Raw genomic sequence first — 46,359 nt, 5'->3', positions numbered from 1 at the left:
GTCAACCGCATCCTCGACCTGGCCGGCCAGGTGCCCGGCCTGAAGACCGACGCCTTCGTCAAGGCCGTCCAGGACGGCACCTACACGCCGTGGGCGGCCCGGGTGGCCGAGGAGTTCAACAAGGGCGACGTCACCGGCACCCCGACGGTGCAGGTGGACGGCAAGCCGATCACCCTGTTCAGCGGCCGGGCCGCGGTCTCGCCGGAGCAGTTCACCGCGCAGGTCAGGCAGGCCGCCGGCCTGTAGTGATCCGAGTGTTGTAGCACCACCGGCCCGGCCGAACTCCCGGCCGGGCCGGCCCCTCTGAGCCGGCCCAGCCCCGGCCACCGGAGTGTGCTGCCTTGACATCCTCCTCCGGCCGAGGCCGGAGGACTCCAACCCTCGCAGGTCGGAATTTCTGCTTCACGACCGATTGCCGACCTGGGGCTACCAGCGGAGGGACGGTGCGCCGCCCATCGGTCTTACATCAGCTCCACAGACCTGACTTCCCGCCAGCCCGGCGGTAGGCCGGACCGGAACTTGGTTATCGTTCCGGCCCGACGTAACCAACTTATCACGAAGAGTGACTTACCGGAGCCGGACGGCAGCCCGCCCTGTCGGCAGGACGCAGAGCCCGACGTGCTCCACAGGCACATCCGAATCTTCCCCCGACTGAAGCCGGGGTCCCATCGGAGGCATCAGATGACCACAAGCACCATGCACCTCTCCCGCCCCACCCCCCGCGCCGGGCGCGCCCCGGTCGGTGCGGGCCGGGCCTTCTCGCTGCTGCTGTTCCTGGGCGGGCTGGTCGGCCTGGCGGCCTCGGCCGTCCTCACCTTCGACAAGCTCCGCCTGTTGGAGAACCCCTCGTACGTGCCCAGCTGCAACCTCAATCCGATCGTCAGCTGCGGCTCGGTGATGCGCACCGAGCAGGCGGAGGTGTTCGGCTTCCCGAATCCGCTGCTCGGGCTGGCCGCGTTCGGTGCGCTGGCGGCACTGGGGGCGGGCCTGCTGGCCGGCGCGGCGTACCGCCGCTGGTTCTGGCTGGGGCTGCACGCGGGCACCGCGGTGGGCGTGGTGTTCGTGCACTGGCTGATCGACCAGGCGCTGTACCGGATCGGCGCGTTGTGCCCGTACTGCATGGTGGTGTGGGTGACGGTGGTGGCGCTGTTCTGGTACACGACGCTGCACAACCTGCGGTCGGGGGTGATCCCGGTGGGCCCGCGGCTGCGGCCGGTGGTCCGGGAGGCGGCGCGCTACCACTGGGCGGTGCCGGCGCTGTGGGCGGCGGTGATCGCGCTGCTGGTGCTCAACCGGTTCTGGTACTACTGGAGCACCCTCCTCTGACGCGTCGTCACGCCCAGGGCGCGTCAGCCGAGGTAACCGGCCGAGTGCAGCAGTGCGGTGGCGCCGGTGCGCCGGGCGTCGAGGGCCCCGGTGAGCCGGCGCGCCGCGGCGGGGTGGAGCAGTGCGGCCGCCCGGGCGGGGGTGAAGTACCCGTACTCGGTGATCTCCTCGGGCTGCACCCGGATCGCGGCGCCGGGTCGGACGGTGCCGCCGTCGAACATGAACTGGACGGCGGGGTGGGCGTGTTCGCCCTGGCCGGGGATCGGGTCGCGCCATTCGACGATGACCAGCCGCAGCCCGTCGGCCACCAGCCCGGTCTCCTCGCGCAGTTCGCGGGCGGCGCATTCGGCGGGGCTCTCGCCGGGATCCATGGCACCGCCGGGGAACTGCCACTCCGCCCGGTAACTGGCCTTCAGCAGCAGGATGTTGCCCGTCTCGTCGGTGAGTAGCACGCTGCAGCCGACGTAGGCCCGCACCATCCGGGACAGCCAGTCCGCCTCCGACAGCCAGGCCTCCGTCATCGCGCCTCCTCCGCCGGCGTCCGGTTCGCGGTGGCCACTCTGCCGCAATCCGGCCGCCGGGGGCGGTGGTTCGTGCTGGATCCACCCGATCGGGTGCCGTCGCGAAACGCAGGCGCTACCCGAACACCGCCCGGCGGTAGGCGTTGCGCAGGTCGGTGAGCGGCTGGGTCTCGCGGCCGTAGTGGACCTTGTTGGTGAGCAGCAGGGCCCAGCGGCCGAGCCGGCGGGAGATCCAGATGCCGGTGCCGGTGAAGCCGTAGTGGACGAAGGTGCCTTCGGCGGGGTCGGTGCCGGGGGCGTACAGCCAGGAGAGGCCGCGGGCGGGGGTGAGGGCACCGGTCTGGAGGCGCAGCGACTCGACGATCCAGGGCTCGCCCCAGGGCAGTTCGGGCGGCGGCGCGAGCAGTGCGGTGAGGAAGCGGGCGAGGTCGTGGGCGGTGGAGAAGGCCCCGGCGTTGCCGGAGACGCCGCCGAGCAGCCGGGCGGAGGGGTCGTGCACGACGCCGCGCAGGTGGTCGCCGGTCCGCTCGTCGTACTCGGTGGGCGCGGTGCGGGCGGCGTCGGCAGCGCCGAGCGGCCCGTAGCGGGTGTCGGCCATGCCGAGCGGCCGCCAGATCCAGCGGGCGGCGAGTTCGTCGAGCGGGGCGCCGCCGAGGTCCTCGACGAGGTAGGTGAGCAGCACGGCGGCGCGGTCGGTGTACTCGACGGCCGTGCCGGGCGCGCGGTGCAGCGGGGCGGCGACGACGCCGGCGCGGATCGCCGCGAGGTCGCGCCCGTAGCGCTGCTCGAACCGGGTGTGCGGGAGCATTCCGGCGGTGTGGGTGAGGAGTTGACGGACCGTCACCGCGCCGGACGGGTGCCCGGCGGCGGGTGGCCAGCAGCGGCCGAGCGGTTCGTCGAGCGGGAGCCTCCCGCGTTGCCGGAGCACCCCGACGCAGGGCCAGAGCGCGACGATCTTGGTGAGGCTGGCGAGGTCGTACCGGGTGTCCGACCCGGGGGCGAGCCGGGCGTACCGGCCCTGCCCGAGCACGCCGTGACTCCCGCCGCCGAGTGCGCCCCGGGCGTCCCCGACGGCCCAGACGGCACCCGCGCCGACCCGGCGCACGCCGTCCCGGACCAGCCGGTCCAGCTCCCCGCCGGGCGCGGCCAGCTCGGGGAGCCGCTCGGCTCCTGACGCTTGGTGGCTCATCCATCCCCCTCGGACCGACGGGGAACCTACCCGGCCCGGCGCCCGATCAGACCGCCGGGACGAGCTCCTTGCCGAGGCAGATGCTCTGCGGGTGCTCGCGGTAGATGCCGAACTTCCGGATCGCGACGTACCCCCCGGAGCCGTACAGCGCGACGGCCTCCGGCTGCTCGGTGCCGGTCTCCAGGATGAAGCGGGTCCGCCCGGACTCGACGGCGGTCTCCTCCAGCCGGCGCAGCACGGCCCGGGCCAGGCCGCGGCCCCGGGCGGCGGGCACGACGAACATCCGCTTGAGCTCGGCGTCGCCGTCGCGCAGCCCGTGCGGTCCGGCCTGCTTGGCCCGCCAGCCGCCGCAGGCGACCGGCCGGCCGTCGAGGTAGGCGATCAGGAACAGGCCGGCCGGCGGCTCGAAGTCGTCCGGGTGCAGCACGGTCTGGTCGCCGTCGCCGTAGCGGCGGACGTACTCCTGCTGGACCTCGGCCGACAGCGCCTGCGCGTCCGGGTGGCCGAAGCCGGTGACGCGGAACTCGACGACGCCGGGGTCCGTGGTGGTGCTCTCCATGGTCAAAGAGCCTACGACCCCGGGCGGCCGCCCGGACTACCGGCCCTCGAAGCGGGCGACCAGATCGGCCTTGCCGAACATCAGGGCGGTCTCCACGGCGGAGGGCGCGCCGGCCTTGGGGTCGGCGCCGCCGGCCAGCAGCGCGTCGATCACGTCCTCGGCGCCCTTGAAGACGGCGCCGGCCAGCGGGGTCTGGCCGCGGTCGTTGGCCCGGTTCGGGTCGGCACCGCGCTCGATCAGGGCGGTGACGGCGGCGGCGTGGCCGTGGTAGGCGGCGAGCATGACCAGGGTGTCGCCGCGGTCGTTGGTGAGGTCGGCCGGCGCACCCGCGTCCACGTACGCCGCGAGGGTGTCGACGTCCCCGGCGCGGGCGAGGTCGAAGAGCTTCCCGGCCAGGGCGATCACCTCGGCGTCGGGGGCGTCGGCGGGCTGCTGGCTGGCGGCGTCGGTCATGGCGGGGGCCTCTCCGGTGTCGGGTCGGTGGCACGGGCTGCGCGTACCGCACCGTAGCGGCCGGGTGCCGGGCGGACCAGCGGGCGTCCGGAATCCGGATGGCGGCTTTGCGGGGTACGACACACGGCCACCCGGGTTGCGGAGCCGTTCGGGCGAACTTCCCGGCCACCGGGGAAACGTCCCGCCGGGCGGGCGGGAATGCCTCGCCGCAGCTGGAACTGTGCGGTGCACGGCCACCGTCCCGGCCGGTTCGCATACCGCCGTCCGGGCGCCGGCGCGGCATTGCCCCGGAAAACCACCCATTTGCACCGTTCCATCATCTATTACTTTTTGTCACGATTAGGGAACTTTCCGTGACACTGTCCCTGTCCCCCTTCCCGAGGAGCAGAGCGTGATCCTCTCGATTTCCGGCATCGTCCTGTTCGGCACCATCGCCTTTCTGTTCTTCCGCAGGGACGGACTAAAGGTCTCCCACGCCATCGTCTGCGCCCTCTTCGGCTTCTACGTCGCCGGCTCCTCGATCGCCCCGAGCATCACCGCGGGCGGCGCCAGCCTCGCCAGCCTGCTCGGCGGCATCAGGTTCTAGCCGCCGCCACTCCCCCGTACGGGCCCGGGCGCGGATCCCACCGCCCCGGGCCCCGTCGTACCACGAGCCCCATCGAGCCCCATCCCCACACCACCCGTCCCACTCGCCCGGGGAGTCAAGGAATGCCGCTCCACCGCCATCTCAGCAAGGGCCGTGAGGTCGCCCGAACCGCCGGGGACCACGCCTCCGACATGTTCGCCCCGCTCACCGTCATCGGTCGCGGCCTGCGCCACCACAGCGCCTGGGCCAAGGGCCGCTGGCAGGCCACCCCGAAGGAGCGCCGCGGCCCGACCGTGTTCCTGGTCGCCGCGATGCTGATCGGCATCTACCTGCTGCCGCACGGCCTGCTGTTCGCCCTGATCGCGCTGATGGCCAGCGCCGCCTGGGCCGGGCGGGCCCCCAAGGCGGCCGCGGCCCCGCCCGCCCCGGACGTCGCCGACGTCAAGCTGGGCGCGCTCTACTCGGCCCTCACCCCGTACCTGTGCGGACCCGAGGACGCCAACCCGCTCTACCACTTCGAGGGCAGCTACAAGAACGTCTTCAGCTCCTGGGAGTTCGACGGCGAGGGCCGGCTCTCCCGGCTGGAACTCACCTATCCGGCGTACTTCACCGACACCGAGCCGGCCGCCCGGGCCCGGATCGAGCAGGTCGTCCAGGGCAAGGCCGGGCGCGCCCGGGAGTACCGCTTCGACTGGGACGAGGAGTCCAACCGGCTGCGGATCGCCGCGCTCGTCCCGCTGCCCACCGACATCGTCGCCCAGCGCTTCGTCGCCGCACCCGGCGAGATCGTGCTGGGCTTCACCGACGAGGACGGCACCGCCCGGACCATCCCGGTCGGCCAGGGCGGCGCGATCACCCAGCAGCCGCCGGTGGTCTGGCGCACCGGGCCGCGCTCGGCCGAACCGCACCTGCTGGTGCTCGGCGCCGCCGGGCACGGCACCTCCAGCCTGATCCGCTCGGTCGCGCTCCAGGTGCTCCCGTACGCCGACCTGGTGGTGATCGACGGCGCCGGCACCGGCGAGCACGCCTGCCTGGTCAACCGGCCCGGCGTGCACACCGTGGAGACCAGCCTGCACGGCGCGCTGGCCGCGCTGGAGTGGGCCGCCCAGGAGACCGACCGCCGGCTGACGGCGCTGAACGCGGCCCGGCACACCGGCACCGCCCCGCCGGAGGACGCCACCCGGCCGCTCTGGCTGCTGCTGGACCACCCGACCGAGCTGAGCGAGCTCGCCCAGGCCGAGGGCCGCCCGGACCCGCAGGACCTGCTGGAGCTCCCGCTGCGGCACGGCCGGGCCGCCCGGGTCACGGTGGCGATCGCGGACGACATCGAGGCCCGGGACCGGATCACCCCGACCGTCCGGGCGACCACCAGGGCCCGGGTGGTGCTGGGCCCGGTCGGACCCGAGGAGGGCCACGCCGCGCTCGGCGCGCCGCTGGACATCGTGCCCGCCGCGCACGCCCCGCTCGGCCGCGGCTACGCCCGGATCGGCAACGGCGCGCCGGTCCGGCTCCAGGTGCCCGCGACCGTCGACCCGCTGGACGACGAGGCCCCGGCCGCGCTGCGGGACGCGGTGATCGCCCTGCTGCCGCACCGCGACACCCGCACCGAGGCGGCCGCCGAGCTGCCGCCCCGGCCGGACCGCCCGCCGCTGGTCCTTCCGGCCGAACCGGCCCCGCCGGCCCACCCGATCGACCTCGCCAAGGGCGAGCCGATGATCCGTTCCCGTCCGATCTCCTGAGGACGGGCCGCGGGGGCGCCGACGGCCGTCGATTCCCGCCCCGGTACGCTCGTCGTGGAAAGGCCGACCGATCACCAGATGTGAAATAGGTGACACCTTGGGTGATATCCCCGGCCAGATGTGACAAATCGGGCGCCGATGGGTACAAACAGGGGCGGCACGACAGACGACGCATGTCCCGGGACGGGAATCTTCGTCGGAAGCCGAGCGTTGACCGAACGACGAAGAACAGCGACCACTAGTCCTGTGGGCCATAAGCCCGGGAGGCACGATTCATGAGCGAGCGAGCTCTCCGCGGCACGCGACTCGGGGCCACTAGCTACGAGACCGACCGTGGTATCGATCTGGCTCCCCGCCAGACCGTCGAGTACGCATGTCAGAACGGACACCGATTCGAGGTTCCTTTCTCGGTCGAGGCGGAGATCCCCCCGGTGTGGGAATGCCGCTTCTGTGGCCAGGAAGCAGCACTTCTCGACGGTGACGAGCCGGAGGAGAAGAAGGTCAAGCCCACGCGCACCCATTGGGACATGCTGATGGAGCGCCGGACGCGCGAGGAGCTGGAGGAGGTGCTGGCCGAGCGGCTGGCCGTACTCCGTTCCGGTGGGATGAACCTCGCGGTACACCCGCGGGACACCCGCAAGAGCGCCTGACCCCGCTCCCGCCGCGGCGGGAGGACGCGAAAAGGGACCCTGGTCACCAGGGTCCCTTTCGCGTTGCCCTCTTCGTGTTGCCCTCTTCGCGGTACCTGACGGGGGCGCCCGCCTGCCGGGGGCGCCCGTCAGCCGCTCAGCCGGTGATCGGCGGGCGGTAGGAGGTGTCCGGGCCCTGCGGGCCGCGCGGGCCGGCGTCCGGCTCGACCACCTCGCCCTGGATCACCTTGCCGTCCGGGCGGTGGATGCGCAGCTGCTCCTGGAGCCGCATCGCGTCCGCGAACGGGGCGGTGCCGGCGGCGGCGGTGCTGCGCAGCGCCCTGTCCGCGACCCGCCGACCGGCCGCCCGCCAGAGCGCCCGGGTGGGCGGGAAGAGCAGGGTGAGCGCCACGGCGTCCGACAGGAAGCCCGGGACGATCAGCAGCAGGCCGGCCAGCACGGTCATGCTGGTGCCGGTCTGGGGCTGCTGCGACTTCGGGTCCTTGCTCTGTTCGATCGCCGCGGACAGCGCCTTCAGTCCGGCCCGCTTGATCAGCGAGCCGCCGATCAGCGCGCCGGCGATGAGCAGCAGCAGGACGGTGAAGCCGCCCAGCGCCGAACCCACCTGGACCAGCAGCCAGATCTCCAGCACCAGCCAGGCGGTGATCAGCAGCGGCAGCACCCGGCGGAGCCGTCCGCGCGAGGCCGGACGGGCAGGGGTAGCTTGCTGAGTCACGGTACGAATCCACTCCATGCGGTGCTCTGCGCGCCGCACGGGAGGTCCGGGCCGGCTACGGCACCACCTGGTCCAACGAATCCCCGGTGGCGGGTGTTCCGGCGGTCGTCTTCCTGCGCCGGGTGACCAGGACGCCCGCGGCGCAGGCCAGCAGGCCGCCGATGGCCAGGGTCCACTCCGGTGCGGCGCCGACCCGGTCGGCGACCGTGGTGTCGTCGCGCAGCGGGACGTTGGCCGACAGCTCCGCGGCGGTCAGCTCCTCGGTGCGCTGCACCACGGTGCCGTCCGGGGCGATGACGGCGCTGATGCCGCTGGTGGCGGCGATCAGGACGGCCCGGCCGTGCTCGACCGCGCGCAGCCGGCTCATCGCGAGCTGCTGCTCGGGCTGGCCGGTCTTCGCGTAGGTGGCGTTGTTGGTCTGCACCACCAGGACGCGGGCGCCGCTGTCGACGGTGTCGCGGACGATCTCGTCGTACGCGACCTCGAAGCAGATCACGTCGCCGATCCGGGCCGGGCCCAGCTGCATCACGCCGTTGTGGTCGCCGGGGTAGAAGTCCCGGGCGACCCGCTGGAGGCGGGTGATCACCTTCATCAGCTGGTCGCGGAACGGCACGTACTCGCCGAACGGGACGGGATGCTGCTTGGTGTAGGAGGCGCCGGGGCCGGTCTTCGGGTCCCAGACGATGCCCTCGTTCTGGACGTGCTGGGCGTCCGGGCCGTCCACCAGGGTGCCGACCAGGGTGGGCACGCCGATGGTCTTCACGGCCTGGTCGATGCGCTGGTAGGCGAGCGGGTCGCTGAACGGGTCGAGGTCGGAGGAGTTCTCCGGCCAGATCACGATGTCCGGGCGCTCGACCTTGCCCGACCTGATGTCGGCGGCCAGCCGCTCGGTCGCCTGCGCGTGGTTGTTGAGGACCATCATCGGGCGGCCGAGGAAGTCCATGCCCGGGTTGGGCACGTTGCCCTGGACGATGGCGACCTTGACGGTGTCGGCGGGCGCGGTCGGCACCGGGACGAGGTAGCCGGCCAGCAGCGCGGCCACCGCGCCCAGCGCCGCCAGGGCGGCGGCCTTCGGGGCCCGGCCCGGCCCGCGCAGCCGCAGCGCGGCCCAGCCGAGCAGGGCGCCCGAGAGGGCCACCGCGAAGGTCACCAGCGGGGCGCCGCCGAGCGCGGCCAGCGGGGTGTACGGGGTCGCGGTGTTGGCGAAGGCGAGCCGGCCCCAGGGGAAGCCGCCGAGCGGCAGCCGGTCGCGCGCCCACTCCTGGGTGATCCAGAGGCAGGCCGCCCAGAGCGGCCAGCCGGGCAGCCGGGAGGTGACGGCCAGACCGCTGCCGAGGGCCGCGAGGAAGAGCGCCTCGACGATCGACAGGCCGATCGTCGCGTCCCAGCCGACCACCCGAAGCCAGCTGAGCAGCATCAGGAAGAACGGCAGACCGAAGGCGAAGCCCGTCCAGGCGGCCTGGCGGGCGGTGCGGCCCCGGGTGAGCAGGGACAGCGCGGCGACGCCGAGCAGGGAGAGCGGCCACAGGTCGAAGGGCGGGAAGGCGAGCGCGAGCAGCAGGCCGGCCAGCGCCGCGAGGCCGGTCCGGGGCAGCCCGGCACGGACCTTGGCGAGGGCACGGGCGCCCCGGCCGGGCTGCTGCACCGGCTCCGACGTCGACTCCGGCGGCTCGGGCGCGGTCCCGGACCGCTCCTGGGTGACGGGCATGGCCACCGGCGCACCATCTTCCTGGGCTTGCTTGTTCGGACGCTGTCCGAAGACGGTACCCCGGAACGTCAGGTGACCGTGAGGTGAGGGTGGTACGAGGACCGGCGGGCGGCACACCGGATCCCGCCCGGCCGGTGGGCCGCCGCCAGGGCCTGCTCAGCGCTGGTACACCGTCCGGCCGCGGACCACGGTGCGCAGGCAGGTCGGGAGGGGGTGACCGGGGGTGAGGTCGGGCAGGCCGGGGGTGCCGGAGCGCGGGTCGGTGGACCAGCCGGCCACCCGGGAGTCGGGGGCCTGGACGACCAGCTCGTCGGCGGCCCAGATCGCGTAGCTGGCCACCGCGCCGGGGACGAGCACGCCGTCGTGGTCGCGGCCGATCGCGCGCCAGCCGCCGCGGGTGTGGGCGGTGAAGGCGGCGCGGACCGAGATCCGGTGGTCGAGGGTCCGGTGGAAGGCGGCCGCGCGGATGGTGCCCCACGGGTCGAGCGGGGTGACCGGGGCGTCCGAGCCGAAGGCGAGCGGGACACCGGCGCGCAGCAGCGCGGCGAAGGGGTTGAGCACGGCGGCCCGCTCGGCGCCGAGGCGCTGCACGTACATGCCGTCCGGGCCGCCCCAGGCGGCGTCGAAGGCGGGCTGGACGGAGGCGGTGAGGCCGAGTTCGGCGAACGCGGCGATGGCCTTGTCGTCCAGCGCCTCGGCGTGCTCGACGCGGTGGCGCAGGGCCCGGACCCGGTCGGCGCCGACCCGCTCGCCGGCCGCCCGGACGCCGTCGAGGACGGCGGCCACGGCCGCGTCGCCGATGGCGTGGAAGCCGGCCTGCAACCCGGCCTCGGTGCAGGCGGCGACGTGGTCGGCGACCTGCTCGGCGGTCAGGTAGGCGGTGCCGGTGTGGTCGGCGTCCTGGTACGGGTGGTGCAGGCAGGCGGTGCGCGAGCCGAGCGCGCCGTCGACGAAGAGGTCGCCGCCGGCGCCCACCGCGCCGAGCCGGCGGGCCGTCTCGATGCCGCCCAACTCGCCCCAGTAGCCGAAGACTTCGGGCCCCTCGCCGTCGGCGGCGAGGGCCAGCAGGGCGGCCAGGTCCGCCTCGGAGGAGATCTCCGGGCCGGCGCACTCGTGCAGGGCGCCGATGCCGAGTTCGGCGGCCCGGGCGAGGGTGGCGCGCTGGGCCCGGCCTCGCTGCTCGGGGGTGAGGCGGGCGAGCGCGGTCTGCCGGACGGCGTGGTGGGCGTCCTTGGTGAGCGGGCCCTGCGGGGCGTACCCGGGGCGGTCGGCGAGGCCGGGAGTGAGGGCGCGCAGCTCGGTGGTGGCGAGGGCGGAGTGCACGTCGGTGCGGGAGAGGTAGAGCGCGGCGCCCCAGGCGGCCTCGTCGAGTTCGGCGAGCGTGGGCGGGCGGCCCTCGGGCCAGCCGCTCTCGTCCCAGCCGTGGCCGATGAGCACCCCGCCGCGCTCCGGCTGCGCCTCGACGAAGGCGGTGACCGCGGCGAGGGTGGCGGCCAGCGAGGGGCTGCCGGTGAGGTCGAGGCCGGTGAGCGCCAGGCCGGTGGCGGTGGCGTGCACATGGGCGTCGACGAAGGCGGGGGTGACCAGGGCGCCGTCCAGCTCGACGATCTCGTCGGCCGTCCCGGCGTACGCCTCGGCGGCGCCGTCGCTGCCGACCCAGGCGACGTGCCCGCCCTCGACGAGCATCGCGGTGGCGAAGGGGTCGGCGGGGCTGTAGACGGCGCCGCCGCGCAGCAGGACGGTCGGGAGGGTGCTTTCGGTCATGCGCCCAAGTCTGCACCCCCGGGGTTCGCCCTCAGAGCTTCGGGGGTCGCGCCTCGTACGGGGTGGAGAGGACGACGGTGGTCCGGGTGGAGACGCCGGCCGCGCTGCGGATCCGGGCGAGCAGGTCCTCCAGGTCGCCGGGGGCGCCGACGCGGACCTTGAGGATGTAGTTCTCGTCCCCGGCGACGCTGTGGCAGGCCTCGATCTCGGGCAGGCCGGCCAGGCGGTCGGGGGTGTCGTCCGGCGCGCTGGGGTCGAAGGGCTTGACCGAGATGAACGCGGTCAGCGCCAGGTCGACGGCGTCGGGGTCGATGATCGCGGTGTAACCGCGGATCACCCCGCGCTGCTCCAGGCGGCGCACCCGCTGGTGCACCGCCGAGGTGGACAGGCCGGTGGCCTTGCCCAGGTCCGTGTAGCTCATCCGGCCGTCCTCGAGGAGCAGCTGGACGATGCGTTGGTCGAGATCCTCCACAGCGGCCAACCTACCCGGTCGGGGGCACGGGGGGCGCACGCGGTGTCACCGGCGGCTGCCGCAGGTGTCACGCGGGCACATGCCGGGCGAATGTGGCCAAGGACACACCCGCGGTGCATCACAGTGCGCCGGACCGCAGGGTTATGAGGCCGAATCGCAGGGAAGTGCTGGTTGTGGCCCCGGGCGACCACGCCGGGCCCGATCCTAGGGGGATCCTCATGCCTGCTACTGACCAGCGCGCCCTGGGCGCCGACGAGACCGACGATAGGGCCGACCGCGAGGGCCTCGCGGTCGACCACGGCCACGGACCGGGCACCGACCCGGGTGAGGCCGACACCTGGGAGATCTTCCGGGTGCACTGCCCCGAGTGCCGCCGTCCGATCGCGCTGGTGGCCGACGAGGAGCGGCTGCCGATGCACGCGCTGCTGCCGACCGCCTGGAACCCCTTCGCCCCCGCGATCTGCTCGGGCTCGGGCGCGCCGACCGACGACCTGGCCGAGGTGGAGGCCCAGCAGGACGCCCGCCCGACCGGGTTCGACGCGCTGTTCAAGCTGCCGGCCGAACTCGACTGGCGCACCCAGCCGTTCTCGCACGCGGTGCTGCACCGGCCGGAGCGGGTCGCCGCGAGCAGCCCGGCGCGCTCGGCGCTGCCGGCGCTGCCCGTGATCCCGGAGCAGCGGCGCCGCCTGGTCCGGCGCTGATCCGCCTGTCGCGCTGGCGAGTTGCCACGAGTTCGAAGACGCCGCCGGCCGTCACTCCGCACCCTGGAGTGACGGCCGGCGGCCGTTCAGGAGACCTCGGGCCCGTGTGTCGGCCCTCGGCTCAGCCCTCGGCTCAGCCCTTGGTGAGGTGGCGGCCGATCACCAGCCGCTGGATCTGGTTGGTGCCCTCGACGATCTGAAGCACCTTGGCCTCGCGCATGAAGCGCTCGGCCGGGAAGTCCTGGGTGTAGCCGTAGCCGCCGAGCACCTGGACGGCGTCGGTGGTCACCCGCATCGCGGTGTCGGTGCAGAACAGCTTGGCCATCGCCGCCTCCTTGGAGAACGGACGGCCGGCGTCGCGCAGCCGGGCGGCGGACAGGTAGAGCGCCCGCCCGGCCTCGATCTGGGTGGCCATGTCGGCGAGCATGAAGGACAGGCCCTGGAAGTCGGCGATCGGACGGCCGAACTGGCGGCGGGTGCCCGCGTAGTCGACCGCGAGGTCCAGCGCGGCCTGGGCCACGCCGATCGCGCACGCGGCGATGCCGAGACGGCCGGAGTCCAGCGCGGCGAGCGCGATCTGGAAGCCCTGGCCCTCCTCGCCGATCAGCCGCTCGCGCGGGACCCGGGCGCCGTCGAAGTGCACCTGCGCGGTCGGCGAGGAGCGCATGCCCATCTTGTGCTCCGGCTGGGCGGCCGAGAGGCCGGGCTGGGTGCCGGGGACGAGCAGGCAGCTGATGCCCTTGGCGCCCTCGCCGCTGGTGCGCACCAGGGCGCTGTAGAAGTCGGCCGCACCGCCGTGGGTGATCCACGCCTTGGTGCCGTTGACGACGTACTCCTCGCCGTCCAGCTCGGCGCGGGTGCGCAGCGCGGCCGCGTCCGAGCCGGACTGCGGCTCGGAGAGGCAGTAGGCGCCGAGCTGCTCGCCGGAGAGCATGCCGGGCAGCCAGGCCGCGCGCTGCTGCTCGGTGCCGAAGGTGGCCAGCGCGTGGCAGGAGAGGGTGTGCACGCTCACGCCGAGGCCGACGGCCAGCCAGCCGGCCGCCAGCTCCTCCAGGACCTGGAGGTACACCTCGTAGGGCTGCTCGCCGCCGCCGTACTTCTCCTCGTACGGGAGCGACAGCAGGCCGGCCTCACCGAGCGTGCGGAAGACCTCACGCGGGAAGCGGCCGGCGGCCTCGTCCTCGGCCGCGCGCGGCTGGAGCTCGCGCTGGACCAGGTCCCGGGTGAGGCTCAGCAGCTCGCGGGCCTCCTCGCTGGGCAGCTGGCGCTCCACGGGCTTCACAGGGGACGGGGTCATGGCGGCGGTCGCCTCCTCGATCGGGCACCGGCCCAACGGGGGTGGGGGGTCCGGCGCGGGTGTGGCAGGTCGGCCCGACCGGCACCGGGTTGCGGTGAACGGCCGTTCACAGGCGTGGCGAAGCGAGTATGCCCGAAAGGCGCGCTGCCGTCACGACCAGCGGCGATGAACTGTCCGACCTGGTTGGCTACCGCACCGTAGGGTTGACGTTGTGGCTGTATCCGGACCCCTCCCCTCCCCCTCTCGGCGCCCGCCGGGCGACATCCAGCGCGACACCCAGAGCGACACCCAGCGCGACGCACCGGGCGCACTGGGCGCACTGGCGGCGGAGCTGCGCGCCCTGCCGCCGTCCTGCGGGCCGGTGCGGCTGGTCGCGGTGGACGGGCACGCGGGCTCGGGCAAGACGACCTTCACCGGGCGGCTGGCCGCCGCGCTCGGCGGGGCGCCGGTGGTCCACCTCGACGACCTGGCCACCCATGCCGAGCCGTTCGGCTGGACCGGGCGGCTGAGCGAGCAGGTGCTGGCTCCGCTGGCGGCCGGGCGGGACACCGCGTACCGGGTGTACGACTGGACACTGCGCCGCTTCGAGGGCACCGCCGCGGTACCTGCCGCCCCGGTGGTGCTGGTCGAGGGGGTCGGCGCGGGGCGGCGGGCGGTGCGGCCGTGGCTGGCGCGGCTGATCTGGATGGAGCTGGACGCGGCGGCGGCCCGGCGACGCGGCGAGCGGCGGGACGGGCCGGAGCTGGCCGACTTCTGGGTCGGCTGGGCGCGGGCCGAATCGGCGCATTTCGTCGGTGATCCGAGCCGCCCGTACGCCGGAACGCGGGTCGACGGGGTGACCGGACGGATCATGCCGGGCACCGTCCGTGAACCTACAACAAGCCCTTGACCTGCGGTATCGCCAAGAATTAGGTTCTCCTCAGTCGCCGGAACGCGAAGTTCCGGTCACTTTGACCCGGTGCCCCCGGCTTGTTCCCCCGTGAGCCGGGGGCACCGTCTCCGCCCGCCCCTGGCGGCCGCGCGCAGCGGCCCGGCAGCGCACCGGCGGCCCCTCGACGGCCGCCCGCGAAGCGCCCCGCGGCCGCTCAACAGCCGCGCACACGATCGTATTTGACTCTGTGCGGCACCCTTCCGGATCAGCGTCGCGCCGGTACGATTTCCAGCAGGCGCATATGCGCTCCGGGGGCCATCGACCACCGGCCCGGCTGCGTGCAGGCGACCCGCCGGCCGGGCCCCGGGCCACACCGCGGGGGGCGTGAGTGACGACGGTGGACAGTTCCGACAGCAATGGGGGCGGCCCGGACCGGCTCGCCGACCGCGCGTGGCTGCGTGCCATGGACGCGTACACGGCGGGCGCCTACGCCCGCGCCGAGGAGGAGTTCCGCTCGGCCGTCCGGCTGGACCCGGGCATGGCCGACGCCTGGCTCGGCCTGCACGCCCTGCGCAGCGACACCTCGGCGGCCCTGCTGGCCATGTACCGCAACCAGAAACGGTTCGGCGAGCAGCGGCGCCGCCACCGTCGGCCGCTCGGCTCCTGGTACTGGCTCGGCTGGTGGGTGCAACCCGTCCTGGAGGACGCCCGCGACCTCGCGCTGGCGCACGCCTCGCACTGGCTGGACGGCCGTCACCTGGCCGAGCTGGACCGGGCGCTGGAGCAGTGCCCGGCGCCCAGCGAGGACCCGTCCGCCCAGTTCCTGTACGCCTGCCGGTCCTATCTGCTCAAGGACTGGGAGCAGCTGATCCGGGACACCGACCGGCTGCTGGACGACCCGCTGCTCGGCATCGAGGCCGGGCTGTTCGCGGGCATGGCGCGGGTCCGCCTGGACATGTGCGCCCAGGCCCAGACCCCGCTGGCCACCTCGCTGGCCCGCTGCCGCTCCGAACAGCCCCAGCGCAAGGAGCTGCGGTACTGGCTGGGCCGGGCGTACGAGGGGGCCGGGCGCAGCGCGGCGGCGCTGCCGCTCTACCGGGCGGTGCACCGGGCCGACCCGGCCTTCATGGACACCGCGGCCCGGCTCGCCGCCATCTCGGCCGAGGACGCCCTGGCGGACGGGCTGCTGGCGGGCGAGCGCTCGGCCGGGCCGGAGGACGCCGGAGCGGAGGCGGTGTACCAGGACGAGACCGGGTACGCGGAGGGGCTCGGCTTCGGTGACGGCACCGGGTTCGCCGGTGGGCCGGGCCCGGCCGAGGGCGACATCGATGTCGACGTGGAGAGCGACGGCGCCGGGCTCGCCGGGGAACCGGGCTTCACCGAGGGGCCCGGTTCCGGCACGCCGGCCGGCTTCGCCGCGGGCCCCGGGCCGGGCGACGGCGCCCCGGTCGGGTCCCCGTCGCAGGCCGCCGGTGAGCGCTCCGGATCGGCCGCCCCCGCCGGACCGGCCGGCCCGGCGCCGCAGCCCGTCCGGGGCGAGGCGCAGACCCGTACCCCACCCGCGCCCTCCGCCCAACCGGGCGGGGACGAGCGCGAGTTGGACGCCGCCCTGGCCGAACTCTCACTGATGGTGGGCCTGGAACCGGTCAAACGCCAGGTGCGGGCGCTCTCCGCCCAGCTGCGGATGTCCAGACTCCGCGCCGAGCAGGGCCTGCCGGTCCAGCCGCCCAAGCGCCACTTCGTCTTCTCCGGCCCCTCCGGCACCGGCAAGACCACCGTCGCCCGGATCCTCGGGCGGGTCTTCCACGCCCTCGGCCTGCTCTCCGGCGACCACCTGGTCGAAGCCCAACGGGCGGACCTGGTCGGCGAGTTCCTCGGCCAGACCGCGGTCAAGGCGAACGAGCTGATCGACTCCGCGCTGGACGGCGTGCTCTTCATCGACGAGGCCTACAGCCTCTCCAACTCCGGCTACACCAAGGGCGACGCCTACGGCGACGAGGCGCTCCAGGTGCTGCTCAAGCGCGCCGAGGACAACCGCGACCGGCTGGTGGTGATCCTGGCCGGCTACCCCGAGGGCATGAACCGGCTGCTCGCCACCAACCCCGGACTCAACTCCCGCTTCACCACCCGAGTGGACTTCCCCAGCTACCGCCCGAACGAGCTCACCGCGATCGGCGCGGCGCTGGCCGGGCGGGACGGCGACGGCTGGGACGAGGACGCGGCCGAGGAGCTCGCCAGCATCTGCACCCACGTGGTCCGCGAGGGCTGGATCGACGAGCTGGGCAACGGCCGGTTCATCCGCACCCTGTACGAGAAGTCCTGCGCCTACCGGGACCTGCGGCTCTCGCTGCTGCGCGAGCCGCCGGGCCGCGAGGACCTGGCGACCCTGCGGCTGCCCGACCTCGTCCAGGCGTACGGGGAGCTGATCGACGGCCGCGGCTGACGACCGGCTCCCCGGCGGTTCGTCCGCGGAGCGGAACCGCCGGCGGCCGGACGGGCCGCCGGCGGAACCGGGAAACCGTGGTCAGGCCGCCGAGCGGTGGTCCGGGTCGTGCATCTCGCCGACCAGCTCCTCCAGCACGTCCTCCAGCATGACCACGCCGAGCGTGCGCCCGTCCTGGTCCAGGACGGCGGCCAGGTGGCAGGTGGCCCGGCGCATCGCGCCGAGGGCGTCGTCCAGCGGGAGGCTGCCGCGCAGCACCGTGATGGGCCGCCACAGCCGGGCCGGGACGGGCGCCGCGGGGTCGTCCACGTCCAGGACGTCCTTGAGGTGCAGGTAGCCCAGGTAGCCGTGGCCGGCCGGGTCGCCGTCGGTGACCGGGAAGCGCGAGAAGCCGGTGCGCAGGGCGAGCTCCTCGACCTCGGCGGCGGTCACCTTGGTGTCCACGGTGACCAGCTGTTCGGGCTCGAGCAGCACCTCGGTGACCGGGCGGCGGCCCAGTTCGAGGGCGTCCTCCAGGCGCTCCTGGCGGTCCTCGTCGAGCAGGCCGGCGTCCCGGGAGTCGAGCAGCAGGTACATCAGCTGCTCGGTGGTGAAGACCGACTCGACCTCGTCCTTGGGCTCGACCCGGAACAGCCGCAGCACGCCGTTGGCGAAGGCGTTGAGCACCCGGATCACCGGGGCGAGCCAGCGGGCCAGCCGGTCCAGCGGCGGGCCGAGCCAGAGCGCGGCCCGCTCCGGGCCGGCCATGGCCAGGTTCTTCGGCACCATCTCGCCCATCACCATGTGCAGGAAGACCACGAGGGCGAGCGAGATCCCGTACGAGAGCAGGTGCATCAGGCCGGGCGGGACGCCGATCGCGTGGAACAGCGGCTCCAGGAGGCCGGCGATGGTCGGCTCGGCGAGGGCACCCAGGCCCAGCGAGCAGACGGTGATGCCGAGCTGGGCGGCGGCCAGCATCGCGGAGACGTTGGTCAGCGCGTGCAGCACGACCCTGGCGCGCTTGTGCCCGGCCTCGGCGAGCGGCTCGATCTGGCTGCGGCGCACCGAGACGACGGCGAACTCGGCGCCGACGAAGAAGGCGTTGCCCAGCAGGAGCAGGAGGGCGACGGCCAGTTGGAGCACGGTCATCGGGTGTCCTCCCCGTCCTCACCGAAGCGCGCGGGCGCGCTGGTGCGTTCCACCCGGACCTGGCTGGTGCGGCGCCGGTCGACGCCGGTCACGGTGAGGCGCCAGCCCGGCAGTTCGGCCCACTCGCCCACCTCGGGGAGCTTGCCGAGCAGGTCGGCGACCAGGCCGGCCAGCGTCTCGTACGGGCCGTCCGGGGCGTGCAGGCCGATGGCCTCCAGCTGGTCGATCCGGGCCCGGCCGTCGGCCTCCCAGGCGGGCAGGCCGTCCACCGGGGGCAGCGGCAGCAGCTCGGGGCGGTCGGCCGGGTCGTGCTCGTCCTGCACCTCGCCGACGATCTCCTCGACGATGTCCTCGACGGTGACGACGCCGGCGGTGCCGCCGTACTCGTCGACCACGATGGCCATCGGCTGGAGGCGGCGCAGCTGGTCGAGCAGCCGCTCGGCGGGCAGCGTCTCGGGCACCAGCAGCGGGGGCGAGGCGAGTTCGGCCACCCGGGTCCGGCCACGCTGGGCGGCCGGGACGGCGAGGGCGTCCTTGAGCGTGACGATGCCGGTGACCTCGTCCAGGCTGTCGGTGTAGACCGGGAAGCGGGACAGGCCGGTGGCGCGGGTCAGGTTGACCACGTCGGAGGCGGTGGCGTCGCGCTGGAGCGCGGCGACGTCGACGCGCGGGGTCATCACGGACTCGGCGGTCAGCTCGCCCAGGCCCAGCGTGCGTACGAACAGCCGGGCCGACTCCTCGTCTATCGCGCCGGCCTTCGCCGAGTGGCGGGCCAGCGAGACCAGTTCGGCCGGGGTGCGGGCGTGGCCCAGCTCCTCCTGCGGCTCGACGCCGAGGGCACGGACCGTCCGGTCGGCCGCGCCGTTGAGAAAGCGGATCAGCGGCCGGCAGGCGATCGAGAACGCCATGTGCGGGGCGGCGACGGCGCGGGCCGTCTGGAGCGGGCGGGAGATCGCCCAGTTCTTCGGGACCAGCTCGCCGATCACCATCTGCACCACGGTGGCCGCGCCCATGCCGATGATCACAGCGGCGCCGCGGGCGGCATCGTCGGACAGGCCGAGGCCGGTGAACACCGGCTTGAGCAGGGTGGACAGCGCCGGCTCGGCGAGCATGCCGACCACCAGCGAGGTGACGGTGATGCCGAGCTGGGCGCCGGAGAGCTCGAAGGAGAGGTGTCGCACGGCCCGGGCGACCCGGCCGGACTTGACGTCGCCGGCCTCGGCGGAACGTTCCACCGCCCCGCGCTCGACGGTCACGAAGGCGAACTCGGCGGCCACGAACAGGCCGTTGGCGAGGATGAGCAGGAGGGCCGCGAGCAACAGCAGCCAGGCGGTGATCACAGTGCCGCCTGCCTTCCGTGGGCAGGAAGGTGGGCGGCGCAGGTACTACCGGACGGATCGTCCATCGAGGGGGTGTGTCACTCCTCTGGTCGTAACAGACGGTCGTTGCGGATGATCGCGTGGATCGGATCGCGCGGATCAGATCTCGTCGATCAGATCGTTTTCGGGCAGGACGGAGACTTTGCCCTGCTTTTACCAGCGTAGACCATACCCGTGCGACGGCAGCAGGAGTGTTCGGGCCCGCCCGGTCTCAGACCCGGGAGTGCTGCTCGACCAGGTCGCGCAGCGCACGGGCGTCCGCGATCGCCTGGTCCTTGCCGACGCCGGACTGGATGCCGACCGCGGCGAGCGAGGTGCCGTCGGCGAGGTCGAGGGTGGCCCACGGGTCGCCCTGACGGAAGTTGACCCGGACGATCTCGGCCCAGGCGAGCCGGCGGCTGCGGACGAAGTTGACCACCGTCACGCCCTCGGCGTCGGCGCTCACCCGGGGGCGGGCCAGCATCAGACCGACGCCCGCGAACAGCACCCCGCTGAGCAGCATCATGATCCGGTCGTTCAGCTGCCAGTTCGCCGGGAGCGCGAGGGCCATCGCGGCGAACAGCACCACCAACAGCACGCAGACCGGCAGCAGCACGGCGCGGGTGCGGCGCGGCGCCCAGGTGACGGGGAACTCGACGGGCGTGGACACGGGGGGCTCCGGTGGGGGTGGTTCAGGGGTAGACGGACGAAGGGTCGTGCAGGCGAAAGGGCGGGGACGCCGCTCGGCGTCCCCGCCCCATTCAACCGTTGCTTATCCGCGCGGCCGACGGCGAGGTCGGCCGACCTGGGGTCAGAGGCGGCAGGCGTGGATGTTGGTGACCAGGATGGCCCGGGCGCCGATGCTCCACAGGTCGTCCATGATCCGCTGGGCCTCCTTGCGGAGCACCATCGCCCGCACCGCCACCCAGCCCTCGGTGTGCAGCGGGGAGACGGTCGGCGACTCCAGGCCGGGGGTGAGCCCGACGGCCTCGCCGACCTTCTCGGCGCGGATGTCGTAGTCCATCAGCACGTAGCGGCGGGCCACCAGCACGCCCTGGAGGCGACGCAGGAACTGGTCCACCGCCGGGTCCTCGCCCGCGCCCTTGGGGCGGATCACCACGGAGTCGGAGACCAGGATCGGCTCGCCGAACACCTCCAGCCCGGCGTTGCGGAGGCTGGTGCCGGTCTCCACCACGTCGGCGATCACGTCGGCGACGCCCAGCTGCACCGCGGTCTCCACCGCGCCGTCCAGCTTGGTGACGGTCGCCTTCACCCCGTGGTCGGCGAGGTGCTGCTCGACCAGACCGGTGTAGGAGGTGGCGATCCGCAGACCCTCCAGGCCCTTGACGTCCTCGACGTCGACGCCCTCGGGACGGGCGAAGCGGAAGGTCGACCCGGCGAAGCCGAGGGCGAGCACCTCCTCCGCGTTGGAGTGCGAGTCCAGCAGCAGGTCACGGCCGGTGATGCCGACGTCCAGCCGGCCGGAGCCGACGTACACCGCGATGTCGCGCGGGCGGAGGAAGAAGAACTCGACCTGGTTGTCCGGGTCGACGAGGACGAGCTCCTTGGGGTCCTTCCGCTGGCGGTACCCGGCCTCATGGAGCATCTCCGCCGCGGGACCCGAGAGAGAACCCTTGTTGGGGACGGCGATGCGCAGCATGGGAGGTTGGTTCCTTACCTGTCGGGGGGTGTGCGGTTCGAACCGGGATCAGGGGTACGTGATCAGAGGTACTTGTAGACGTCGTCGAGCGTCAGCCCGCGGGCGATCATCATCACCTGAAGGTGGTAGAGGAGCTGCGAGATCTCCTCCGCCGTCTGCTCGTCCGACTGGAACTCGGCGGCCATCCAGACCTCGGCGGCCTCCTCGACGACCTTCTTGCCGATCGCATGGACGCCCTGCTGGACGAGCTGCGCGGTACGGGAGGACGAGGGGTCGCCGGTGGCGGCCTTCTGCTGGAGCTCGGCGAAGAGCTCCTCGAATGTCTTCGAAGCCATGATGGACTCACCATACGGCGTGCGGGCTGACGGGCGGTAAACGGTCCCGGACCGTGGACAGTCCGGTGGACGGCCACGGTCCGGGACCGGGAGTGCGCGGCGGCGCGGCGGCGCGGCGCGGGGATATGGGGCCGGTGGCGTCAGAGCAGGTTCAGCGCCAGCGCGGTGGCGACGGCCGCGGTGACGGCCTCGTGGCCCTTGTCCTCGGCGGAGCCCGGCAGGCCGGCGCGGTCCAGCGCCTGCTCCTCGTTGTCGCAGGTCAGCACGCCGAAGCCGACCGGGACGCCGGTGTCCACGCTGACCTGGGTGAGGCCCGCGGTGGCCGCCTGGCAGACGTAGTCGAAGTGCGGGGTGCCGCCGCGGATCACGACGCCGAGGGCGATCACGGCGTCGAAGCCGCGGTCCGCGAGGCGCTTGGCGGCGACCGGCAGCTCGAAGGTGCCGGGGACCCGCAGCACCGTCGGCTCGGTGATGCCCAGCTCCTTGAGGGCGCGGTGGGCGCCGTCCAGCAGGCCGTTCATCACCTGGTCGTGCCACTGGGCGGCGACGACGGCGACCTTGAGGTCGGCGGCGCCGTCGATGATCAGCTCGGGGGCTCCGTGGCCGCTCATGTGCTTACTTCCTGTTCGTCGTACGGGTGGTGGGCGGTGGAGGGTGACGGGTTCAGGAGCCGAGGCCGGGCAGGTCGTGACCCATCCGGTCGCGCTTGGTGCGCAGGTAGCGCAGGTTGTGCTCGCCGGGCGTGACCTCGACCGGCTCGCGCCCCTTGACCTTGAGACCGTGCTCGGTGAGCGCGGTGAGCTTGTGGGGGTTGTTGGTGAGCAGGGTGAGCGAGCGGACCCCGAGGTCCACCAGCATCTGCGCCGCGATGCTGTAGTCGCGGGCGTCGGCGGGCAGGCCCAGGTCCAGGTTGGCGTCGACGGTGTCGCGCCCCTGCTCCTGCAACTCGTAGGCGCGCAGCTTGTGCGCCAGGCCGATCCCCCGGCCCTCGTGGCCGCGCAGGTAGAGCACCACGCCGCGGCCGGACTCGGCGACCCGGCGCAGCGAGGCCTCCAGCTGGGGGCCGCAGTCGCAGCGCAGCGAGCCGAACACGTCGCCGGTCAGGCACTCCGAGTGGACCCGCACGAGGACGTCCTCGCCCTCGGGCAGCCGCCCGTCCGCGTCGAGACCGCCCGCCACCAGGGCGATGTGCTCGACGCCGTCGAGGGTGCCCTTGTAGCCGACGGCGGTGAACTCGCCGTGGACGGTGGGCAGGGCGGTGACCGCGGCCCGGTCGACGTGCAGTTCGGTGCGGCGGCGGTAGGCGATCAGGTCCTCGATGGAGATGATCGCGAGGCCGTGCTCGCGGGCGAAGGCGACCAGTTCGGGCAGCCGGGCCATGGTGCCGTCGTCGTTGACCACCTCGGCGATCGCGCCGGCCGGCGGCAGACCGGCGAGCCGGGCCAGGTCGACGGCGGCCTCGGTGTGACCGGGGCGGACCAGCACGCCGCCGTCGACGGCGCGCAGCGGGAAGACGTGCCCGGGGCGGGTCAGGTCGCCCGGCTCGGTGCCGGCCGAGGACAGCAGCCGGACGGTGCGGGCGCGGTCGGCGGCGGAGATGCCGGTGTCGACCCCCTCGCGGGCGTCCACCGAGACGGTGTACGCGGTGCCCTTGCGGTCCTCGTTGACCTGGGTCATCGGCGGGAGCTTGAGGCGGTCCAGCTCCTCGCCGGTCATCGGGGCGCAGATCACGCCGGAGCTGTAGCGGATGGTGAAGGCCATCAGCTCGGGGGTGGCGGCGGAGGCGGCGAAGACGATGTCGCCCTCGTTCTCGCGGTCCTCGTCGTCGACCACGATCACGGCGCGGCCGAGGGCGATGTCGGCGATCGCCCGCTCGACCGGGTCGAGCACCAACTCGTCGACCTGGGCGTCATTCTGATGGGTGGTCATGCCAGGGCTCCCTGCGGGACGTTGTCGGTGGGGGTGCGCGACTCACGGGTGCTCAGCCACCAGGAGCGCAGGCCGAGCAGCACCAGCACGAAGTAGATCGAGTAGGTGAGGCCGGAGAAGGAGTAGCCGCTGTTGAAGGCCAGCGGGACGCCGACCACGTCGACGGCGATCCAGGCGAACCAGAACTCCAGCCAGCCACGGGCCTGGGCGACCATCGCGGCCAGCGTGCCGACGAAGATGTAGGCGTCCGACCAGGGGCTCCAGGAGAGGCTGGGGTAGGAGGTGAACAGCCAGGCCAGCGCGACGGTTCCGGCCGCGGTGCCGGCCACCAGGGCGGCCCGCTCGGGCCAGGTGGCGAACCGGACGGCGATCGTGCCGGTGTCGCGACGGCCCCGCTGCCACTGGGTCCAGCCCCAGACGGCGGTGACGACGACGATCAGCTGCTTGCCGATCAGGCCGGGGACGTGGCCCCCGAGGTAGGCGGTGATCAGCACGGCGCCGGAGAGGAGTTGGACCGGCCAGCTCCACACCGAGCGGCGCCAGCCGAGCGCGAGGGCGGACAGGCCGAACAGGTTGCCGATCATGTCGGCCCACTTCACGTGCTCACCGAGGACGGTGAACGCTTCTCCGCTGAGCCAGCTCACTTGGACTCCCCGGCGGTGCTCGGGTCTCCGGCGATGGTCGGGGGCAGGGTGCGGGACTCCAGCAGCCGCTCCACGTACTTGGCGAGCACGTCGACCTCCAGGTTGACGCTCTCTCCGGCGGCCTTGGCGCCGAGCGTGGTCAGCGCGAGGGTGGCGGGGATCAGGCTGACGGAGAAGCTGTCGCGGGCGGCATCGACGACGGTGAGGCTGACGCCGTCGACCGTGATCGAGCCCTTCTCCACCAGGTAGCGGGAGATGGAGCCGGGCAGCGAGAAACGCAGCACCTCCCAGCGGAGGTTGCCGTCCGCGTCGCGCTCGCCGGGCTCGCGGCCCAGCAGCGTGCCGGTCGCGTCGACGTGACCCTGGACGAGGTGGCCGCCCAGCCGGGCGCCGAGCGCCATCGCGCGTTCCAGGTTGACCCGGGAACCCGGCTTCAGCTCGCCGAGGCTGGAGCGGTGCAGCGTCTCGGCCATCACGTCGGCGCTGAACTCACCGGTGCCGGCGGCCAGTTCGTCCGGGGTGTCGACGACGGTCAGGCAGACGCCGTTGACCGCGATGGAGTCGCCGTGGTGCGCGCCCTGACAGACCACCGGGCCGCGCAGGCGGATTCGCGAGGAGTCGCCGATCTCCTCGATCGACACGACCTCGCCGAGCTCTTCGATGATGCCGGTGAACACCCGGGTTCTCCTCGCGCTTGGGGCGCGGACTCCGGGGCGGCAGAGGGAGATGACACGGACGGGCACCGGTGCACGAGCCGACGGCACGACCCGTCGCCGGGGGTGCCGAAGCCGCCGGGAGATCGCTCGCCCGGCCCGGGAGGGAGCCCTCCCGCCGTCCACCTGACCGTGGTCCGGTCCGGTTCGAATGGACCACGGGTACTGCACTACGTCCGCCCGCGCACGCCTCCCATCCGGACTTTAACCGTCGGTCCAGGAATTTCACCTGGTCAACCGGCCGCTGGCTGCGGACGGGTCGCGGACTGTAACCGCCGGTTCGGATTTTCACCGACCCCGGAGTGCGCTGAACGTCACTGCTGTTGACGTCATTCTGCCATGATCGGCGCAAGCCCGGGGAGAGCGTTTCGCTGTGGTCTGTTTCACGCGGGCGCGGGGAATGTTGCGCGCCGTGCGCAGGGCGGTGGTAGGCGGCCGGAACGGAGCCGCCGGTCGGGCCGGTTCGCCCGCCTGGTGGCGGCGACGGGCGGCGCGGGCGAGGCTGGTGGTAGGGCCCGTCCAGTGCAGTACACCGAGCGAAACACGTCCGACGAAGTACGTCCGGCGAAAGTACGGAGGCGAGGGCGATGGCCAAGTTCATGGACGTCCACCACGGGATGACCGGGATCACCGCCGAGCAGCTCAGGCAGGCGCACGCGGCCGACCTGGCGGTCGAGGACCAGGAGGGCGTGCACTTCGAGCAGGCGTGGGCCGACCCCGAGTCGGGCACCGTCTACTGCCTGTCGGAGGCGCCGACCAAGGAGGCCGTGCAGCGGGTGCACACCCGGACCGGGCACCCGGCGGACGAGATCCATCCGGTGCCGCTCGTGGTGTGAGACCTGTCCTGCGGCGGACTGCGGGCTGCGGGTCAGAGCGTCGCGGGCGTGACGATCGGCATGAAGTGGCTGACCACGGGCGGGTGCGCGAGGTAGCGCAGCTCGCCCTCCGACCAGACCGGCCGGATCCGCCACATCGGCCCGGCGTACCCGCGCAGGGCCGCCTCGTCGCGCCAGCGGCTCACCACGAGCACGCGGTGCCCGTCCTCGGTCACCGAGCGCAGCAGTTCACCGCCGAGACAGCCGTCGGTCCGCCCGAGCTGGGGAAGCACCTGTGTCGTCAGCAGCGCGCAGAACTCCTCCAGCCGCCCGGTCATGACCTGGCCGGCCCAGATCCTGACGATCACGACCACCACCTCCCAGCGGGAGCCATCGACCCATGGCCCCATTATCAGCGGAAAGCCGCTGGTGGGGAGGGGTACGGGAGGGTAACCACGGCCGGGGGCCCGGCGGCGTCCGCAGCGCCCTCCGCTAGATTGCCGCCATGACCACCACACCGGAAGCTGCCATACCGTCAACCACTGGCCCTGAAGGGGTGGGCGACGGCCCCGAGCCGCGCGGGCTGTTCGAGGCGCTGCGGGCGGGTGCCCTCACCGACCCGGACCAGCTGCGCGAGATCTACGAGCAGCCCGGCGACCACGCGCGCCGCAAGCAGGTGGACCGCATCCACGACGTCGCGCGGCAGCTGATCGCCTGCTCGTCCCTGGTGTTCGTGGCCAGCACCGACGCCGCCGGGCGCTGCGACGTCTCCCCGCGCGGCGGGCCGGCCGGGCTGGTCTCGGTGCTCGACGAGTTCACCCTGGCCATCCCGGACGCCACCGGCAACAAGCGGCTGGACACCCTGCACAACGTCCTGGAGACCGGCCAGGTCGGGCTGATCTTCGTGGTCCCGGGCCGGGACACCACGCTGCGGGTCAACGGGCGCGCCTGCGTCTCCACCGACCCCGAACTGCTCCGGCAGCTGACCGCCGTCGGCAAGCCCCCGCGCAGTGCGATCGTGGTCGCCGTCGAGGAGGTCTACGCGCACTGCCCGAAGGCCCTCCTGCGCGGCTTCGCCTGGAAGCCGGAGAAGTGGCTCGGCAAGGACGAGCAGCCGAGCTCGGCCTCGGTCACCCTGTCGCACCTGCGGGACGAGACGCTCACCATCGAGATGATCGAGCAGACCGAGCGCGAGGCGCTGCTCTACCGGTACGAGTAAGCCGCGGGGCGGTCGGCCGAGCCGGGCCGGGCGGGGCCGGGTGCGCGCGCCCGCGGAGGTGCCGGGGTGGCCGCCGGGGGCTTGAATGGGCGGGTGGACTGCGTGTTCTGTGCGGTGGTGGCGGGTGCGGAGCCCGCGCACCGGGTGCTGGACGACGAGGCCGCGGTCGCCTTCCTGGACCGCCGGCCGCTGTTCCCCGGCCACGTGCTGGTGGTGCCACGCGCCCACCACCGGACGCTGGCGGACCTGCCGGCGGCCGAGGTGGGCCCGTTCTTCCTGTGCGTGCAGCGGGTGGCGGCCGCGGTGGAGCGCGGGCTCGGCGCGGCGGGCAGCTTCGTGGCGGCGAACAACCGGATCAGCCAGTCGGTGCCGCACCTGCACGTCCACGTGGTGCCGCGCAATCCGAAGGACGGGCTGCGCGGCTTCTTCTGGCCCCGCGGGAAGTACCCGGACGAGGCGGGTGCGGCGGAGGTCGCGGCCCGGCTGCGGGCGGCGCTCGCGGGCTGAGCCTGCCTTCGGCGCGGCCGGTCCGTTGCTGCTCGGTGGATGGCCCTACCTTGCGGAGAGCAGTGGGGGCGTACTCCTGGGGAAGCAGCGGGAGGCGGCCGAAATCATCGTCCGGGCGGACGATTTGGCAGGTCGGGGCGGCCTAGGCTCACGGCCATGAACGAACTCGCCCGCCTTGTTCAACGGACCGCCGAACGGCTCGCGGGCCAGCACGTCGGCGTGGTGGTCGCCGGGCTGGCCGGCGGTGCCGTGGAGATCCACGGCACCGGTCGCACCGGCCCCGGCGGCGGGGTGCCCGGGCCGCACACGGTGTTCGAAATCGGCTCCGTCACCAAGGTGTTCACCTCGCTCGTCCTCGCCCGGCTGACGCTCGACGGCTCCACCCGGCTGGACGAACCGCTCGCCGAGGTGCTCGCCGACGCGCGGCCCGGTGGCGCCGTCGTCCCGGCCCGGGGCGGGCGAGCGATCACCCTCCAGCACCTCGCCACCCACACCTCGGGGCTTCCCCGGCTGCCCCGGGGCGTCCTGGTGCCGGCGCTCCTCGGCCCCAACAGGGCTGATCCGTACGCCCGTTGCACCGCCGAGTACGTGCTCGGCGGGCTCGCGCGGACGCGACTGCGGGCGGTGCCCGGGCGCAGCTTCCGCTACTCCAACCTCGGCGCCGGGCTGCTCGGCCTCGCCCTCGCCCACCGGGCCGGCACCGGGTACCAGGAGCTGGTGGGGCGTGAGATCTGCGAGCCGCTGGGGCTGGTGGACACCGGGGTGCGGTCGGACGCGGAACAGTCCGCGCGGCTGGCCCACGGGCACACCCCCGGCGGCCGGCCGGTGCCGTACTGGGAGTTGGCCGACCTCTCCGGGATGGGCGGGCTCCGGTCGACCGCCGCCGACCTGGCGATATTCCTGCGGGCCCAGCTGGCCGCCGAGCGCGAGCCCGGCGCGCCGCTGACGCCCGCGATCACGCTCACCCGGGAGACCCGGCACCGGGTGAACCCGTTCGCCTGGATGCACCTGGGCTGGCTCGGCCGCCGCCTGAGCCCCCAGCAGGGCGGCCACCTCCAGATCTGGCACAACGGCGGCACGGGCGGGTTCCGGTCCTTCGTGGCCTTCGACCCGGAGAAGCAGGTGGGGGTGGTGGCCCTGGTCAACACCCGCCGCTCGGCCGATTCGGCCGGTACGGCCCTGCTGCGCACGTTGCAGAACGAGTTCGCGACGACGACCTGAGACGCAGGCCCGAGACGACGGCCTGAGAGGAGGCTGCGACCAGTAGGCCGCAGAGAGGGTTGGACTTCCAAACCTACTCGCCCTAGAGTGATGCCACTCCCGAGTGAGTTTGCTTTTCCAACCACCCTCACAGGAAAGGCGGCCCGCCATGCGCGACGCCGTGATCGTCGAAGCCGTCCGCACGCCCGTCGGGAAGGGCAAGCCGGGAGGGGCGCTCTCCGGCGTCCACCCCGTCGAGCTGCTCGCCCACACCCTGCGGTCGTTGATCGGGCGCAGCGGCATCGACCCGGCCCTGGTCGACGACGTGATCGGCGGCTGCGTCGACCAGGTCGCCGAGCAGGCGATGAACACCACCCGCTACGCCTGGCTCGCCGCCGGACTGCCGGACTCCGTCCCGGCCACCACCGTCGACCGGCAGTGCGGCTCCTCCCAGCAGGCCGTCCACTTCGCCGCGCAGGGCGTCATCGCGGGCGCCTACGACGTGGTGGTGGCGTGCGGGATCGAGTCGATGAGCCGGGTGCCGATGTGGTCCAACGTGCCGCCGGGGGCCGATCCCTTCGGCGCCTCGGTGGCCGCCCGCTACCCGGGCGGCCTGGTGCCGCAGGGCGTCAGCGCCGAGCTGATCGCCGCGAAGTGGTCGATCACACGCGAGGCGATGGACGAGTTCGCCGCCGGTTCGCACGCCAAGGCCGCACGCGCCCACGCGGACGGCCTGTTCGGGGCCGAGCTGGTCCCCGTGCCGACGCCGGACGGCGGGCTGGTGACGACGGACGAGTCGGTGCGCCCGGCCACCACGCCCGAGGTGCTCGCGGGTCTGCGGCCGTCCTTCGAGGACCCGGCCTTCGCCGAGCGCTTCCCGCAGATCTCGTGGTCGGTGACGGCCGGCAACAGCAGCCCGATCAACGACGGCGCCTCCGCCGTCCTGATCACCAGCAGCGAGACGGCCGCCCGGCTCGGCCTGCGCCCGCTCGCCCGGCTGCACTCCTTCGCGGTCACCGGCTCGGACCCGCTGCTGATGCTCACCGGCGTGCTCCCCGCCACCGAGAAGGTGCTCCGGCGCTCCGGGCTCTCGCTCGCGGACATCGACCTGTTCGAGGTGAACGAGGCCTTCGCCAGCGTCGTCCTCGCCTGGCTCCAGGAGACCGGCGCCGACCCGGCGAAGCTCAACGTCCACGGCGGCGCGATCGCCCTCGGCCACCCGCTCGGCGCCAGCGGCACCCGGCTGATGACCACCCTGGTGCACGCGATGCGCCGGCGCGGCGCCCGGTACGCATTGCAGACGATGTGCGAGGCCGGGGGCCTGGCCAACGCGACCGTCCTGGAGGCGCTGGACTGAGCCCCCCCGACCGGGCGCCCGCACCGGGAACTCCCGTCGGGCGCCCCGTCGGGCCCGCGTACGACGCCCCGGACGCCCGCACCCCTAGGGGTCACCACGGCGGCATCCCGGAGGTCTCGCCGCACCTCCTGGGGTACCGCCCCTACATCGCTGAGGCGACGTCAACTCCCTTGCAGCGCACTACTGTCGTCGACATGACGCGAACCCGACGCACCGCCGCAGCCGCAGCCCTGCTGCTCGCCCTGCCCCTGTCCGTCCTCGCCGCCGGTCCCGCCCTCGCCGCACCGGGGCCCGGTTCCTCGACCACCGCACCGACCGCACTGAGCGCACCGGCCACACCGGCCGCACCGGCCACCGGCACCGTCGCACCGGGCTTCCACGCCGAACTCCCCCGCCCCACCGGGCCGTACGCGGTCGGCCGGGAGGTCCTGCACCTGGTCGACCAGGACCGCCCGGACCCGTGGGTCCCCTCGGCCGGTCCGCGCCAGCTGATGGTGTCGATGTACTACCCGGCCAAGCCCGGAACGGGCGACCCGGCGCCGTACATGACCACCGAGGAAGCCCGGAGGATGCTGGCGCTCAAGGTGCCGGGCACCACCATCCCGCCGGAGGCGCTGGCCGGTACCGGCACCTGGGCGCGCTCCGGGGCCCGCCCCGAGCACGGGCGGTACCCGCTGGTGGTGCTGTCGCCGGGCTTCACCATGCCGCGCACCGAACTCACCAGCCTCGCCGAGGACCTGGCCAGCCGCGGCTACGTCGTCGCGTCGGTCGACCACACCTACGAGAACAGCGGGACCACCTTCCCGGACGGGCACACCACGCCCTGCGTACTCTGTGGCCACCTCCACCCGGGCGACGCCGCGAAGGTGTCGGAGAGCCGGGCGAAGGACGTGTCCTTCGTCATCGACCAGCTGACCGCGCACCCCCACCCGGCCTGGCGCTACGCCCGCATGATCGACGGCGAGCGGATCGGCATGGCCGGGCACTCGCTCGGCGGCGCGGCGGCCGTCCCCGCCATGCAGACCGACGACCGGATCCTGGCCGGGGTGAACCTGGACGGCACGATGGAGCACACCGTCCCGGCCGAGGGCCTCGACGGGCGGCCCTTCCTGCTCATCAGCCACGCGCAGGAGGGCCCCGGCGAGGACCCCACCTGGACCGAGAGCTGGGCCCACCTCGACGGCTGGAAGCGCTGGCTCACCGTCGCCGGTTCCAATCACGGCACCTTCACCGACCTCCCGGTGCTCGCCGCCGCGGCCGGCCTCCCCGAGCCGCCCGGGACGACGATCACCCCGCAGCGCTCGGTGGCCCTCACCCGGTCCTACGTCGCGGCCTTCTTCGACCTGCACCTGAAGGGCGTCGCGCAGCCCGTCCTCGACGGCCCGACCCCGGCCGACCCGGAGGTGACCTTCCACCCCTGACCGGTCCCCGCCTGACCGGGCCCGTCTGACCTGGCCCCGCCCGGCTGGACCCCGCCCGGGCGGAACGCTGTCGCCCCGCCCGCACCCGCCGAGCCGTCGTCCGTACGGTGAGCGGTCGGGCGGGGCCGCGTGGGAAGATGGCAGGGCTGGCGGAAACGATCTCCGGACGGTTCTCTGGACGGTCCTCTGGCCATGGTGGACGACATGGTGAACGAGCAGCGCGAGGCGGAGCCGCGGCAGGACGCCCTGCTGATGGTGCCGATCGCCACGGCGCTGATCGAGGCCGACGGGCGCATCCTGCACTGGAGCGACGACGCGGAGGCACTCCTCGGTTACACCGCGCAGCAGGCGATCGGCGAGAAGGCCGCCCAGCTGCTGGCCTCCGACGAGCAGCGGCCCGAGGTGCTGGAGCTGTTCCAGCAGATCCTGGAGGGCCGCGCCTGGTCGGGCGTCTTCCCGGTCCGCCACCGGGACGGGCACCCGGTGAACCTGGAGTTCCGCACCCACCCGATCACCGGGCCGGGCGGCAGCCCGCTGGTGCTTGCGGTCGCCTCGGACGTGACCACGCTGCGCCGGATCCAGGCCGATCTGGCGGTGCTCGACGGCTTCTTCACCCAGTCCCCGGTGGGAATGGCCGTCTACGACACGGAGCTGCGGTTCGTCCGGCTCAACGAGGCGCTGGCCCGGGTGAACGGCCTGGCCGCCGGGGAACACCTGGGCCGCCGGCTCACCGAGGTGCTGCCCGGGATCAACGGGGCGGAGGCCGAGGCGGTAATGCGGCAGGTGCTGCTCACCGGCACGCCGGTGGTGGACACCCGCTCGCAGGGCCGCACCCCGAACGACCCGCTGCACGACCACGCCTGGTCCGCCTCCTACTTCCGGCTGGAGGAGCCGGGCGGGCAGGTGCTCGGGGTCAGCTCGACGGTCATCGACATCACCGAGCGGTTCCGCGCCGACGCCCGGGCGGCCCGCGCCCAGGAGCGGCTGGCCCTGCTGGTCGACGCGACGGCCTCCATCGGCACCACGCTCGACCTGCGGCAGACCGCCCGGGAGCTGGCCGACGCGATGGTGCCCAGAGTCGCCGACATCAGCGGGGTGTTCGCGCTGGAGGCGCTCGTCGCCGGGCGCAACGTCGAGCCGCCCGCCCAGGACGCGTCGCAGTTCGTCCGCCGGCTGGCCCTGGCCACCACCGACCCGCTGTACCCGGCGGAGGCGCTGCCGGTGGACGCGGTGTACGAGCTGCCGGCCGACTCGCCGTACGCGCGGGCCCTGGCCACCGGGCAGACGGTGGTGGTGCCGTCCTGGGAGCTGCCGCTGCTGAGCGAGGACGGCATCAGCGAGAGCCGCCGCCAGGCCTACCTCGGCGACCGGCCGCGCTCGGTGCGGATCACCCCGCTGGTGGCCCGCGGCACCACCCTCGGCATGATCGTGTACTCGCGGCGCGGCGAGCGCGAGTCCTTCGCGGAGGCCGACATCACGCTCGGCGACGAGCTGGCTTCACGGGCCGCCGTCGCGATCGACAACGCCCGGCTGTACCTGCGCCAGCACCAGACCGTGCTGGCCCGGCAGCAGGCGCTGCGCGAGGCGAAGGCCGCGCAGGAGCGGCTGGCGCTGGTCAACGTGGCCTCCACCCGGATCGGCACCACGCTCGATCTCGCCCAGACCGCCCAGGAGTTGGCCGAGGTGGCGACGCCCCGGCTGGCCGACACCGTGGTGGTCGAGGTGCTGGAGGACCTGGTCCGCGGCGAGCGCGAGGCCCGCGCCCCGGCGGACGGCTCGGCGCTGCTGCGGCGGATGGCCTTCCACTCGGTGCACGGCTCCACCATGGCGCCGATCGCCCGGCTCGGCGGGGTGCACCGGTTCCAGCCGGGCTCGCCGTACGCGTGGAGCCTGGCCCACCGCAAGCCGGTGCTGGTGCCGCGGATGGACGAGGAGGGGCTCGCCTGGTTCGCCGACGACCCGGTGCGCACGGCGGCGGTGCGGGAGCAGAACGTGCGCTCCTTCATGGTGGTGCCGCTGATCGCGCGCGGCACCCCGGTCGGCGTCGCGGGCTTCTACCGCACGCTCGTCGAGCGCCCGTACGAGGACGACGACCTGGCGCTGGCCGGGGAGTTGGCGGTGCGGGCCGCCGTGTCGATCGACAACGCGCTGCTGTTCACCCGGGAACGCGACGCGGCCGCCGCCCGGCAGCGGGCGCTGGACGAGGCCTGGGCCGCCCAGCAGCGGCTGTCCCTGCTCAACGAGGCCAGCACCCGGATCGGCACCACGCTCGATCTGCACCGCACCGCCCAGGAGTTGGTGGAGGTGGTGATCCCCCGCTTCGCCGACTTCGTCACCGTCGACCTGCGCGAGGCGGTGCTCGGCGGCGAGGAGCCCGAGCCCGTCCCGGACAACGGCTCGGTGCTGATGCGGGCGGTGGCGGTCGGCGAGGCGGCGCCGGACGGCACCATGACGGCCGCCGCCGACCAGGTCGGCGAGACCTCGCAGTCCGCCCAGGTGTACGCGGAGAGCCTGCGCTCCCGGAGCTCGATCCTGATCGCACAGGTGACCGAGGAGAAGCTGCGCCGGATCGTCGCCGCCCCCGACCGGGTGCAACCGGGCCTGGACGCCGGGGTCCACTCGTACCTGATGGTGCCGCTGGTGGCGCGCGGACTCGTGCTGGGCGGCGCGGAGTTCATCCGGATGCACAACCCGGTGCCGTACGGGCCGGCCGACCGCGCGCTGGCCGAGGAACTGGTCGCCCGCACCGCGCTGGCCATCGACAACGCCCGGCTCTACCGCCGGGAGCGGGACACCGCGCTCACCCTGCAACGCAGCCTGCTGCCGCAGGAGATCCACCGCACCCTCGGCCTGGAGATCGCCTACCGCTACCAGCCGAGCAGTGTCGTCAGCGAGGTCGGCGGCGACTGGTTCGACGTGGTGCCGCTGACCTCCGGGCGGGTCGCGCTGATCGTCGGCGACGTGATGGGCCACGGCATCCGGGCCGCCGCCACCATGGGCCAACTACGCACCGTCGCCCGCACCTTGGTGACCCTCGACCTGGACCCCTCGCGGGTGCTGCACCGGCTGGACGAGGCCACCACGGCGATCGGCGAGGGCCAGTTCGCGACCTGCGTCTGCGTGGTGTACGACCCGGTGGACCGCCGCTGCACCGCCGCCTGTGCCGGCCACCTGCCGCCCGTCGTCGCCGACCCGGACGGCCGGGCCCACCTGGTCGAACTGCCACCCGGCGCACCGCTCGGCGTGGGCGGAGTCCCGTTCGAGAGCGTGGAGTTCACCCTGCCCGAGGCGGCCATCCTGGCGCTCTACACCGACGGCCTGGTAGAGCGCCGTGGCCGGGACCTCGACGAGGGGCTGCGGCTGCTCTGCCGGACGGTCGCCGACCGGCGCCGCTCGCTGGAGCAGACCTGCGACGCGGTGCTGGCCGAACTCACCGGCCGCACCAGCGAGGACGACATCGCCGTCATCCTGGCGCAGGTCCGGCCGGTCGGGGCGGACCGGATCGCCACCCTGCCGCTCACCGGCGACCGCGCCATGGTCGCGCACTCGCGCCGGTTCACCCGCGAGACGCTGGCCGCCTGGGGGCTCGGCGCCCTCGCCGACTGGGCCGAGCTGCTCACCAGCGAACTGATCACCAACGCCCTGGTGCACGCCGGATCCCCCACCCAGCTGCGACTGTTCTGCAACCGCGCGCTCACCGTCGAGGTCGCCGACCAGGAGGGCGAGGCGCCGCGGATCCGCCGGGCCCGCGCCGAGGACGAGGGCGGGCGCGGGATGCACCTGGTCAACGAACTCGCGCACCGCTGGGGCAGCCGGCGCACCCGGGACGGCAAGGTGGTCTGGTTCGAGCTGGAGCTGCCGCCCGGCACCACGGCGGCGTAGCGCCCGGGCTGGAACGGGGGGCGCCGACTGGGACGACAACGGTTGGTTGTCGTGGACCGGTTGCGGTTGTTGGCCGGGCCGGGCGGCGCGGCGGTTACCTGGTGCCACGGCGGGAGAGCCCCGGCCGGCCGAAGAGCCCAGGAGTCACCATGCAGCACCCCGACGCCCGCACCGTCGTCACCGACTACGTCAACCTCATCGCCGCGGGCGAACTCGACGCCGCCGTCGCCCTGTTCGCCGAGGACGCCACCTGGGCCTACCCCGGCGACCTCGCGCTGTCCCGCACCTGGCGCGGCAAGCAGGAGATCTTCGGCGACTTCCTCGGCCAGATCGGGACCCTGTTCGCCGCCGACGGCCTGCCCTCGATCACCCTCACCGGTGTCCTCGCCGACGGCCCCCGGGTCGTCGCCGAGTGGACCACCGTCGGTACGGCCGCCAACGGCGCCGGGTACCGGAACCACTGCCTGGGCGTCTTCACCGTCGAGAACGGGCTGATCACCTCCGTCCGCGAGTACCTCGACACCCACCACGTGGCGCAGACCCTGCTCGCCCCGGCTGCCGGCTGAGCCCGGGGGCCACCTCGTCCCGGCTCGGTTCGGCTCGGGCCGGTTTCGGTTCGGCTCGGGTCGGTTCGGCTCGGGTCGGTTCGGCTCGGGTCGGTTCGGCTCGGGTCGGGTCGGGTCGGCTCGGCTCGGGTCGGGCCGGTTTCGGTTCGGCTCGGCTCGGGTCGGGTCGGTTCGGCTCGGGTCGGTTCAGTCCGGCAGGAGCAGGTTCACGTCGCCGAACTCGTGCCAGAGGTAGCGGTGCTGGACGGCCTCGCGGTAGCACGCGGCGAGCAGCGGCCGACCGGCGACGGCGGCGAGCATCAGCAGGTGGGAGGCGCGGGGTTCGTGCCAGCCGGTGAGCAGGCCGTCCACCACGCGCACCCCGCGCTCGGGGGTGATCACCAACTCCGTCCAGCCGTCGGCCTCGTGGACCGTGCCGTCCGCGGCGGCGGCCGACTCCAGGGCACGGACCACGGTGGTGCCGACGGCGATCACCCGGCCGCCGTCCGCCCGGACATGCCCGACCAGCCGGGCGGTGGCCGCCGGGACGTGGAACCGCTCGGCGTACGGGGCCTCGTGAGCCTCCGGGGAGGCCACCCCGGTGTGCAGGGTGACCGGCGCGACCAGCACCCCGCGACCGGCCGACCGGGCCACCACCTCCGCCGTGAACGGCCGTGCGGCGCTCGGCATTTCACTGCTGCCGGGGACGGTGGCGAAGACCGTCTGGTAGGCCTCGATCGGCTGGTCGCGGTCCGTGTAGCCGTACCGGATCGCCTTGCCGTGCCGGCCCAGGTACGCCAACAGGGGCTCGGGCAGGTCGAGTTCGGCGTACCAGAGGCGGGCCGTGAACGCCTCGGTCAGCTCCGCGGAACCACCCGCCGGCAGGGCGATCCGCAGCCCCGGGCGGGCCGGGGACTGCGCCGGCGGGTAGTAGCCGGCCGCCTCCCCCGGCACCACGCGGCGCAGCTCCACCAGGTAGCCGCCGTGCCGGTCGGGCTGTGCGGAGGAGAGGTGGAGCGCGACCGGCGTGCCGTCGGGCAGCCGTCCGGACAGTGCGGCCGGGAGGGTGGCCGAGTTGTTGACCACCAGGAGGTCGCCGGGGCGCAGCACCTCGGGCAGGTCGGTGAAGCGGTGGTGCTCGACGCTCCCCCGGTCGCGCCGCCCGACCAGCATCCGGACGCCGTCCCGCGCACCGCCGCGCGTCTCCACCGGTGCGCGGGCGGAGAGTTCGGGCGGGACGGTGAAGTCGGGCAGCGGCTGGGCGTCGGTCAGCGCGGTCATCGATCACCCCGGGTCGCGGTGGCCGGCTCGGTCTCCGGGCGCTCGGCGGCCAGGTCCTCGGCGGCCAGGTCCTCGGGGGCCAGGTCCTCGACGGCCAGGTCCTCGGCGCGGTAGCGGCCGGGGGGGGTGCGGTCGCGGAGCAGGCCGAGCAGGACGGCGGCGACCTCCTCGGGCAGCGACTCGCCGGAGATGTCCTCGCCGGGGCTGGCCTGCTGGAGCATCCGGGTGTTCATGCTGCCCGGGTCGACCGCCCAGACCCGCAACTCCGGTTCCTCACGGGCGAGTACGGCGGTGGCGAGGTCGAGCGCCGCCTTGCTGGCGCCGTAGCCGCCCCAGCCGAGGTAGGGCACCACGGCCGCGTCGGAGCTGATGTTGAGGACGGCGCCGGCGCGGGCGGTGCGCAGCTGCGGCAGCAGGAGCTGGGTGAGGGCGATCGGGGCGAGGGCGTTGACCTCGAAGGTCTCCAGCAGGTCCGGCAGCGGGAAGTCGGCCAGCCGGGGCAGCGGTTGGGCGTCGGCGGTGGTGGCGCCGTTGAGCGTGCCGGCGTTGTTGATCAGGAGGCTCGCGCCGCCGAGCCCGGCGGCGGCCTCGGCCAGGCGGGCGCGGTGCTCGTCGTCCACGATCGAGCCCGGCAGGGCGACGACCTTGGTGACGGTGGACAGGTCCGCCTCGGCGGCGGCGAGTTCGGCCGCGCCGCGCGCGGTGATCACCAGCTGCCAGCCCTCGGCGGCGAGGGCCTTGGCGAGCGCGAGGCCGAGGCCGCGCGAGGCACCGGTGATCAGGGCGACGGGGGCGGCGGCGGGGTGCTGAGCTGCGTTCATGGCCCCACCCTCGCGCGCCGCGGGGCCGGGCGGATCGGCCGCCGGAACCGGGACCCGGTCCTCCGTTCGTCCTAGATCGTCGGACCGAAGACCTCAGACCGAACCGGCGGAGTCAGCTGAGTCGGCGGATTCGGCTGCGTTGGCGGATTCGGCGGAGCCCGTGGACCAGGCCAGCGGGTCGGTCCAGGCGGCGAGGGTGCGGCCGGTCTCGAAGCGGCGTTCCCGGCCGGTCAGCGGATCGGTGAACTCGACCACCGAGGCGAGCAGTTGGAGCGGCCGGCGGAAGTCGTCCGGGGCCGGCTCGGGCAGCACCACCGGGTACACCGGATCGCCCAGGATCGGCACCCCGAGCCCGCTCATGTGCAGCCGCAGCTGGTGCGTGCGTCCGCTCAACGGCCGCAGCCGGTAACGGCCGAGGCCGTCGCGGCACTCCAGCAGGTCGATCCGGCTCTCGCTGTTGGGCGGCGCGTCGAGCTCCTGGGCGGCGATCACCCCGCGCTCCTTGACGATGTGGCTGCGCACGGTGCGCGGCAGGACCAGCGCGGGGTCGTGCGGGGCGACCGCCTGGTACTCCTTGCGGACCAGCCGGTCGCGGAACAGGGTCTGGTAGGCGCCGCGATCCTCGGGCCGGACCACGAACATGGCCAGGCCCGCGGTGAGCCGGTCGAGCCGGTGCGCGGGGCTGAGCGCGGGCAGGTCGAGCTCGTGCCGCAGCCGGGACAGGGCCGTCTCGGTGACGTGCCGGCCGCGCGGGGTGGTGGCCAGGAAGTGCGGCTTGTCGACCACCACCAGGTGCTCGTCGCGGTACAGCACCGTCAGCTCGAACGGGACGCGGACCTCGTCCGGGAGGTCCCGGTAGAACCACAGGTGCGTGCCGGGCCGGAACGGCTCGTCCGGGGCGATCGGGCCGTGCTCGCCGACGATCTCCCGGTCCGCCAGCGCCGCGTCGATCCGCTCGGCGGCCACTGCGGGCAGGCGCTCGACCAGGTAGCCGCGGACCGTGGGCCAGGGGCCCTCCGGCGGCAGCCGCAGGTGCACCGGGTCCACGCCGTGGCGCTGTGGGAGGGGGGAGGCCGGGCGGCGGCTCTTGCGTCTCATCTCCCGGCCAGCCTAACCGGGGCCGATCCGCCCCCGGGGGCCGAGGTGGCGCCTCCGCGTCGCCGGTGCCCGAGGTGGCGCCTCCGCGTCGCCGGTGCCCGAGGTGCCGCCCGGCGGGGCGGCGGCGCAGAGTGGACGGGAGAAGGAGAGGACGGGAGAGCCGCTGGATCTCCGCGCCCGCGCCTGCCCCTGGAGGACGTGTGACCGCCGACGGCCCGGACGGTGTGCCGCCGCTGCACCTGCCGCGGCGCACCCGGCTGCTGCTGCTCTGCGCGTTCCTGTTGCTGCTCGTCGCCGTGGTCGCCGACCTGGTGTCCGGGCCCGGGACGACGCTGTCCCCGGTGCTCGCGGTGGCACCCGTGCTGGCCGGGGCGACCACCCGGTCGGCGCGGGTGCCACTGGCCGCCGGGGCGTTCGCCGTCCTCGCGGTCGGGCTGCTGGAGTCCACCAACACCGAGCTGCCCACCGAGGTCCACTTCACAGCAGTGATCACCGTGCTGGCCGCGACCCTGGCCAGCGCCGCCAACGTGGTGCTGGTCGCGGCCCGTGAGCGGGAACTGTTCCAGGTCCGCACGGTGGCCGAGGCGGCGCAGCGGGCCCTGCTGCGCCCGCCGCCGGAGCGGCTCGGGCCGCTGCGCATCGCCGTGCGCTACGTCGCGGCGGCCGCCGAGGCGCGGATCGGCGGGGACCTGTACGCCGTGACGGACACCCGTTACGGCGTGCGGATCCTGCTCGGCGACGTCCAGGGGCACGGGCTGTCCGCCGTGGAGACGGCGGCGGACGTGCTGGGGGTGTTCCGGGAGGCCGCCCGCACCGAACCGGACCTGGGACAACTGGCCGAACGGCTGGACGCGGCGCTCGCCGCCCGCCCGGGCGAGGGCCGCTTCGCGACCGCGCTGCTGCTCAATGCGGCCCCCGACCGGGGCCCGGTCTCGGTGGTGAACTGCGGCCACCCGAACCCCCTGCTGCGCCGCGCGGGTCGGGTGCGCGGGCTGGAGCCGCCGTACGCGGCGGCGCCGCTCGGGCTGCTGGGGCTGACCAGCGGGCGGTACCCGGTCGGCCGCTTCGACCCGCAGCCGGGGGACCTGCTGCTCCTGCACACCGACGGGGTCTCCGAGGCCCGGGACGCCGGGGGGCGGTTCTACCCCCTGGAGGAACGGCTTCCCGACCTGCCCGCCGGCAGCCCCGCGGACCTGCTGGACGCACTGCTCGCGGACGTCGACGACTGGGTCGGCGCGGCCGGGCTCTCCGACGACGCGGCCCTGCTCGCGGTCCGCTGGGAGCACTGAGGCCGGTCGGAACGCCCCCACTCACTTGCCCGCCCCGCTCCCCCGACTCGCTCGCCAGGTCAATTGTCAGTGCCGTGTGCAACGCTGTGCACACGGTCGGTGGGGTGCCGGTCGTAGGGGTTCGTCGAGGGGAAGGCGCCATGGGGAACAGGACCAGCGGGGCGTTCGAGGTGACCGGGTTCGAGTCGGTGGAGACGGAGGAGCGGGCGGGCGCGTCGTTCGGCCGGATCCGGATCTCGAAGACGTTCACGGGCGGGCTGAGCGGTACGGGCGAGGTGCGGATGCTGTCCGTCGGGGACGCCTCGGGCGGCCCGGCCTCGTACGTCGCCGTGGAGTACGTGACGGGCGAACTGGACGGGCGGAAGGGCTCGTTCGTGCTCCAGCACGCGGCCTGGGACACGACCGGCACGACCATACGCGTGGTGCCGGGGACGGGCTCGGGCGAGCTGGCCGGGCTCACCGGCGAGTTCCACCTGACCGTCGACGAGAGCGGCGGCCACACCTACGTGCTGGAGTACGAGCTGGGCTGACGCAGGGCCGAAGCCGGGCCGAGCCGGGCCGAGCCACCGACGGCCTGTCCGACCGTCGGCGACTCCCCCGCGGGTCAGAGGACGGGCTGGGTCGCCTCCAGGCGCTGGATCGCCGTGCGGACGGCGGTGGTGAAGCTCCAGAACAGCGGCACGGTGTTGGTGGCCCGGTCGGTGCGGGTGTTCTTGCCGACGGCGAACATCGCGGCCCGCAGCTCGGTGGTCATCTCCAATTGGGCGCCCATGCCGAGCATGCTGCGGTTGCAGATGTTCTCCGGGGAGATGCCGGCGATCTCCTCCTCACCGGAGGCGGTCACCGCGCGGATGCCCGCCGTCGCGAACTCCTCCATCAGGTACTGACGGAAGGTGGAGTTCAGGCCGCCGACGAGCACCGCCTGGGCGCCGGCCTCCAGGCCGGCCTGGGCGGCGGTGCAGCCGTGCAGCGAGAGGACGTTGAGGCTGCCCGCGCACATCGCCCGGGCCACCGTGTCGTCGCAGTGGGTCGAGGTGACGTGCAGCGAGCTGTTGCCGGACGAGCGCAGGCCTTCGAACATCCAGAAGTCGGACACCGGACCGGCGGCCGGGGTGGGGGTGAGGTCGGCGGGGTGGTAGCCGGCGATGGCCAGGCAGAGTTCGGAGGTACCGGCCTCGATGCCGCCGCCGTGCGGGGCGATGACGGTGGTCCGGATGAGCGCGGTGCGGGCGCTCGTGCTCTGGTCGTCGATCAGGTGGCGACGGTAGCGACGGCCGTAGTCCACGCCCTCGGTCAGGGTCGTGTCCGCGTAGAGGGCCGTGTTGGAGGCGTAGAGGTCGGCGGCGTACGCGGGGGTGCCCCGCAGGGCGACGCCGATGGAGGTGAGAGCCGGAGCAGCGGCAAGGACGGTGATCAAGGTACGACGATTTATCACGGTCAGCGATCATGACAGAGCTCAGGGCGCACGGTAAAGGGAGCACCAAGTGATCATCAAGAGATCTTCCGACACCCGACCTGCGTGAACGCCCGACAGTGGACGCCGCTGTCACGATGATGCGATCAGTGCACGATCGACATCGGAGGGTGACGCATGGTCGGTACGGCGACGGCAGCAACGGTCACGACAACAACCGTGACGACGACGAGGGAGAGTGCGCCGGTCACGGTCGAGGAGGTGGTCGATCGGCTGCGGGACATCGGGGCGGGCCTTCCGCCCGCGGACGGGGTGGCGGTCTTCAACCAGCTGTACCTGTCCGTGACGGAAGCGGTCCGTGACCGGCTGTCGGCTGGGTATTTCGCCGATCCGGCGGCGATGGCCGAGCTGGACGTGGTGTTCGCCGGGCGGTACCTGCTGGCCGTGGCCGCCGACGCGGCCGGACAGGAACCGCCGGCCTGCTGGCGGCCGTTGTTCGCGCTGCGCGCCCACCGGGGTGTGCACCCGTTGCAGTTCGCCCTGGCCGGGATGAACGCCCACATCCAGCACGACCTGCCGCTCGCCGTCCTGGACACCTGCCGACGACTCGGCCGCCGGCCGGCCGACCTCGCCGCGGACTACCACCGGATCAACGGCCTGCTCGCGGAGGTCGAGACCGCCGTCCGGGAGCAGCTGATGCCCGGGCCCGACCTGCTGGAGCGCGCGGAGCCGTTCACCCATCTGCTCGGGGCCTGGTCGGTGGACGTCGCGCGCGAGCGGGCCTGGGCCGCCGTCCACGCGCTGTGGGAGCTACGCCGGGTGCCGGGTGCCGGGCGGGCCTTCGCGGCCGCGCTGGACGGTTCGGTCGGGCTGCTCGGGCACGCCCTGCTGCTCCCGCTCGGCCTGCCCGACCGCGCCGAGCGCACGACCGGCTCCGTGACCACCGACGCCGACACCGACACCGACGCCCGCGCCGACACCGACGCCGACGCCCGCGCCGACGCCGCCACCGAGACCGCCACCGACACGAAGACGGCCGGCCGACTCCCCGAGGCGAGGAACCGGCCGGCCGTCGAAGGCGCAGGGGCGTCCGGAGGAGGGACGCCCACCGCTCCTGCGGGCGATCAGCCCGCGGGCGATCAGGCCCAGCTGGAGTGCAGCGGCTTGCCCTCGGCGTAGCCGGCCGCGCTCTGGATGCCCACGATCGCCTTCTCGTGGAACTCCTCCAGCGTGCTGGCGCCCGCGTAGGTGCAGGAGCTGCGCACACCGGCCACGATCGAGTCGATCAGGTCCTCGACGCCCGGGCGGGCCGGGTCGAGGAACATCCGGGAGTGCGAGATGCCCTCCTCGAACAGCGCCTTGCGGGCACGGTCGTACGAGGAGTCCTGGGCGGTGCGGTTGCTCACCGCGCGGGCCGAGGCCATGCCGAAGCTCTCCTTGTACTGGCGGCCGTCGGCGGCGGTCTGGAGGTCGCCCGGGGACTCGTAGGTGCCCGCGAACCAGGAGCCGATCATCACGTTGGAGGCGCCGGCGGCCAGCGCCATCGCCACGTCGCGCGGGTGGCGGACGCCGCCGTCGGCCCACACGTGCTTGCCGAGCCGGCGCGCCTCGGCGGCGCACTCCAGGACGGCGGAGAACTGCGGGCGGCCGACGCCGGTCATCATCCGGGTGGTGCACATGGCGCCCGGGCCGACCCCGACCTTGAGGATGTCGGCGCCCGCCTCGACCAGGTCGCGGACACCGGCGGCGGAGACCACGTTGCCGGCCACGATCGGGACCTGCGGGTCCAGGCCGCGCACCGCGCGCAGCGCGTTGATCATGGACTCCTGGTGGCCGTGCGCGGTGTCGACCACCAGCACGTCGGCACCGGCCTCGACCAGCGCCTTGGCGTTGCCCGCGACGTCGCCGTTGATGCCGATGGTGGCGGCGATCCGCAGCTTGCCGTCGGCGTCCACGGCCGGGGTGTAGAGGGTGGCGCGCAGCGCGCCCTTGCGGGTGAGGATGCCGACCAGACGGCCGTCGGCGTCGACCACCGGGGCGAGCTTGCGGTGGGCCTCGGTGAGCCGGTCGAAGGCGGTGCGCGGGTCGATGCCCTCGTCGAGCAGCAGCAGCTCGCGGGACATCACCTCGGAGAGGCTGGTGAAGCGGTCCACGCCCTGGCAGTCGGAGTCGGTGACGACGCCGACCGGCTTGCCGTCCTCGACGACCACGAGGGCGCCGTGCGCGCGCTTGGGCAGCAGGGAGAGGGCCTCGGCGACGGTGGCGCCGGGGGCGAGAGTGATCGGGGTGTCGTGCACCAGGTGGCGCTGCTTGACCCAGGAGATGACCTCGGCGATGACCTCGGTCGGGATGTCCTGCGGGATGGCGACGAGGCCACCGCGGCGGGCCACGGTCTCGGCCATCCGGCGGCCGGCGATCGCGGTCATGTTGGCGACGACCAGCGGGATGGTGGTGCCGGTGCCGTCGTTGGAGGAGAGGTCGACGCCCTGCCGGGAGCCCACGGCGGAACGGCTGGGGACCATGAAGACGTCGTCGTACGTGAGGTCGTACGAGGGCTTGAGGTCGTTCAGGAAGCGCATGAAAGGGGGCTCTCTGGCTGGGAGAAATTACACCTCGGGTGCGGTTGCGGCTGTGCCGCCGGGCGCACTCGGGCGCCCGGCACCCAACGTTCGATTCTCCGCGTTGGTGGGGGCAAAAGCCAGTTCGGGGGCGATTGCTGGCACTGTGCACAAACCATGATCAATGCTTCGCGCGTAGACTTGGATGATCATCCAAACGTCCGGGTTTTCGCCCCGGCCGGGACCGCTCCCGTAGCATTCACGCGGTAACGGCGGGGCGAACGGGAAAGCGGCAACGAGGCATGACGGCGGGCGTGGACATCGACGTGAACAGCGACGTGAACAGCGAGCAGGACCAGCACGACCAGGGCGTCGAGGGCGGCCAGGGCGTCCAGGGCAATGAGGAGGAGATCGACTTCGGTCCCGGCCTCGACCCCGAGCGCCTGCGGCTCTGCCTGGAGGTCCTTGCCGAGCTCGACGAGCTGCACGTCGACCACCCGGACGCGATCACCGTCCGCCAGGCCGTCGGCGGCATATTCCGCACGCTCAAGCAGCGCCGCCGCCAGGAGACCCGGGCCCGCAAGACCGCCAACGACCGCGAGGTCACCGCCCGCACCGCCACCGGCGCCCCCACCCGGATCGACGACGAGACCGCCGGCGCCTTCGGCCTGACCACCGTCACCACCACCGAGATCGCCGGCATCCTGGAGCGCCCGCGTTCCTGCTACACCTGCAAGCAGCGGTACGTCGAGGTCGACGCGTTCTACCACAACCTCTGCCAGGCCTGCGCGGTGAAGAACCGGCTCCGCCGGGACGCCCGCGCCGACCTCACCGGCAAGCGCGCGCTGCTCACCGGCGGCCGGGCCAAGATCGGCATGTACATCGCGCTGATGCTGCTGCGCGACGGCGCCCACACCACCATCACCACGCGCTTCCCCAACGACGCGATCCGCCGCTTCACCGCGATGCCGGACAGCGCCGAGTGGATCCACCGCCTCAAGGTCGTCGGCATCGACCTGCGCGACCCGGCCCAGGTGATGGCGCTCGCCGACGAGGTCGCCGCCGACGGCCCGTTGGACATCCTGATCAACAACGCCGCGCAGACCGTCCGCCGCCCGCCGGAGTCCTACCGCGAGCTGATCGCCGCCGAGTCCGCGCCGCTGCCGGCCGGCGCGCTCCCCCAGTCCACCACCATCGGCCGCTTCGGCAGCGGCAGCGTCGACCTGCCCGCCCTCCCCCACCAGGCCGGCGGCGGCGAGCAGCGGATGGCCGCCGAGGACGTCACCTCGCTCGCCCTGGTCACCGGCTCCGCGACGCCCGCCCGGATCGCGGCCGGCACCGCGATCGACGCCGGCGGCCTGGTCCCCGACCTCGCCGACACCAACAGCTGGGTGCAGACCGTCTCGGAGGTGGGCCCGGTCGAGCTGCTGGAGGTCCAGCTCTGCAACTCCACCGCGCCGTTCATCCTGATCAGCCGGCTGCGCCCGGCGATGGCCGCCTCGGCGTCCCGCCGCAAGTACGTGGTCAACGTGTCCGCGATGGAGGGCGTCTTCTCGCGCGGCTACAAGGGCGCCGGCCACCCGCACACCAACATGGCCAAGGCCGCGCTCAACATGCTCACCCGCACCAGCGCGCAGGAGATGTTCCAGACGGACGGCATCCTGATGACCGCCGTGGACACCGGCTGGATCACCGACGAGCGGCCGCACCCCGACAAGATGCGCCTCGCCGACGAGGGCTTCCACGCCCCGCTCGACCTGGTCGACGGCGCCGCCCGGGTGTACGACCCGATCGTCCGCGGCGAGCAGGGCGAGGACCTGTACGGCTGCTTCCTCAAGGACTACGAGCGCGCCAACTGGTAACGATCCGAAGGAGACGGCGAGTTGACCGGCACACCAGTGAACGGCATGGCACCGCACGGCACCGCACCGATGCTCGGCGCCGGGGTCATCGTGCCCACCGGGGACGGCCGGGTGCTGATCGGTCGGCGGACCACCGCCGGTGAGCCGCCCACCTGGAGCCTGCCGGGCGGGAAGGTCGACCCCGGCGAGTCCTTCGAGCGGACGGCGGCCCGCGAACTCGCCGAGGAGACCGGCATCGTGCTGCCCGCCGAGGAGATGCGGGTGCTCGCCGTCCTGCTCGACCACGAGCTCGGCCGGCCCCGGCTGACCGCCGCCGTGCTGGCGCCGCC

45 protein-coding genes and 1 riboswitch (1 of these 46 running past the window's edge) are annotated in these 46,359 nt (G+C 73.7%); of the genes, 21 read left to right on the top strand and 24 right to left on the bottom strand.

Annotation, left to right across the window (positions count from 1 at the left end; translation table 11 throughout):
* Together ABTY15_RS10065 and ABTY15_RS10060 are read left to right on the top strand one after the other, a co-directional pair.
* Window positions 1-246: DsbA family protein (locus tag ABTY15_RS10065; protein WP_350579117.1), on the top strand; the 246-nt coding region annotated here is incomplete at its 5' end.
* 435 nt (window positions 247-681) lie between these two features.
* Window positions 682-1,326 (top strand): vitamin K epoxide reductase family protein, encoded by a 645-nt coding sequence (locus ABTY15_RS10060; RefSeq protein WP_350579115.1) that lies wholly within the window; start codon window positions 682-684, stop codon window positions 1,324-1,326.
* A gap of 23 nt (window positions 1,327-1,349) precedes the next feature.
* Here ABTY15_RS10060 and ABTY15_RS10055 read toward each other — a convergent pair whose 3' ends face one another.
* The 4 genes from ABTY15_RS10055 to ABTY15_RS10040 form a co-directional block, all read right to left on the bottom strand.
* Entirely contained in the window at window positions 1,350-1,847 is a 498-nt protein-coding gene (locus tag ABTY15_RS10055) for an NUDIX domain-containing protein (RefSeq protein ID WP_350579112.1), read from the bottom strand.
* 115 nt (window positions 1,848-1,962) lie between these two features.
* Window positions 1,963-3,036 (bottom strand): serine hydrolase domain-containing protein, encoded by a 1,074-nt coding sequence (locus ABTY15_RS10050; protein WP_350579110.1) that lies wholly within the window; start codon window positions 3,034-3,036, stop codon window positions 1,963-1,965.
* Window positions 3,037-3,082: 46 nt separating this feature from the next.
* The gene (locus ABTY15_RS10045; RefSeq protein ID WP_350579107.1) at window positions 3,083-3,595 is read right to left on the bottom strand and encodes a GNAT family N-acetyltransferase; all 513 of its coding nucleotides are present in this window, start codon (window positions 3,593-3,595) and stop codon (window positions 3,083-3,085) included.
* Between the two features lie 36 nt (window positions 3,596-3,631).
* On the bottom strand, window positions 3,632-4,048 hold the full coding sequence (locus ABTY15_RS10040) for an ankyrin repeat domain-containing protein (RefSeq protein ID WP_350579104.1): 417 nt from the start codon (window positions 4,046-4,048) through the stop codon (window positions 3,632-3,634).
* 391 nt (window positions 4,049-4,439) lie between these two features.
* On the opposite strand from ABTY15_RS10040, the gene ABTY15_RS10035 reads away from it, so the two are divergent.
* The 3 genes from ABTY15_RS10035 (at window position 4,440) to ABTY15_RS10025 (ending at window position 7,023) form a co-directional block, all read left to right on the top strand.
* On the top strand, window positions 4,440-4,634 hold the full coding sequence (locus tag ABTY15_RS10035; protein ID WP_097238968.1) for a hypothetical protein: 195 nt from the start codon (window positions 4,440-4,442) through the stop codon (window positions 4,632-4,634).
* A gap of 122 nt (window positions 4,635-4,756) precedes the next feature.
* Window positions 4,757-6,373 carry an nSTAND1 domain-containing NTPase gene (locus tag ABTY15_RS10030; protein ID WP_350579101.1) on the top strand — a complete coding sequence of 539 codons (1,617 nt, stop codon included), beginning with the start codon at window positions 4,757-4,759 and terminating at the stop codon, window positions 6,371-6,373.
* Between the two features lie 275 nt (window positions 6,374-6,648).
* The gene (locus tag ABTY15_RS10025; RefSeq protein ID WP_030279777.1) at window positions 6,649-7,023 is read left to right on the top strand and encodes an RNA polymerase-binding protein RbpA; all 375 of its coding nucleotides are present in this window, start codon (window positions 6,649-6,651) and stop codon (window positions 7,021-7,023) included.
* Between the two features lie 136 nt (window positions 7,024-7,159).
* Here the strand turns inward: ABTY15_RS10025 and fxsA are convergent, their stop codons facing one another.
* From fxsA to ABTY15_RS10005, 4 genes are all read right to left on the bottom strand, one after another.
* On the bottom strand, window positions 7,160-7,738 hold the full coding sequence (gene fxsA, locus ABTY15_RS10020; protein WP_350579098.1) for an FxsA family membrane protein: 579 nt from the start codon (window positions 7,736-7,738) through the stop codon (window positions 7,160-7,162).
* 55 nt (window positions 7,739-7,793) lie between these two features.
* A complete protein-coding gene (lnt, locus tag ABTY15_RS10015; protein ID WP_350579095.1) occupies window positions 7,794-9,446 on the bottom strand; it encodes an apolipoprotein N-acyltransferase in 1,653 nt (550 codons plus the stop codon).
* A 156-nt stretch (window positions 9,447-9,602) separates the two neighbouring features.
* Entirely contained in the window at window positions 9,603-11,210 is a 1,608-nt protein-coding gene (locus ABTY15_RS10010; protein WP_350579093.1) for an amidohydrolase, read from the bottom strand.
* Window positions 11,211-11,241: 31 nt separating this feature from the next.
* Entirely contained in the window at window positions 11,242-11,682 is a 441-nt protein-coding gene (locus tag ABTY15_RS10005; protein ID WP_030058365.1) for an Lrp/AsnC family transcriptional regulator, read from the bottom strand.
* A 218-nt stretch (window positions 11,683-11,900) separates the two neighbouring features.
* Here ABTY15_RS10005 and ABTY15_RS10000 point away from each other — a divergent pair, with 218 nt between their 5' ends.
* Window positions 11,901-12,383, top strand: a complete 483-nt coding sequence (locus ABTY15_RS10000) for a hypothetical protein (protein WP_350579088.1) — start codon at window positions 11,901-11,903, stop codon at window positions 12,381-12,383.
* 133 nt (window positions 12,384-12,516) lie between these two features.
* Here the strand turns inward: ABTY15_RS10000 and ABTY15_RS09995 are convergent, their stop codons facing one another.
* Window positions 12,517-13,680 carry an acyl-CoA dehydrogenase family protein gene (locus ABTY15_RS09995; protein WP_350579085.1) on the bottom strand — a complete coding sequence of 388 codons (1,164 nt, stop codon included), beginning with the start codon at window positions 13,678-13,680 and terminating at the stop codon, window positions 12,517-12,519.
* A gap of 262 nt (window positions 13,681-13,942) precedes the next feature.
* On the opposite strand from ABTY15_RS09995, the gene ABTY15_RS09990 reads away from it, so the two are divergent.
* Window positions 13,943-14,569, top strand: coding sequence for a uridine kinase family protein (locus ABTY15_RS09990; protein ID WP_502893463.1), 627 nt, complete (start codon window positions 13,943-13,945; stop codon window positions 14,567-14,569).
* A 445-nt stretch (window positions 14,570-15,014) separates the two neighbouring features.
* A complete protein-coding gene (locus tag ABTY15_RS09985) occupies window positions 15,015-16,994 on the top strand; it encodes an AAA family ATPase (protein WP_350579141.1) in 1,980 nt (659 codons plus the stop codon).
* A gap of 81 nt (window positions 16,995-17,075) precedes the next feature.
* On the opposite strand, the gene ABTY15_RS09980 is transcribed toward ABTY15_RS09985, so the two are convergent.
* The 9 genes from ABTY15_RS09980 to ABTY15_RS09940 form a co-directional block, all read right to left on the bottom strand.
* Window positions 17,076-18,122: a hemolysin family protein gene (locus tag ABTY15_RS09980; RefSeq protein WP_350579082.1), complete on the bottom strand. Its 1,047-nt coding sequence runs from the start codon at window positions 18,120-18,122 to the stop codon at window positions 17,076-17,078.
* On the bottom strand, window positions 18,119-19,462 hold the full coding sequence (locus ABTY15_RS09975; protein ID WP_350579079.1) for a hemolysin family protein: 1,344 nt from the start codon (window positions 19,460-19,462) through the stop codon (window positions 18,119-18,121). Before ABTY15_RS09975 ends, ABTY15_RS09980 begins: the two co-directional genes overlap by 4 nt.
* Before the next feature lie 250 nt (window positions 19,463-19,712).
* Entirely contained in the window at window positions 19,713-20,150 is a 438-nt protein-coding gene (locus tag ABTY15_RS09970; protein ID WP_350579077.1) for a PH domain-containing protein, read from the bottom strand.
* Between the two features lie 141 nt (window positions 20,151-20,291).
* On the bottom strand, window positions 20,292-21,140 hold the full coding sequence (hisG, locus tag ABTY15_RS09965; RefSeq protein WP_350579069.1) for an ATP phosphoribosyltransferase: 849 nt from the start codon (window positions 21,138-21,140) through the stop codon (window positions 20,292-20,294).
* A gap of 62 nt (window positions 21,141-21,202) precedes the next feature.
* A complete protein-coding gene (locus tag ABTY15_RS09960) occupies window positions 21,203-21,475 on the bottom strand; it encodes a phosphoribosyl-ATP diphosphatase (RefSeq protein WP_097238956.1) in 273 nt (90 codons plus the stop codon).
* 140 nt (window positions 21,476-21,615) lie between these two features.
* The gene (ribH, locus tag ABTY15_RS09955) at window positions 21,616-22,086 is read right to left on the bottom strand and encodes a 6,7-dimethyl-8-ribityllumazine synthase (protein ID WP_350579066.1); all 471 of its coding nucleotides are present in this window, start codon (window positions 22,084-22,086) and stop codon (window positions 21,616-21,618) included.
* 52 nt (window positions 22,087-22,138) lie between these two features.
* Window positions 22,139-23,404, bottom strand: a complete 1,266-nt coding sequence (locus ABTY15_RS09950; protein WP_350579063.1) for a bifunctional 3,4-dihydroxy-2-butanone-4-phosphate synthase/GTP cyclohydrolase II — start codon at window positions 23,402-23,404, stop codon at window positions 22,139-22,141.
* Complete coding sequence (locus ABTY15_RS09945) at window positions 23,401-23,988, bottom strand: nicotinamide mononucleotide transporter family protein (protein ID WP_350579138.1); 588 nt, start codon at window positions 23,986-23,988, stop codon at window positions 23,401-23,403. The genes ABTY15_RS09950 and ABTY15_RS09945 overlap by 4 nt, the downstream gene beginning before the upstream one ends.
* Window positions 23,989-24,044: 56 nt before the next feature.
* Window positions 24,045-24,725, bottom strand: a complete 681-nt coding sequence (locus ABTY15_RS09940; protein WP_350579060.1) for a riboflavin synthase — start codon at window positions 24,723-24,725, stop codon at window positions 24,045-24,047.
* A gap of 217 nt (window positions 24,726-24,942) precedes the next feature.
* A riboswitch (FMN riboswitch) is annotated at window positions 24,943-25,070 on the bottom strand.
* Between the two features lie 278 nt (window positions 25,071-25,348).
* Between ABTY15_RS09940 and ABTY15_RS09935 the strand changes: the two genes are divergently transcribed.
* A complete protein-coding gene (locus ABTY15_RS09935; protein WP_350579057.1) occupies window positions 25,349-25,597 on the top strand; it encodes an SCO4226 family nickel-binding protein in 249 nt (82 codons plus the stop codon).
* A gap of 32 nt (window positions 25,598-25,629) precedes the next feature.
* On the opposite strand, the gene ABTY15_RS09930 is transcribed toward ABTY15_RS09935, so the two are convergent.
* Complete coding sequence (locus ABTY15_RS09930) at window positions 25,630-25,944, bottom strand: antibiotic biosynthesis monooxygenase family protein (RefSeq protein WP_350579054.1); 315 nt, start codon at window positions 25,942-25,944, stop codon at window positions 25,630-25,632.
* Between the two features lie 137 nt (window positions 25,945-26,081).
* Between ABTY15_RS09930 and ABTY15_RS09925 the strand changes: the two genes are divergently transcribed.
* The 7 genes from ABTY15_RS09925 (at window position 26,082) to ABTY15_RS09895 (ending at window position 35,728) form a co-directional block, all read left to right on the top strand.
* Window positions 26,082-26,795 carry an MSMEG_1061 family FMN-dependent PPOX-type flavoprotein gene (locus tag ABTY15_RS09925; RefSeq protein WP_350579052.1) on the top strand — a complete coding sequence of 238 codons (714 nt, stop codon included), beginning with the start codon at window positions 26,082-26,084 and terminating at the stop codon, window positions 26,793-26,795.
* A 93-nt stretch (window positions 26,796-26,888) separates the two neighbouring features.
* Window positions 26,889-27,302: an HIT family protein gene (locus ABTY15_RS09920; RefSeq protein ID WP_350579049.1), complete on the top strand. Its 414-nt coding sequence runs from the start codon at window positions 26,889-26,891 to the stop codon at window positions 27,300-27,302.
* Window positions 27,303-27,458: 156 nt separating this feature from the next.
* Window positions 27,459-28,523: a serine hydrolase domain-containing protein gene (locus tag ABTY15_RS09915; RefSeq protein WP_350579046.1), complete on the top strand. Its 1,065-nt coding sequence runs from the start codon at window positions 27,459-27,461 to the stop codon at window positions 28,521-28,523.
* A 148-nt stretch (window positions 28,524-28,671) separates the two neighbouring features.
* Entirely contained in the window at window positions 28,672-29,859 is a 1,188-nt protein-coding gene (locus ABTY15_RS09910) for a thiolase family protein (protein ID WP_350579044.1), read from the top strand.
* A 194-nt stretch (window positions 29,860-30,053) separates the two neighbouring features.
* Complete coding sequence (locus ABTY15_RS09905; RefSeq protein ID WP_350579041.1) at window positions 30,054-31,280, top strand: alpha/beta hydrolase family protein; 1,227 nt, start codon at window positions 30,054-30,056, stop codon at window positions 31,278-31,280.
* Window positions 31,281-31,484: 204 nt separating this feature from the next.
* Window positions 31,485-35,162, top strand: coding sequence for a SpoIIE family protein phosphatase (locus ABTY15_RS09900; RefSeq protein ID WP_350579038.1), 3,678 nt, complete (start codon window positions 31,485-31,487; stop codon window positions 35,160-35,162).
* A gap of 149 nt (window positions 35,163-35,311) precedes the next feature.
* Window positions 35,312-35,728 (top strand): nuclear transport factor 2 family protein, encoded by a 417-nt coding sequence (locus ABTY15_RS09895; protein ID WP_350579035.1) that lies wholly within the window; start codon window positions 35,312-35,314, stop codon window positions 35,726-35,728.
* A gap of 186 nt (window positions 35,729-35,914) precedes the next feature.
* On the opposite strand, the gene ABTY15_RS09890 is transcribed toward ABTY15_RS09895, so the two are convergent.
* From ABTY15_RS09890 to ABTY15_RS09880, 3 genes are all read right to left on the bottom strand, one after another.
* Entirely contained in the window at window positions 35,915-36,988 is a 1,074-nt protein-coding gene (locus tag ABTY15_RS09890; RefSeq protein ID WP_350579032.1) for an S-adenosylmethionine:tRNA ribosyltransferase-isomerase, read from the bottom strand.
* Window positions 36,985-37,809, bottom strand: coding sequence for an SDR family NAD(P)-dependent oxidoreductase (locus ABTY15_RS09885; protein WP_350579029.1), 825 nt, complete (start codon window positions 37,807-37,809; stop codon window positions 36,985-36,987). Before ABTY15_RS09885 ends, ABTY15_RS09890 begins: the two co-directional genes overlap by 4 nt.
* Window positions 37,810-37,902: 93 nt before the next feature.
* Complete coding sequence (locus ABTY15_RS09880; protein ID WP_350579026.1) at window positions 37,903-38,907, bottom strand: pseudouridine synthase; 1,005 nt, start codon at window positions 38,905-38,907, stop codon at window positions 37,903-37,905.
* A 200-nt stretch (window positions 38,908-39,107) separates the two neighbouring features.
* Between ABTY15_RS09880 and ABTY15_RS09875 the strand changes: the two genes are divergently transcribed.
* Window positions 39,108-40,196, top strand: coding sequence for a PP2C family protein-serine/threonine phosphatase (locus tag ABTY15_RS09875; protein WP_350579023.1), 1,089 nt, complete (start codon window positions 39,108-39,110; stop codon window positions 40,194-40,196).
* A gap of 140 nt (window positions 40,197-40,336) precedes the next feature.
* Window positions 40,337-40,726 carry a DUF3224 domain-containing protein gene (locus tag ABTY15_RS09870; protein ID WP_350579020.1) on the top strand — a complete coding sequence of 130 codons (390 nt, stop codon included), beginning with the start codon at window positions 40,337-40,339 and terminating at the stop codon, window positions 40,724-40,726.
* 74 nt (window positions 40,727-40,800) lie between these two features.
* On the opposite strand, the gene ABTY15_RS09865 is transcribed toward ABTY15_RS09870, so the two are convergent.
* Window positions 40,801-41,613 carry a poly-gamma-glutamate hydrolase family protein gene (locus ABTY15_RS09865; protein ID WP_350579017.1) on the bottom strand — a complete coding sequence of 271 codons (813 nt, stop codon included), beginning with the start codon at window positions 41,611-41,613 and terminating at the stop codon, window positions 40,801-40,803.
* 216 nt (window positions 41,614-41,829) lie between these two features.
* Here ABTY15_RS09865 and ABTY15_RS09860 point away from each other — a divergent pair, with 216 nt between their 5' ends.
* On the top strand, window positions 41,830-42,789 hold the full coding sequence (locus ABTY15_RS09860) for a DUF5995 family protein (protein ID WP_350579013.1): 960 nt from the start codon (window positions 41,830-41,832) through the stop codon (window positions 42,787-42,789).
* On the opposite strand, the gene ABTY15_RS09855 is transcribed toward ABTY15_RS09860, so the two are convergent.
* Complete coding sequence (locus tag ABTY15_RS09855; protein ID WP_350579007.1) at window positions 42,750-44,189, bottom strand: GuaB1 family IMP dehydrogenase-related protein; 1,440 nt, start codon at window positions 44,187-44,189, stop codon at window positions 42,750-42,752. The two genes, ABTY15_RS09860 and ABTY15_RS09855, sit on opposite strands and share 40 nt — an antisense overlap.
* Before the next feature lie 389 nt (window positions 44,190-44,578).
* Here ABTY15_RS09855 and ABTY15_RS09850 point away from each other — a divergent pair, with 389 nt between their 5' ends.
* Both ABTY15_RS09850 and ABTY15_RS09845 read left to right on the top strand, forming a co-directional pair.
* Window positions 44,579-46,030: an SDR family NAD(P)-dependent oxidoreductase gene (locus tag ABTY15_RS09850; protein ID WP_350579136.1), complete on the top strand. Its 1,452-nt coding sequence runs from the start codon at window positions 44,579-44,581 to the stop codon at window positions 46,028-46,030.
* A gap of 21 nt (window positions 46,031-46,051) precedes the next feature.
* Window positions 46,052-46,359, top strand: the 5' portion of a protein-coding gene (locus tag ABTY15_RS09845; RefSeq protein WP_350579004.1) for a nucleotide triphosphate diphosphatase NUDT15. 178 nt of this gene lie beyond the right edge of the window; the window shows 308 of its 486 coding nt (coding positions 1-308); the start codon lies at window positions 46,052-46,054; the stop codon falls past the right edge of the window.

The sequence above is a fragment of the Kitasatospora sp. NPDC097643 genome, from assembly GCF_040302625.1.
Taxonomy (GTDB): domain Bacteria; phylum Actinomycetota; class Actinomycetes; order Streptomycetales; family Streptomycetaceae; genus Kitasatospora.
Note: the sequence above shows the minus strand (reverse complement) of the source record. Positions and strands in the feature narration are given on the sequence as shown.

Coding starts and splice junctions, on each gene's coding strand:
- ABTY15_RS10060 (WP_350579115.1), top strand. CDS start 682: ATGACCACAAGCACCATGCACCTCTCCCGCCCCACCCCCCGCGCCGGG.
- ABTY15_RS10055 (WP_350579112.1), bottom strand. CDS start 1,847: ATGACGGAGGCCTGGCTGTCGGAGGCGGACTGGCTGTCCCGGATGGTG.
- ABTY15_RS10050 (WP_350579110.1), bottom strand. CDS start 3,036: ATGAGCCACCAAGCGTCAGGAGCCGAGCGGCTCCCCGAGCTGGCCGCG.
- ABTY15_RS10045 (WP_350579107.1), bottom strand. CDS start 3,595: ATGGAGAGCACCACCACGGACCCCGGCGTCGTCGAGTTCCGCGTCACC.
- ABTY15_RS10040 (WP_350579104.1), bottom strand. CDS start 4,048: ATGACCGACGCCGCCAGCCAGCAGCCCGCCGACGCCCCCGACGCCGAG.
- ABTY15_RS10030 (WP_350579101.1), top strand. CDS start 4,757: ATGCCGCTCCACCGCCATCTCAGCAAGGGCCGTGAGGTCGCCCGAACC.
- ABTY15_RS10025 (WP_030279777.1), top strand. CDS start 6,649: ATGAGCGAGCGAGCTCTCCGCGGCACGCGACTCGGGGCCACTAGCTAC.
- lnt (WP_350579095.1), bottom strand. CDS start 9,446: ATGCCCGTCACCCAGGAGCGGTCCGGGACCGCGCCCGAGCCGCCGGAG.
- ABTY15_RS10010 (WP_350579093.1), bottom strand. CDS start 11,210: ATGACCGAAAGCACCCTCCCGACCGTCCTGCTGCGCGGCGGCGCCGTC.
- ABTY15_RS10000 (WP_350579088.1), top strand. CDS start 11,901: ATGCCTGCTACTGACCAGCGCGCCCTGGGCGCCGACGAGACCGACGAT.
- ABTY15_RS09995 (WP_350579085.1), bottom strand. CDS start 13,680: ATGACCCCGTCCCCTGTGAAGCCCGTGGAGCGCCAGCTGCCCAGCGAG.
- ABTY15_RS09985 (WP_350579141.1), top strand. CDS start 15,015: ATGGACGCGTACACGGCGGGCGCCTACGCCCGCGCCGAGGAGGAGTTC.
- ABTY15_RS09980 (WP_350579082.1), bottom strand. CDS start 18,122: ATGACCGTGCTCCAACTGGCCGTCGCCCTCCTGCTCCTGCTGGGCAAC.
- hisG (WP_350579069.1), bottom strand. CDS start 21,140: ATGCTGCGCATCGCCGTCCCCAACAAGGGTTCTCTCTCGGGTCCCGCG.
- ABTY15_RS09960 (WP_097238956.1), bottom strand. CDS start 21,475: ATGGCTTCGAAGACATTCGAGGAGCTCTTCGCCGAGCTCCAGCAGAAG.
- ribH (WP_350579066.1), bottom strand. CDS start 22,086: ATGAGCGGCCACGGAGCCCCCGAGCTGATCATCGACGGCGCCGCCGAC.
- ABTY15_RS09950 (WP_350579063.1), bottom strand. CDS start 23,404: ATGACCACCCATCAGAATGACGCCCAGGTCGACGAGTTGGTGCTCGAC.
- ABTY15_RS09945 (WP_350579138.1), bottom strand. CDS start 23,988: ATGATCGGCAACCTGTTCGGCCTGTCCGCCCTCGCGCTCGGCTGGCGC.
- ABTY15_RS09935 (WP_350579057.1), top strand. CDS start 25,349: ATGGCCAAGTTCATGGACGTCCACCACGGGATGACCGGGATCACCGCC.
- ABTY15_RS09925 (WP_350579052.1), top strand. CDS start 26,082: ATGACCACCACACCGGAAGCTGCCATACCGTCAACCACTGGCCCTGAA.
- ABTY15_RS09915 (WP_350579046.1), top strand. CDS start 27,459: ATGAACGAACTCGCCCGCCTTGTTCAACGGACCGCCGAACGGCTCGCG.
- ABTY15_RS09910 (WP_350579044.1), top strand. CDS start 28,672: ATGCGCGACGCCGTGATCGTCGAAGCCGTCCGCACGCCCGTCGGGAAG.
- ABTY15_RS09905 (WP_350579041.1), top strand. CDS start 30,054: ATGACGCGAACCCGACGCACCGCCGCAGCCGCAGCCCTGCTGCTCGCC.
- ABTY15_RS09900 (WP_350579038.1), top strand. CDS start 31,485: ATGGTGAACGAGCAGCGCGAGGCGGAGCCGCGGCAGGACGCCCTGCTG.
- ABTY15_RS09895 (WP_350579035.1), top strand. CDS start 35,312: ATGCAGCACCCCGACGCCCGCACCGTCGTCACCGACTACGTCAACCTC.
- ABTY15_RS09890 (WP_350579032.1), bottom strand. CDS start 36,988: ATGACCGCGCTGACCGACGCCCAGCCGCTGCCCGACTTCACCGTCCCG.
- ABTY15_RS09885 (WP_350579029.1), bottom strand. CDS start 37,809: ATGAACGCAGCTCAGCACCCCGCCGCCGCCCCCGTCGCCCTGATCACC.
- ABTY15_RS09880 (WP_350579026.1), bottom strand. CDS start 38,907: ATGAGACGCAAGAGCCGCCGCCCGGCCTCCCCCCTCCCACAGCGCCAC.
- ABTY15_RS09870 (WP_350579020.1), top strand. CDS start 40,337: ATGGGGAACAGGACCAGCGGGGCGTTCGAGGTGACCGGGTTCGAGTCG.
- ABTY15_RS09855 (WP_350579007.1), bottom strand. CDS start 44,189: ATGCGCTTCCTGAACGACCTCAAGCCCTCGTACGACCTCACGTACGAC.